Consider the following 57671-nt stretch of genomic DNA (forward strand, 5'->3'; position numbering starts at 1 on the left):
AAGGGAACGGACACCCCAACGTAGAAGCGCCGGCGATCACGAGGATCACCCACATATCAAGCATGAGCGGATTGCCGCAGATGCGTGGGACCGCAACACCCAGCTCGGGGGCGGTGGAGAGTGTGAGCGTGATGAGGGTCGTGCTCGGCGTCGGACTGGCGCTCATCGATGCTGGCGCTGTGCTGATTCCCCTGCCGGGTTCTGGACTGGTCCTACTCACTGCGGGCGTCACCCTGCCGCAGTGGCGGCTGTCCTGCTGCGAAAGGGCGCCGCGGGTACCTGACGCGGCACATGCGGGCGAGACGCGCGTCCGGGCGCAGGCCATCGACTGGCGTTCGTGGCGGGCCTGACAGCGCGATACTGGCCCAATGAATGGCGGTACGGAGGACTTCGAGGACTTCGTGCGCGCACGGTGGCAGGAGCTCCACCGCGTTGCTGCCATCACCGTCGGCGGTCCCGACGCCGGCTCACACGTCACCGCCGGTGCCCTCGCTGGCCTGGCCGATCGGTGGGCTGAGCTCACCAGCACCGGCAGCCCGACCGCGGCCGCCCGTATCGCCGTCATGACCGGGGCCCTGACCGCCGCCTCGAAGACTCCCCCGCCCGGGGGCATGAAGACCCCCGCCGCAGTCGCCGGACACCAGCACGACGCAGACCCGGGCGCTGCCGCTCGGGTGGCGCTGACGGTCGTCCTGTCCGAGGCGCCGGCCACCGCCCGAGCTGCCTTGGCCGCGGCCCGCTGGTGGGACGAGACCCCCGCCCTGATCGCGGACTGCGCCCATACCGACACCGCCACCGTCGAGGCCGAGCTGGCCGACCTGCAGCGGGCGTTGACGCAAGCGCACGCCACCGCAGTCGACAGCCTCCCGCACGAGCGCACCCCGCCACTGACCGACGCCCTCGCGGACACGCTCGAGCACGCCGCCGACACCGCCAGCGTCACGGACCCGGTCGCCTGCGTGATCACCGCGCGCGGCAACGCGCGACGCCGACGGACCCGCCGGGCCGCCCTGGGGGCCGGCGTGGTGCTGACTGCCGCCGCTGTCACGGCACTGGGATGGCTTGGCACCCCGACCGGCGAGGCGCCTGCCCTGACCCCCGACGTGGGGCAGTGGGCCGTCGTGACCAGCTGGTCCCCCCGTGGCGCCCTGGCCGATGACCCCGCAGTCACCAGCATCGCCGCCGAACACGGCGCGGAGCCCGGCGCCAACCTGCTGTTCGCCGGCACGGTCGGCGACACGATCGCCATGGTCATGACGGCCACCGAGAACAGAGCCACCTACCCCGCCTTCGGCTTCGGCCCCGACCAGCCGCGCCTGCGCCTGTGGACTGCACCCGCCAGCGATGGCCCCGCCGCGCTGGTCCCCACCCAGATCGTCGGCGACAACACCGCGCGGACCCCCGACGTCGTGGCCCTCAGCATCGACCAGCAGGCCGCCGCCGCAGCGCCGGCGATCCTCGTGATGACCCGTCCCACCATCCCCAGCGCCACGATCACCGTCGGTGCCCTCCCGCAACCCGACGGCAGCACCCGCCCCGTCGTGCGTGAACTGCCTCTGACCGAGGGGATCGGCTCGTACACCGCCTTCCTCCCTCGGCTGGCTGTCAGCTACTACCAAGGTCCACCGGCCGGTGTCGGCCCCGACCGATCATCGTTCCCGGGACACGGTCCCGCGACCGAGCTGGCCGCTGCTCAGCGCACCCTGCTCGCTGCGGTGACGGGCCACGCAGCCGACACCCTGAGGACGCCGACCGCGCTGGAGTCCGTCGTCAGCGTTCCTGGCATCGAGCCGGACCGCACCGGTGATGATCGGGCACCCGTGCAGGTCACCGTCGTCACCACCATCACCCGCGACGGCGGATGGGTGCGTACCACCCGCCTGTCCAGCACCGCCCCAGACTTCGCCCCGGCCTACCTCGAACGCCTCGCCGCAGTCCCGTCCAGCGACCACACCCACGCACTGCTGCCCGTACCGGCAGTCGCCCCGACGTTCATCGCGCTCGGTCCAGACGCCGCCACTGCCGTCCTTGTCACCACCGAGGGGCAGGTGCGCGACACCGCCACCATCTCCAACGGCCTCGCCGTGCTGACCAGCACCCAGGATCCGCCAGCCACCACCTTCCGGCTGCGCCTGCTGGCACCGGATGGACACACGGTCTACGACGCCATCCCACCCATATCCGACGAGCTGCTCGACTGAGCAACCCCCCGCGGCGGAAAGGCCGGATCGGCGACGGCAGCACCGACCGAGCACTATCGTCGCTTGAGTGGCCGGTGTGGGACTTCGGGGCCGACTGGGCAACGCTGCAGGTGCCTTCGTCAGCAACGCCCGCAACCCTGAGCTCCGACGTGCCCAGCTGAGCTTCCTCGGGGCCTGGACCGCCGAGTGGGCCTTCACCGTGGGGCTCGGGATCGTGGCCTATCGGGACGGCGGCGCCACCGCCGTCGGCCTGGTCGGGCTGCTGCGCATGGTCCCTTCCGCCCTCCTCGCTCCACTGCTGTCACCGTTGGCGGACAAGGGTCGTCGTGAGCACGTCCTCGTCGTCGTCTCCGTGCTGCGTGCGGTCGCCACCGGGGCGGCCGCGCTCGTCGTGGGTGTCGGTGGACCGTCGCCGATCGTCTACGCACTGGCCGTGCTGTCCACCATCGCCGCCACCCTCTACCGGCCGGCACACTCGGCCCTGCTCCCCTCGCTGTGCCACAGCGGGTACGAGCTGGCCAGCGCCAACGTCGTGCGAGGGCTGCTGGACGCCGCCGCCACGCTGGTGGGGCCGTTGCTCGCTGCGCTCCTCCTCGGCCTGAGCGACGTGACCGTGGTGTTCGCCGTCGCCGCCGGCGCCTCGTTGTGGGCGGCCGTGCTGCTGCTGCGGCTGGACTACGACGCGCCCCCGCGGCCGCCAGCCGCACAGCAGGCCAACCTCGTCAGGTCTGCGGCGGAGGGCATCCGCGTCGTCTCGAGCAACCGCCACCTCGCCCTCATCATGGGCCTGGCGGCGGCCCAGTCGTTCACCCGTGGTGCCCTGACGGTCCTCACCGTCGTCGTGTCCATCGAGCTGCTCGCGACGGGCGAGTCCGGGGTCGGCGTGCTCACCGCGGCCATCGGCGCGGGCGCCGTCGTGGGCGCCCTCGGGGCGTCCCTGCTCATCAGCACGCGGCGCCTGGGGGCGTGGTTCGCTCTCGGGGTCGCCCTGTGGGGCGCACCGGTCACCCTGATCGGGGTAGTCCCCCACCAGGTCACGGCGTTGCTGATGCTCGCCGGTGTCGGCGTGGGCAACTCGCTCATCGACCTCGCCGGCTTCACCCTGCTGGCCCGGCTGGCCGCCGACGAGGTGCTCGGTCGCGTGTTCGGCGTCCTGGAGAGCCTTGTCGCGCTGTCCATCGGCGTCGGTGCGCTTGCCGCCTCCCTCGTCGTCGAGGAGGCCGGCGTCCGCCCGGCGCTCATCGGCATCGGCCTGCTGTGCCCGCTCCTCGCAGTGGTCTCGTGGCGACGGTTGCGACGGATGGACCAGGCCATCGGGGTCCGCGACGACGACATCGCCCTCCTGCACACCGTGCCGATGCTGAGCGTCCTGCCCCTGCCGGCGATCGAGCAGCTGGCACGCGGCCTCGAACCCGTGGACGTCCCCGCTGGCACGTTCGTCTTCCGGCAGGGAGACGTCGGCAACCACTACTTCGTCATCGAGTCGGGGAAGGCCGAGGTCCTCGGGGACGACCGCTTGGTGACCACGCTCGGCGCAGGTCAGGGGTTCGGGGAGGTCGCGCTGCTGCGCCGGGTCCACCGCAGCGCCAGCGTCCGTGCGACCACCGACCTGCGGCTCAGGGCCCTGCCCTCCGACCGGTTCCTCCCCGTCGTCCTCGGCTACGCGCCGAGCGAGCGGGAGGCCGGGGTGGCGGTCGACACGATGCTCAACCGCTTCAGGCCGCTGGAGGAGCCGGACCCTCCGCGGCAGTAGGCCTGCTCAGCCGCGGCAGTGGTCCAGCACGGTCGTGGCGATGGCCTCCGGCGTGAGCCCGACGCGATCGAGCACCTGACCCCGGGAGCCGTGGTCGAGGAACTCGCGCGGAAGGCCGAAGAGGTCGATCGGGACGTCGATCTTGCTGGCACGCAGTGCTGCCGACACGTGTGAGCCGACACCCCCGGCGAGCGAGTTGTCCTCGATGACGGCGACCCGCTGGGCGTCGCGGGCGAGCCGGCCGAGCGCCGGGTTGACCGGGAGCACCCAGACCGGGTCGACAACGCGCACACGCAGCCCCTCGGCGGCGAGCTTGTCGGCAACGGTGAGCGAGGTCGCGACCATAGACCCGACCCCGACGAGGAGCACGTCGACCGGGCCCTCGTCGGGCTCGACGAGGACGTCGACCCCGTCGACGGTGCGCACGGTCTCGATGGGGTCGCCGACCGACCCCTTGGGGAAGCGGATCACCGAGGGCGCGTCGGCGAGGTCGACGGCAGCCCGCAGCGCCTGCGGGATCTGCTGGCCGTCGCGCGGGGCGGCGAGGTGGAGGCCCGGGACGATGCCGACGAGGGACATGTCCCACATGCCGTGGTGCGAGGCGCCGTCGGGACCGGTGATGCCCGAGCGGTCGAGGATGAACGTCACGCCCGCACGGTGCAGGGCACAGTCCATGAGGAGCTGGTCGAAGGCGCGGTTGAGGAAGGTGGCGTAGATCGCGACGACCGGGTGCAGGCCGGCATACGCCAGGCCGGCAGCCATCGTCGTCGCGTGCTGCTCGGCGATGCCGACGTCGAACGTGCGGTCGGGGAAGCGCTTCGAGAACGCGTCGAGCCCGACCGGGATCATCATCGCGGCGGTGAGGGCGACGATGTCCTCGCGCTCCTCCCCCAGCTCGACGAGCGCGTCGCTGAACTCCTCGGTCCAGCTGCGACCGGAGATCTCGAGGGGCAGCCCGGTCTCGGGGTTGATGACGCCGACCGCGTGGAACTGGTCGCTCTCGTCGTTGACGGCCGGGTCGTAGCCCTTGCCCTTCTGGGTGATGACGTGGACGAGGACGGGGCCACCGAAGGCCCGCGCCCGCTTGAGCGCCTGCTCCAGGGCGGCGAGATCGTGGCCGTCGACGGGACCGACGTACTTGAGGCCGAGGTCCTCGAACATCCCCTGCGGCGCGACGATGTCCTTGATGCCCTTCTTGACGCCGTGGAGCGTCTCGTACATCGCGCCGCCGACGACGGGCGTGCGGTGCAGGGTCGACTTGCCCCAGTCGAGGAAGCGCTCGTAGCCGCGCGTCGTGCGCAGGGTCGCGAGGTGGTCGGCCAGCCCACCGCGGGTGGGTGCGTAGGAGCGCTCGTTGTCGTTGACGACGATGACCAGAGGCAAGTCGTCCTCGGCGGCGATGTTGTTGATGGCCTCCCAGGCCATGCCGCCGGTGAGGGCGCCGTCACCGATGACGGCGACCGTGTGGCGGTCGCGCTCCCCGCGGATCACGCGGCCCGCGGCGATGCCGTGCGCCCACGACAGCGAGCTCGACGCGTGCGAGCTCTCGACGACGTCGTGCTCGGACTCGGACCTGCTGGGGTAGCCGGAGAGCCCACCCTGCTTGCGCAGCCCCGAGAAGTCGTGGCGCCCGGTGAGCAGCTTGTGCACGTAGGACTGATGACCGGTGTCGAAGACGACGGCGTCGCGCGGGCTGTCGAACACCCGGTGGATCGCGATGGTCAGCTCGACGACGCCGAGGTTGGGTCCGAGGTGGCCGCCGGTGCGGGAGACCTCGTCGACGAGGAAGGTCCGGATCTCCCGGGCCAGGGTCGCCAGCTCGGTGCGGGTGAGGTCCGCGAGGTCACCGGGTCCCTGGATGCGCTCCAACACGCTCACACGCACTCCCTCTGGCTGACGTCGTCCATCCGCAAGAGTCTAGGTGCTCCCGTCGAACCAGTCCTTCAGGGCAGGGCTCTCGCGGCCAACTCTCACGGGGTCGTCAGGAAACGCTCACAACCGCGGCACGAACGCGTGGCCCTCCATCGCCTCGAGCAGCAGCCCGGCCGCGCGACGGGCCGCGAGCAGCCGAGCACCCTCGGCCTCGAGAGCCGCCAGCGCGGCGGCGACGCCCTCGGGCTCGACGTGGTCGGCGAGGTCGACCCGCAGACCTCTGTATGCCGTCCGCATGGCTCCCAGCTGACCGTCGAGGTGGTGCGTGGTCACCCAGGCGAGGGCTATCGGGTGCCGGCGCCACACGGCATACATGCGGTAGTCCGCCGGGCAGTGGTCGAGCAGCCAGCCGACGGCCGGCATCTGCCATCCCGGCGCGCTCGGCGGTGGCACCCGGTCGGGCCAGCCCGGAGGCCCGCCGCGGGCCCCACCCGGAGCGCCCGGGCTGGCGGCCCGCCGCAACGGAGGCGCCGGATTGTCGAACATGCGTTCGATTCTAGCCCGTGTTCAGCGGTCGCGACCGAGCCGAGCCGGAGGGCCACATCGTGGACCGACCGGAGATCGAGCCATAACTGACTCTTATGCTATCCATCAACGTTTGCACCCCATTGAGGAACGAGGACCCATGACGAGCGTCGCCTCCGGCAGCCGCACGCTGCGGCCGCCACGCACCGGCCGGTCCAACGGCCAGTGGGCTGTCGACGGTCGCGAGCCGCTGAACCCCAACGAGGCGTTCAAGGCCGAGGACAACGGGCTCAACGTCCGCGAGCGGATCGAGACGATCTACGCGCGAGACGGCTTCGACGCGATCCCCGGTGAGGACCTGCACGGCCGCTTCCGGTGGTGGGGTCTCTACACCCAGCGCAAGCCCGGCATCGACGGCGGCCGGACCGCCCAGCTCGAGCCGCACGAGCTCGAGGACAGGTACTTCATGCTGCGCGTGCGCAGCGACGGCCGGGCCCTCTCCCCCACGCAGCTGCGGGTCCTCGGGGGCATCTCCACCGACTTCGCGCGCGAGAGCGCGGACATCAGCGACCGGCAGAACATCCAGTACCACTGGATCGGCATCGAGGACGTGCCCGAGATCTGGCGCCGGCTCGAGGCGGTCGGGCTGCAGACGACCGAGGCCTGCGGCGACACCCCGCGCGGGTTCCTCGGCAGCCCGGTCGCCGGTGTGGCCGCCGACGAGATCCTCGACCCGACGCCGGTCATCGACGAGATCACCTCGCGCTGGCTGGGCGACCCCGAGCTGTCCAACCTCCCCCGCAAGTTCAAGACCGCGATCACCGGGCACCCGAGCCTTGACGTCGTCCACGAGATCAACGACATCTCGCTCGTCGGCGTGGTGCACCCCGAGCTCGGCCCCGGCTTCGACCTCTGGGTCGGCGGCGCCCTCTCGACCGCGCCGAGGCTCGCCGAGCGCCTGGGCGTCTTCGTCTCCGAGGCCGACGCCCCCGACGTGTGGCACGGCGTCATCTCGATCTTCCGTGACTACGGCTACCGCCGGATGCGCACCAAGGCGCGGCTGAAGTTCCTGCTCGCCGAGTGGGGACCCGAGAAGTTCCGCCACGTCCTCGAGACCGAGTACCTCGGCCGGGCGCTGCCCGACGGCCCGGCGCCGGCTCCCGCCAAGGGGCCGGGTGACCACGTCGGCGTGCACCCCCAGAAGGACGGGCGCTTCTACGTCGGCGCCGCCCCCGTGGTCGGCCGCCTCAGCGGCACCTCGCTCAGCGCCCTGGGCGACCTGCTCGACCGCGTCGGCGCGGACGCCGTCCGGCTGACCGCCCACCAGAAGCTCGTCGTCCTCGGCGTGCCGGCCGAGGGTCTCGACGAGCTGGTCGCGGGCCTGGACGCCCTGGGGCTCTCCAGCGCGCCGAGCCCCTTCCGCCGGAGCACGATGGCGTGCACCGGCATCGAGTACTGCAAGCTCGCACTCGTCGACACCAAGGACACCGCGACGGCGGTCATCGCGGAGCTCGAGAAGCGCCTCGCCGGCATCGAGCTGGACACGCCGATCTCGTTGCACGTCAACGGGTGCCCGAACTCGTGCGCCCGGATCCAGACTGCCGACATCGGCCTCAAGGGGCTCATCACGACGACCGAGTCGGGCGAGCACGTCCCCGGCTTCCAGGTCCACCTCGGCGGCGGCCTCGCCTCCCCCGAGCGCGACGAGGCCGGCCTCGGTCGCACCGTGCGTGGCCTCAAGGTGCAGTCGGCCGACCTGGCCGACTACGTCGAGCGGGTCGTCCGCCGGTTCGTCGAGCAGCGCACCGACGCAGAGTCCTTCGCCACGTGGGCCCACCGCGCCACCGATGAGGAGCTGACATGAGCACCATCACCACACGCCGCACCCGAAGGAGTGAGGAGGAGCTGAGGGCCCTTGCGTTGGAGGGCTCCCTCCTCGACGACACCGACGCGGTCGCGGTCGCCCGCTGGGCCGCCGAGACGTTCCCCGGCACCCTGGCGGTGGCGTGCAGCATGGCCGAGGGCGTGCTGCCCCACCTCGTCTCGCAGCACGCGCCGGGCGTCGACGTGCTCTTCCTCGAGACCGGCTACCACTTCGCGGACACGATCGGCACCCGTGCCCGGGTGGCCGGCGAGCTCGACGTCACCGTCGTCGACGTGCGCCCCGAGCTCACGGTCGCCGAGCAGGACGTCCGATTCGGTCCGCGGCTGCACGACCGCGACCCGGCCGCCTGCTGCGCGATGCGCAAGATGGAGCCGCTCGCCCGCACCCTCGCCGGCTACGAGGCGTGGGTGACCGGGGTCCGCCGCGACGAGGCACCCACCCGGACCCACACGCCGCTCGTGACCTTCGACGAGAAGCATGGACTGGTCAAGGTCAACCCCCTGGTGACGTGGTCGCTCGACGACGTCACGGCATACGCGATCAACAACGCCGTCCCGGTGAACCTCCTTCTCTCCGACGGCTACCCGTCGATCGGGTGCGAGCCGTGCACGCGGCAGGTCGCTCCCGGCGACGACCCCCGGTCCGGTCGCTGGGCCGGGCTGTCCAAGACCGAGTGCGGGATCCACGAATGAGCGCCTCCCTGACCGACCGCCTCGCCGTCGATGCGCCGACGGTGCACGAGGACGTGCACGTCCTGAATCAGCTCGACGCCCTCGAGAGCGAGGCCATCCTCATCATCCGCGAGGTCGTCGGCGAGCTCGAGCGTCCGGTGCTGCTCTTCAGCGGCGGCAAGGACTCCGTCGTCATGCTGCACCTCGCCGCCAAGGCGTTCTGGCCGGCCCCGATCCCGTTCCCGGTGCTGCACGTCGACACCGGACACAACTTCCCCGAGGTCCTGGCCTATCGCGACGCGACCGTCGAACGTCTCGGGCTGCGGCTGGAGGTGGCCAGCGTCCAGGAATGGATCGACGACGGACGCCTCCGCGACCGGCCCGACGGCACCCGCAACCCGCTGCAGACGCTCCCGCTGCTCGACGCGATCACGAGCCACCGCTTCGACGCGGTCTTCGGGGGCGGCCGGCGCGACGAGGAGAAGGCCCGCGCCAAGGAGCGCGTCGTCAGCCTGCGTGACGAGTTCGGCCAGTGGGACCCGCGCACCCAGCGCCCCGAGCTGTGGAACCTCTACAACCCCCGCCACGCGCCGGGCCAGCACGTCCGCGTCTTCCCGATCTCGAACTGGACCGAGCTGGACGTCTGGCGCTACATCGAGCGCGAGCGGATCGAGCTCCCGGGGCTGTACTACTCGCACGACCGTGAGGTGTTCGAGCGCGACGGCATGTGGCTCGCCGTCGGTCCGCATTCGCAGCCGCGCGACGGCGAGGACGTGCAGACCCGCACGGTCCGCTACCGCACGGTGGGCGACATGTCCTGCACCGGCGCCGTCCTCAGCGAGGCGCGGACCGTCAGCGACGTCGTCACCGAGGTCGCCGCGTCGACCCTGACCGAGCGTGGAGCCACGCGCGCCGACGACCGGCTGTCCGAAGCCGCCATGGAGGACCGCAAGAAGGAGGGCTACTTCTGATGCCGACCCTGCTCCGCCTGGCCACCGCCGGCTCCGTCGACGACGGTAAGTCCACCCTCGTGGGGCGCCTGCTCCACGACACCAAGAGCGTCCTCGCCGACCAGCTCGCCGCCGTCGAGCGCGTCTCCCGCGACCGCGGCCTCACCGCCGCGGACCTCGCGCTGCTCACGGACGGGCTGCGGGCCGAGCGGGAGCAGGGCATCACCATCGACGTGGCCTACCGCTACTTCGCCACGCCGCAGCGGTCGTTCATCCTCGCCGACTGCCCCGGACACGTGCAGTACACGCGCAACACCGTGACCGGGTCGAGCACCGCCGACGTCGTCGTCCTGCTCGTCGACGCGCGCAAGGGCGTGGTCGAGCAGACCCGTCGACACCTGGCCGTAGGCGCGCTCCTGCGCGTCCCGCACGTCGTCGTCGCGGTCAACAAGATCGACCTCGTCGACGACGCCGAGTCGGTGTTCGGGCAGGTGAGCCGGGACGTGCGCGCGGTGGCCGAGCAGCTCGGGATCGCCGACGCCCACGCCGTGCCGGTCTCGGCCCTGCTCGGCGACAACATCGTCGAGCCTTCACCCGCCACACCCTGGTATGCCGGTCCGAGCCTGCTCGCGCTGCTCGAGACCCTCTCCCCCAGCGCCGAGGCCGACGAGGAGCCGTTCCGCTTCACCGTCCAGCTCGCGATCCGGCCGCAGGGCGCCGCGCGCGACCCGCGTCACGTCGACTACCGCGGGTATGCCGGCCAGGTCACCTCCGGGGTCGTCGCGCCCGGCACCGCGGTCGTCGCCCTGCCCTCCGGGCAGCGGACCACCGTGGTCGGCATCGACCTCGGTGAGGTCGAGCTCGACGAGGCGGCCGCAGGACGATCTGTGACACTGCGGCTCGCCGACGACGTCGACCTCTCGCGCGGTGACACGCTCGTCGCGGCCGACGACGTGCCGGCCCTGACCCAGGACGTCTCCGGTGTCCTGTGCTGGCTCGGCGACACCGCGCTGCGCCCCGGCGCACGCGTCCTCGTCAAGCACCGCTCCCGGACGGTGCCCGCGATCGTGTGCTCCATCCAGGGGCGGCTCGACCTCGACACCCTCCGGACCCAGCCGTCGGAGGGCCTGTCGCTCAATGACATCGGGCAGGTCACGCTGCGCACCGCGTCACCGCTGCCGATTGAAGACTACTCGCGCAGCCGTGCGGGCGGCGCCTTCCTCGTGATCGACCCCACCGACGGCAACACGGTGGCGGCCGGGATGGCCGGCACCCTGTGAGCCTCCCTCTCGCCCTGGACCTCACCGACCGCCTCGTCGTCATGGTGGGGGGCGGACCCGTCACCGGGCGCCGGCTGCACGCCTTCGTCGCGGAGGGTGCCCGGGTGCGCGTCGTGGCCCCGTGGGTGTGCGAGGACGTCGCCGAGGTGCTGGCCCGCGACCCGGTCCTGGTCGAGTGGGTGCGGCGCGACTACACCGGTCCCGACGACCTCGACGGTGCGTGGCTGGTGCACACTGCGGCCGGCGACGGCGCGGTGGACACGGCCGTGCGCGAGGACTCGGCCGCCCTGCGGCTGTGGTGCATCGACGCCACCGATGCGTCGGCGACCGCGGCGAGGGTGCTCGCCCGGACCGAGGTCGAGACGCCCGACGGGGTGGTGACCGTGGCGGTGCACGCCGGCGGGGACCCGCGCCTGGCCGCCGGCGTGCGGGACGGCATCGACCTCGCACTCCGCAGCGGCGTCATCGACCTGCGCCGGCGCCGCCCGCGCACGACCGGCTGGGTGGCCCTCGTCGGCGGCGGGCCCGGCAGCGACGGTCTGCTCACGACCCGCGGCCACGAGCTCCTCGCCTCGGCCGACGTCGTCGTGGTCGACCGCCTCGCTCCGCGAGGGGTCGTGTCGCGACTGCCCGAGTCCGTCCGGGTCATCGACGTCGGCAAGACCCCGCACCACCATCCGGTCCCCCAGGACCGGATCAACGCGATCCTCGTCGAGGAGGCGCAGCGCGGACACGGCGTCGTCAGGCTCAAGGGAGGCGACCCCTACGTGCTCGGTCGCGGAGGCGAGGAACGCCTCGAGTGCGAGGCACACGGCATACCCGTCGAGGTCGTGCCGGGGGTGACGAGCGCGGTCGCGGTCCCGGCGGCGGCCGGCATACCGGTCACGCACCGTGGCGTCGCGAAGTCCTTCACGATGGTCACGGGACACGAGCAGGTCCCGTCGTTGCCCACGGGGTCGGACCACACCCTCGTGCTGCTCATGGGGGTGTCCCTCCTGCGAGAGACCGCACTCGCCCTGGTGTCGCAGGGGCGGTCGGTGGACTGCCCCGTGGCGATCATCGAGCGCGGGTTCCTGCCGGACCAGCGCGTGACGATCGGTACGCTCGAGGACATCGCCGACCTCGCCGACTCATGCGGCGTGCAGTCTCCGGCGGTCATCGTCGTCGGCGACGTCGTCAGGCTCGCGCACCCGGTCTGATCCGCAGCCCCGCCAAGGAGAACGCATGACCGCACCATCACTCGACAGCAGTGCCCGGGTCGCGACCGACGCGTCGGCCCGCTACGCCAAGCAGCTCGCCTCGCACCTCGGTCGGCGGATCGAAGCTGAGCCGGTGGAGGACGGCTGGCTGCTCCGCATCGGCAGCGGGACGTGCGAGCTGCGGCCCGAGGCCGACGCCCTCGTCCTGTCGGCGACCGCGCCGGACGCCGCCACTCTCGCCACCGTCGAGGACGTCGTCGGGCGCCACCTGGTGCGGTTCGGCGCGCGCGCCGGTCTCTCCGTCGAGTGGTCAAGCGGCACCCGCAACGAGGCCGTCGCGCCGGAGGAGCTCGACCCCGCCTGACGGCCCCCGTCATTGGCCCGGGCCAGGGCGTGGCCCAGCCGGGTGCGGCGCATGGGCACCGCACCCGGCTGAGCCGTCCCTGTCAGGTGTGGCTCGGCAGCTCACCCTCAGGTGAGGAGAGCCCGGCGACGTGCGCCCACGAGGAGCAGGGCGCCGAGGACCGCCAGCGTGAAGCCGACGCCCAGGAGCACGCCAGCCTCGCTGCCGGTCTGCGCGAGGTTGCCCGAGGGCGCTCCCATGGCCACGACAGCGGTCGGAGCGACCCGGACGGTGCTGCGGCTGGCCTGCGGGGTTGCGCCCTCGCGGATGCCGCCCTCGTCGGTGAGCACTGCCGGCGACGTCGGAAACTCCGGCTCAGTGGGGTTGTCCGAGTTGCCCGGGGTTCGCGGGTCCGTCGGGTTCACCGGCTCGACCGGCTCCGTCGGGTTCACCGGCTCGACCGGGTCCGTCGGGTCCGCCGGGTTGATGGGGTCGGTCGGGTCCGTCGGCTCCGCCGGGTTGATGGGGTCGGTCGGGTCAACAGGGGTTCCCGGATCGGTGGGAACCCCGGGCGGGGTCGTCCCGCCCTTGGTGCTGGAGTCCCCGAGAACCGAGACGGCGTTCCCGCCGACCGTCACCGGAACCTCGACCGGAGCCGAGACCTGGTTCCCACCAGCGACCGAGTTCTCACCCGAGGTGCTGGTGTCACCGCCGGTGGCGCCGCCACCGGTCGCCGGAGTCGTGCCAGCGTTCGTGGTGCTGGAGTCTCCGAGAACCGAGACGGCGTTGCCGCCGACCGTCACGGGTGCCTCGACCGGAGCCGAGACCTGGTTCCCGCCCAGGGCCGAGTCCTCACCCGACGTGGCGCTGTCCCCACCGGTGCTGGTGCCGGACTCGCCGGTGGTCGAGCTCGCAGCGGTGTCCTTGCTGCTCGAGTCCCCGACGACCGAGACGGCGTTCCCGCCGACCGTCACCGGAACCTCGAGCGGAGCCGAGACCTGGTTCCCACCAGCGACCGAGTCCTCACCCGACGTGGCGCTGTCCCCACCGGTGCTGGTGCCGGACTCGCCGGTGGTCGAGCTCGCAGCGGTGTCCTTGCTGCTCGAGTCCCCGACGACCGAGACGGCGTTCCCGCCGACCGTCACCGGAACCTCGAGCGGAGCCGAGACCTGGTTCCCACCAGCGACCGAGTCCTCACCCGACGTGGCGCTGTCCCCACCGGTGCTGGTGCCGGACTCGCCGGTGGTCGAGCTCGCAGCGGTGTCCTTGCTGCTCGAGTCCCCGACGACCGAGACGGCGTTCCCGCCGACCGTCACCGGTGCCTCGACGGAGACCACGGCCTGGTTGCCGCCGAGGATGCTTCCGGCGCCAGTGGTGTCGTCAGCCTGTGCCTGGGCGGAGAGGGCGATCCCGCCGCCGACCACGAGGGCGATCTGCAGCCCTCGTCGCAGTGATGCGTTCATGGTTGTTCCCTTCGAGAGTGATGCGTGGAAGCCCGCAACCGCGGGCACTGCTCGGACAGCGCCTACCAAGGCGCTGGAGCGGCATCAATCAGGTCGAGAACCCGGCTCCGTGGCTGGACCGGAGGTGAACCGCGACGTGGAGGACGTCGGTGCGGCGGAAGAGCCTTCGGGAAGGCTGAGAGCACCCGAGGTGGTGGCGACGTCGGCCCCACCCGGAACCGATGTCACGGACGAGCCCGAGCCCGGAACTGCTCCGGGCTGGGGACCCGCGGGCCGAGGAGCCGGTATGGACGGCGCGCGGTCGGTTGCCCCCGACGCCACCACCGTCGAGGCGGCTGTGAGCGTGAGGTCGCCCAGAGAGAGGGTCCACGGGTTGCCCGCGTGAAGGGCGACGGCGAAGGGAGCGGCGTCGGCAGCATGTCCGACAGGCCCCAGCTGCCCGAGTCCCACGAAGGCTTGTGCAACGGTCGGCTTCGCGGCGTTGTCACCCACCTCGACGAGGGGAGCAGCGGCGTCCGACGCGGCGGGCATTTCGGTCACTGCGTCGACCACCGTGACCACCGGGTTGACAGGGCTGACCACCGGGTCAATCTCGCCGATGACCGGCGGAAGGACGGCGGTGACAGGAGCCACGACCGGCTCGACGGCGGCCTTCACGACCGGCTCCACAGCGGCCTTCACGACCGGCTTGACGACTGGCTTGACCACGGTCTCGGAGACGGTTCGGACGGGCTCGTCGACGACCTTGGCCGGCTCCGCCACCACGTCCTCGACCGCGTCGACGGGCGCCGTGACGACGTCCGTGTCCGGCTCCGGGACAGCACTGCGGGCGGGCGCGCTGTCGACCACGTCGACCGTGCTGTCCACGACCTGTTCGACGGTCGTGACGGCGTCACCGGTGCCCAGCAAGCCAGAGTCGTCGGCGTGAGCCGACGTCGTCGACGCGAGGAAGAACCCGAAGAGCAGAAACGCAGCACCGAGCAGCAGCCTGAGCAGGCCGGTGCGGGACGGTGCAGCGCCCATGAGTCACCCCCGAATCCTGAACCCCGATGTGGTTGTTCCCAGTCGAGCGCAGTGTTGGAGACCTCGCAACGCGAGGAGCGGCCAGGCCGAGGAGTGACTACCCGCCGGTATCGGATCCCTGACCTGCGACTTTCCCTGAATTCCCTTGCAGCACAACGTCGCTCACGGATGGCCATGCCAGGAGCGGCCGTTCCTGGGTCCCACAAAGATAGTCACCCGACGGGAGACGTCAGCCGACCACGACGTCCAGTCCGGGGGCCTGCACGTCCACGACCTCGCCGTCCGCGTTGACGGAGACCGTGACGTCGACGTCTCCGACCCGGAGGCCGCGGACGGTCATGGCGCCGAAGGGCGCCGGGGTGATCGGTGCCAGGGCCAGGGTGCGTTTCGGAGCGTCGGCGCGGAGACCGAGAACCGCCTCGGCGAGCGCACCGGCCGAGGCAGCAGCCCAGGCCTGCGGCCGACAGGAGGCCGGGTAGGGCACGGGGCGACGCATGAGCAGGTCGCCGCCGAACAGCTCGGGCCATCGGTTCCCGCTCCACGCCCCCATGTCCACCATCGTGCGCAGCACTCGGCCGGCCTCGTGCGGGAACCCTTCCTGGGCCAGGCCCAGGGCTGCGATGGCGTTGTCGTGGGTCCAGACGGACCCGGTGTGGTAGCCCACCGGGTTGTATGCCGGGTTGTCCCGCGACAGGGTGCGCACCCCCGCGTCGCCCAGCATGTCCGGCCCGGTCAGCACGTGGGCCGTCCACCTGGCCTCAGCGGCCGTGAGCACTCCGGTCCCCAGGACGTGGCCCATGTTGCTCCCGACGCCGTCGACGCAGTGCCCGTCGCCGCCGATCGCCATGGCCAGGTGGCGGCTGCTCCCCGAGTCCACCCAGAACCGTTCGCGCACCACATCGGTCAGATCGTCGGCCCACGAGCGCCACGCGTCCCCGGACGTCCCGAAGACCGACTCGAGCAGGTGCGCCGCACCTCGAGCTGCCGCCACGGCATACGACTGCGTCTCGACCAGGGCGATCGGGGCATCGGCGACCGACCCGTCCCGGCGGCGCATCGAGTCCCCCGAGTCCTTCCAGCCCTGGTTGGCCAGACCCGATCCGCTCTCGTCGACGTAGCGCAGCAGCCCGTCACCGCGCTCGGCCTCGCTCCGCATCCAGGAGAGGGCGCCGTGCATGCTCGGTTCGAGCTCCCGCACGACCCGCTCGTCCAGTCCCCAGCGCCACGCATCGTGCAGCAGCCGCAGCCACAGCGCGGTCGCGTCGACCGACCCGTAGTAGACGGGTGGCAGGCTCATCGCCGAGACCGGATCGACGTAGGTGCTGCGACGGACCTCGTGGAGGATCTTGCCCGGGGCAGACGCCGTGTGGGGCTCGACCGAGGTGCCCTGCCGACGGGCCAGTGCCCTCAGCGTCCCCCGCGCGAGGTCGGTGCCGAACGGGAGCATGAAGCGGGCCGTCCAGAGGGAGTCGCGACCGAAGAGCGTGAGGTACCACGGCGTCCCGGCTGCAGCAAAGACGTCGGAGGCGGACTCGGGATCGGTGAGCAGGAGGCCGCGCAGGTCGGCCAGCGACTGGGTCATGAGGTGACCGGGTCTCGGGTCGGCGGCCACGACCTCGACGCCGGACCAGTCGATCGTGTTCCAGCCGGAGTCGGTGGCGAACGACGGGTCGCCCCTGCGCTGGCTCGTCACGCTCGTCTGCAGGGTGGCAGAGCCGCCAGGAGCCACCGTCGCCGACCAGAGCCAGGTCGTGCCGTCGTCATCACGCCCGACGGTCCCGCCATCGGCCCTGAATGTCGTGGTGTGCCGTTCGTCCTGCCAGGAGACGGAGCCGTCGGTGGTGCGTGGCTCGAGAATCTCGCCGGACCCGCCGGCCTTGACCGCCCCCACGTCCGCGCCGTCGCCGCCGAGGCGGATGGCCAGCCTGACCTTGACCCGTTCGGTGGCGTGGGAGGTGATCGTCAGGTCCTCGTGCATTCCCTGGTCGACCAGGGTGCGCTTCCGGAGGAGCTCCACGGTGGGGTCCGCACCCTCGTCGCCCAGCGAACGGAGCTGGGTGGAGACGGTTGTCGCCGATCCCGAGCTGGCCGCGGCCAGCCACGCAGGCGACTCCCCCGCAACCCGGACCTCCCAGGTCGAGAGCACCCTCCGGTCGTCCACGAACAGACCGGTCCCTGGACTGCCCATGTCCCCCAGCCGGTCCGAGAGGCTGGTGACGTTGCCGCGGACGGCAATCTCCAGCTCGTGGAGCCATGGCTGCACGTAGCGGGTCATCCTCGCCCCTCTTCCTCGATGTCAACGCCGACGCCCGCGCCCACTTGACACTCAAACGTGGCGCGCGTCACAGTGGGCACTATAGCGATTTGAAGGTTCAAATTCGAGAGGTCCGAGTTTGGCCGCCAGTCGCACCGCTTCTCACCGTCGAGGAGGTCCGCCATGGCGACGCCGTCGTCCGCCCGAGCCCGTGCGACCGTCAACGACGTCGCGTGGGCCGCCGGCGTCTCTCGCCAGACCGTCTCGAACGCCCTCAAGCATCCCGAGAGGGTGCGGCCGGACACGTTGCAGCGGGTGCACGCCGAGATCGACCGACTGGGCTACTCCCCCTCGACGGCCGCCAGCTCGCTGCGCCAGCAGCGGGCTGGCGCGGTCGGTATGGAGCTCACCGGGCTGGGGGCGCACTCGCTCAGCGACGCGCTGGCGCCGTTCCTCGTGTCGCTCACCATCGCCGCACCCTCCCACGAGTGCCACATCGTCACGTTCGGCTCGGATCGAGGTGGCCCCACGCTCGAGCGCTACCGCGAGATGTGGCGGAGCCGCCTCGTCGACGCCTTCGTCATCATGGACACCCACCACGACGACCCGCGCCCCACGTGGCTGGCCGGGCACGGGATCCCGTTCGCGTCCTTCGGCCGCGTGTGGGACGAGCCGGGCTTCACGGCGTGGGCGGACGTCGACGGGTGCGCGGGCACCCAGTCCGCGGTGGACCATCTCGTGGCGAGAGGTTACGGCGCCATCGGCTTCCTCGGCTGGCCGACGGGATCGCTGGTCGGCGACGAGCGACGAGACGGATGGCTCGCGGCAACGGCACGGCACGGACGCGAGGACCCGACCCTCCAGGCGACCTCGAAACAGGACCTCAAGGAGTCGATCGACGCCGCCGGCCCCCTCGTCGACCGCGTCGGCAGGGGAGGCGCTGTCGTCTGCGCCTCCGACCTGCTCGCCCTCGCCGTGCACCACGTGCTGCTCAGCCGAGGCCTCACCCCCGGTCGTGACGTCGGCATCGTCGGCTTCGACGGATCCCAGTCGGCCCAGGCGCACGGACTCACCAGCGTCGCCCAGCCCTACCGCGCCATCGCCGACGAGCTGCTCACGCAGGTGCACGACCAGCTGACGTCAGGTCAGCACCGGCCCTCCGGCGTGATGCTCACTCCCACCCTCGTTCCCCGGTCCAGCTCCCACCCCGATCCGCCACCGCCCCACCACCACCACCAGGAGAAGTCATGAACACCAACCGCGCTCGTCGCTCCCGCGCCGCCGTCGTCTGCGCCGCAGGCGTCGTCCTCTCCCTCGCCGCATGCGGCGGCGGTGGAGGGTTCGAGGAGGAGTCCGCTGCCCCGCAGCAGTCGACGGGACCCTCCAAGCTCCAGATCCTCATCGGCACCTCCGGTGACGCCGAGACCGCCGCGGTCAAGGCGGCAGCGGACGGCTGGTCGAAGAAGACGGGCAACACCGCCGAGGTCGTCGTCGCCTCCGACCTCAACCAGCAGCTGGGGCAGGGCTTCGCCGGTGGGACCCCGCCGGACATCTTCTACGCCGACGCCGCGCGCATCGGTGACTTCGCCAAGGCGGGAAACCTCTATGCCTACGGCGACCAGGTCCAGGACGCCGGCTTCCTCGACAGCCTCGTCAAGACCTACACCTACGACGGCAAGCTGCAGTGCGCGCCCAAGGACTTCTCGACGCTCGCGCTCATCATCAACACCGACCTGTGGACCAAGGCCGGCCTGACCGACGCCGACATCCCCAAGGACTGGGCCGGTCTCGAGGCCGCCGCCAAGAAGCTCACCAACGGCAAGGTCACCGGCCTCGTCGTCAGCGGCGAGTGGGCCCGGCTCGGGGCCTTCATGCGGCAGGCGGGTGGTTGGGTCGTCAACGAGGACGGCACCGAGGTCACCGCCGACTCCCCCGAGAACGTCGCCGGCCTCACCCAGGCCAAGAAGATGATCGCGGCGGGCACCTTGAAGTACGCCAAGGAGGTCGACTCCGGCTGGGGCGGTGAGGCGCTCGGCAAGGGTGTCGCCGGCATGACGATCGAGGGCAACTGGATCCGCGGCGCGCTCACCAAGGACTTCCCGAACATCAAGGCCAAGGTCGTCGAGCTGCCCGAGGGTCCGGCCGGCAAGGGCACCCTCCTCTTCAGCAACTGCTGGGGCATCGCCGCGAAGTCGAAGTCGCAGGCCGCGGCGGTCGACCTCGTCAAGACGCTGACGGCGACCACGCAGCAGATGGAGTTCGCCAAGGCGTTCGGCGTCATGCCGTCGACCAAGGACGGCGCCCAGCAGTACAGCCAGCAGTTCCCGGACGATGCTGCCTTCGCTGCCGGTGGTGAGTACGGTCAGGGTCCGGTCAACGCCCCCGGCTTCGACCCGGTCATGGCCGCCTTCAACACCGACCTCGAGCAGCTGAAGAGCAAGGAGCCCAAGGCCATCCTCGAGAGCCTGCAGAAGAACGGCACCGCCGCCCTCGGCGGGAACTGACGGATGTCCGCCACCACCACGCCCCGCCGCGGCCGGCAGATCGCCGGCCGCGGTGGGACGCGCGCGGGTGACACCGCTGCGGGCTGGCTCTTCACCGCCCCCATGCTCCTCATCCTCGGGGTCTTCCTCTTCATCCCCGTGCTCATGGCCTTCTACGTGAGCCTGACGAGCTGGAACGGCAACGGCTCCCCGTTCACGGGTGGCGAGAACGCGAAGTTCGTCGGGGTCGAGAACTACACCTCCCTTTTCGCCGAGGAAGGTCTGCGGCGGCAGAACTTCATGCAGAGCATCGGCAACAACTTCTGGTTCGTCTTCTTCGTCGTCCCGCTCCAGACCGCGTTGTCGTTCTTCCTCGCCCTGATCGTCAACAACAAGTTCCTCAAGGGCAAGGGCTTCTTCCGCACCGCCTTCTACTTCCCGTCCGTGACAAGCTCCATCGCCATCTCGGTCGTCTTCATCTTCCTGTTCGCCAACTCCGGCGCCGTGAACGCGGTCCTCAGCCTTCTCGGGATCAACGGACCCGCGTGGTTCAGTGACCCCCGCGGACTTTTCCACATCCTGGCCGGAGGCGTCGGCGTGGACACGGCGCCCGGGTTCGCCGAGGCCCAGGTGTTCGGCCGCAGTCTGTGGGACTGGTTCTCCGGGCCGTCGGTCGCGATGTGCGTCGTCATCATCCTCGTCATCTGGACGACGACCGGCACCTTCATGCTCATGTTCCTGGCGGCGCTGCAGGACGTCCCGGTCGAGGTCGAGGAGGCCGCGATGATGGACGGCACCACCGGGTGGCAGAAGCTGCGGCACGTCACCGTGCCGATCCTCAAGCCGGCCTTCTTCCTCGTGACCACCCTCGGGCTCATCGGGACCTGGCAGGTCTTCGACCAGATCTACGTCATGGGCAAGGGCGCCCCGGCGAACACGACGCTCACCCCGGCGTTCCTCTCCTACAAGCAGTCCTTCACGAGCCTCGACTACGGCACGGGCGCGGCGATCTCCTTCATCGTCTTCGCCCTCATCATCGCCCTCACCTCGGGCCAGCGGTGGCTCCTGAGGGACCGTGACGTCAAACCCCGGCGCAGGGCGCGGGTAGCCAGCATCGCGGCGTCCAACACCCAGACCGGAGCGAGGAAATGACCCACCGCACACCGCAGTGGAAGCTGCTGGTCCTCTACGGCCTTCTCGTCCTCTTCGCGGTCGGGTTCATCTACCCGTTCTTCATCCAGATCGCGACGTCGTTCAAGTCCAACCCCGCGGCCACGGAGAACCCGCTCAGCCTCATCCCCAACCCGTTCGACCTCGACGCCTGGCGCCGGATCTTCGGAGTCGAGGGCGGCTCGGCCGTCCCCATCCCCACGTGGACCAAGAACTCCTTCCTCGTGGCCACGGTCGTCACGGTCCTCCGGGTCTTCCTGGACAGTCTCGCCGGCTATGCGTTGTCGCGCCTGAAGTTCCGCGGACGCGGCTTCATGTTCGCGACGGTGCTCGCCGTGATGAGCGTCCCCGGGGTGGCGCTGCTCATCCCCAAGTTCCTCATCGTCAACTACCTGGGGATCTACGACACCTACACCGCGATGATGCTCCCCCTCATCGTCGACGCCGCCGGTGTCTTCATCATGAAGCAGTTCTTCGACTCGATCCCCGTCTCGATCGAGGAGGCCGCCCGGATCGACGGAGCCGGCGTGTTCCGCACGTTCTGGTCGGTCGTGCTCCCGATGGCCAAGCCGGCGCTGATCACGCTGACGATCCTGTCCTTCCAGGGCTCTTGGAACGAGTTCGCGCACTTCCTCGTCACCACCCAGGACGTCGAGAAGCGCACCCTCGTCACCGGCCTCGCCAGCCTGGCCAGCGGTGAGCTGAGCGCCGGCACCCAATACCCGCTCAAGCTCGGCGCGGCCCTGCTCACCACCATCCCGGTCGCGATCCTCTTCTTCATCTTCCAGCGGCACTTCACCTCGGGCGCCAACGAGGGCGGCGTCAAGGGCTGACCGGGCAGACCACGCACGACGCCCGTATGCCGGAAGCTTCCGGCATACGGGCGTCGTCGTCTCCCGACGAGGTCGGGACTACTTCACGAGCGAGCGCAGGACGTACTGGAGGATGCCGCCGTTGCGGTAGTAGTCGGCCTCACCCGGGGTGTCGATCCGCAGGACCGCGTCGAAGGAGACCTCCTCGCCGCCCTCCCTGGTCGCCACGACCTTGACCGTCCGCGGCGTCCGCCCCTCGTTCAGCTCCGTGACGCCCGTGACCGAGAAGGTCTCGGTGCCGTCGAGGCCGAGGGAGTCGGCGTTCTCGCCCTGGGGGAACTGCAGCGGCAGCACGCCCATGCCGATGAGGTTGGAGCGGTGGATGCGCTCGTAGCTCTCGGTGATGACCGCACGCACGCCCAGCAGCGCGGTGCCCTTGGCCGCCCAGTCGCGCGACGAGCCGGAGCCGTACTCCTTGCCCGCGAGGATGACGAGCGGGATGCCCGCCTCCTGGTAGCTCGCCGAGGCGTCGAAGATGGTGCTCTGCTCGCCGCCCTTGGTGAAGTCGCGGGTGAAGCCGCCCTCGACACCGTCGAGCAGCAGGTTCTTCAGCCGGATGTTGGCGAAGGTGCCGCGGATCATGACCTCGTGGTTGCCGCGCCGGGAGCCGTAGGAGTTGAAGTCCTTGCGCTCCACGCCGTGCTCGGCGAGGTAGGTGCCCGCCGGGCTGTCGGCCTTGATCGAGCCGGCCGGGCTGATGTGGTCGGTCGTGACCGAGTCACCCAGCTTGGCGAGGACGCGGGCGCCCTCGATGTCGGTGACGGGCGTCGTCTCCATCTGCATGCCGTCGAAGTACGGGGGCTTGCGGACGTAGGTCGAGTCGGGGTCCCAGTCGAATATGTTGCCCTCGGGGGTGGGCAGGCTCTGCCAGCGCTCGTCGCCGGCGAAGACGTCGGCGTAGTCGTCGGTGAAGAGCTGCTTGCTCAGGGCCGTGCCGATCGTCGCCTCGACGTCGGCCGGGGTGGGCCAGATGTCCTTGAGGAACACGTCGTTGCCAGCCTCGTCCTGGCCGAGAGCGTCGGTCTGGAAGTCGAAGTCCATCGTGCCGGCGAGGGCGTAGGCGATGACGAGCGGCGGCGACGCGAGGTAGTTCATCTTCACGTCGGGGTTGATGCGACCCTCGAAGTTGCGGTTGCCGGACAGGACGGAGACGACGGCGAGGTCGTGCTCGTTCACGGCCGCGCTGACCTCGTCGATGATCGGGCCGGAGTTGCCGATGCACGTCGTGCAGCCGTAGCCGACGAGGTGGAAGCCGAGCTTCTCGAGGTAGGGCCACATGCCGGCCTTCTCGTAGTAGCCGGTGACGACCTTGGACCCGGGCGCCATCGAGGTCTTGACCCACGGTGCGACCGTGAGGCCCTTCTCGACGGCGTTTTTGGCGAGCATGGCCGCTGCCATCATCACGGACGGGTTCGAGGTGTTGGTGCACGACGTGATCGACGCGATGGCGACGATGCCGTGGTCGACCTCGGTCTGCTGACCATCGAGGGTGATGGAGACCGGGTTGCTCGCCCGGTCACCGTTGAGCAGCGTCGAGTGGCTGGGGCGGCCCGCCTCCTGCGACTGCTCGTGCACGTCGTGGGACGGCGAGTCCGAGGCCGGGAACGTGCCCATGAGCTCCTGGTCCACGGCGCTCTTCTCGATGCCGTTGCCGTCGACGACGTAGTTCTTGAGGTCGGCGCGGAACTGCTTCTTGGCGTCGGTGAGCGCGATGCGGTCCTGCGGGCGCTTCGGTCCGGCGATCGAGGGGACGACCGTGGAGAGGTCGAGCTCGAGGCGCTCGGAGTAGCGGGCTTCGGGCTGGTCGGGGCCGGCGTGCAGCCACAGCCCCTGCTCCTTGGCGTAGGCCTCGACCAGGGCGACCGACTCGTCGGAGCGACCGGTGAGGCGCAGGTACTCGAGCGTGACGTCGTCGATCGGGAAGATCGCGCAGGTCGAGCCGAACTCGGGGCTCATGTTGCCGATGGTGGCGCGGTTCGCGAGCGGCACCGCCGAGACGCCCTCGCCGTAGAACTCGACGAACTTGCCGACGACCCCGTGCTCGCGCAGCATCTCGGTGATCGTGAGGACGACGTCGGTGGCGGTCGCACCCTCCGGGATTGAGCCAGAGAGCTTGAAGCCGACGACGCGCGGGATGAGCATCGACACGGGCTGGCCGAGCATGGCCGCCTCCGCCTCGATGCCGCCGACGCCCCAGCCGAGCACACCGAGGCCGTTGACCATCGTCGTGTGGCTGTCGGTGCCGACGCACGTGTCCGGGTAGGCCACCGTGCGCCCGTCGAGCTCGCGGGTCATGACCGTGCGCGCCAGGTGCTCGATGTTGACCTGGTGGACGATGCCGGTGCCCGGCGGCACGACCTTGAAGTCGTCGAAGGCCGTCTGGCCCCAGCGGAGGAACTTGTAGCGCTCGTTGTTGCGCTCGTACTCGATCTCGACGTTGCGCTCGAACGCGTCCGAGCGGCCGAAGACGTCGATGATGACGGAGTGGTCGATGACCAGCTCGGCGGGGGCGAGCGGGTTGATCTTCTCGGGGTTGCCGCCGAGGTCGGCGACGGCCTCGCGCATGGTGGCGAGGTCGACGACGCAGGGCACGCCGGTGAAGTCCTGCATGATCACGCGCGCCGGCGTGAACTGGATCTCGGTGTCGGGCTGGGCGTTCTCGTCCCAGCCGCCGACGGCGCGGATGTGGTCGGCCGTGATGTTGGCCCCGTCCTCGGTCCGCAGCAGGTTCTCGAGGAGGACCTTGAGGCTGTAGGGAAGCGTCTCGCTGCCCTCGACCGCCGCGAGGCGGTAGATGTCGTAGGCCTTGTCGCCCACCTGGAGTTCGCCGTGTGCCTTGAAGCTGTCAGTGCTCGTCACGAGCCTGCTCCTTCCACGCGTCATCGCGTCTGTCGGTCCACCGAATTATCTTGACGTCAAGATACTAGTCGATTGGTCTGCATGTCCAACCCTCCCACGGCGTCTTGCTCCGTGGGCAGGGAGAGTTCGGGCGGCGGGACACTCCAGTGCGGTTCTCGTGCCGCAGGACGCGGTATGCCGTCCGCTCACCCGCCGATGATGTCCTCGGCGACATCGACGGCCCGGTCGATCGGCACCGCGAACCCGATGCCGATGGACCCGGAGGCCCGGCCGGTCACGGTGGCGATCGCCGTGTTCACCCCGACGACCTGGCCGTCGAGGTTCACGAGCGGTCCGCCCGAGTTCCCGGGGTTGATCGAGGCGTCGGTCTGGATGACCCTCTGGCTCGCCGCCCCACCCAGGCTGGCGGTGCGCTCCACGGCGCTGACGATGCCGGCGGTCACCGTCCCGTCGAGACCGAGGGGCGAGCCGACCGCGATGACCGGCTGGCCGATCCGCAGGGCCGAGGACCGCCCGATCCGCACCGGCTCGAGCGACTGCGGATCGGCGCGCAGGACGGCGATGTCGTCGGTCTCGCTGCTGCCGACGACGATCGCGGTGACCACCCGACCGCCCGCCAGCTGCAGGGAGACGGAGGTCGCACCCTCCACGACGTGGTGGTTCGTCATGACGTGCCCGCGGTCGTCGAGGACGAACCCCGACCCTGTGGACTGGCCGGCCCGCACCTGCACGACGCTGGGCAGGATCGCCTGCGCGGCACCCTCCTCCGTGCCCGTGGCCGCCGCCGGGACGCGCGCCGACGGGTTCTCGGCGGCGATGCCCGACCCGGACGACGGGGCCGGATCCGGGCCGAGCACGACGGCGGCGCCGGCTCCGGCCAGTCCGCCCGACAGGGCTGAGGCCAGGAGGAGCGCAGGGAGACGGCTGCGTCGCCGCTCCCGACCCGAGGGCACCGGGTCTCCCGTCGAGTCGGTCGGAGCGTGCGGGGTCGACGACTCGGGCATCGCGGCCCGCAGGAAGTCGGGGCCGGAGGGCTCCCCGAGCCCACGCCAGCCGGCCGTCACGGGAGCCTCGAGAACCAGAGCAGCGACATCGCGGCGGCGGCCAGGGCCAGGAGGAACCCGGCGGCCGCGAGGTGGGGCGTGATCTCGCGCGGCTCGGTGCGCCACCCGATGGAGGAGCCGATGTCCTCGTAGACCTCGGCGAGCTCGTCGCCGCTCTCCGCGGTGTAGGCGGCTCCGCCGGTGCCGTCCGCCAGCGCGGCGAGCGCCTCGATGTCCACCGGGACCGGCACCAGGCGTCCCTCGATCTCGACGGTGCCCTCCTGGGTGCCGTAGGCGATGGTCGAGACCGGGACGGCCGCCTCGACGGCGGCGATCGCGGCCTCGTCAGGGCTGCGGCCAGAGGTGTTGGTGCCGTCCGAGAGCAGGACGATGCGGGCGGGCACGTCGAGGTTCTCGTCGCCCTCTGCCATCGCGGCGACCTGGTCGAGAGAGGTGAAGACCGCCTCGCCGATGGCGGTGCTGTTGGCCAGGGGCAGCCCGGCCAGCGCACCCGCGACCGCCTCGTGGTCGGTGGACGGCGTCGCGACGACCGAGGTCGACCCCGAGAACGTCACCAGCCCGACGTTGAACGTGTCGGGGAGGTTCTCGATGAACGCGGCGGCGGCCTGCTTGGCGGCCTCCATCCGCGTCGGCAGGACGTCGGAGGCCTCCATCGAGCGTGACACGTCGAGGGCGACGATGACGGTGGCCCGCTCGTGCGGGACCCGCACGTCGACCACCGGCCGTGCGGCCGCGAGGGCCATCGCGGTGAGGGCCAGGAGGAAGGCCGCCGCCGGCGCGTGCCGTCGCCAGCCCGGCTGCTCGGGGACGACCTTGTCGAGCAGGGGCAGGGAGGCGAAGCGGACGGCATACCGGCGCCTGCGACGCTGCATCACGACATAGGTGACGGCGACGGCGACGAGCGGGACGAGGAGGAGGAGCCAGAGGGGCGCGAGGAGCTCCATCAGCGGACCTTTCGGGCGAGCCGGCGGGTGCGGCGCCGGGACAGGATGTAGCGAGCCAGGTCACGGACCCAGTCGGAGTCCGTCCGGACGACGACGTGCCCCGCGCCGGCGGCACGCACGGCCTCGGCCACCGCGGCACGGTGCCGCCCGGCCAGCTCGGCGTAGCGAGCCCGGACGCCCGGGCTCGTGTGGACCTCCCGCGACCGACCCGTCTCGGGATCACGCAGGACGACGAGGCCGAGGTCGGGGAGCTCGAGCTCACGGGGGTCGAGGACCTCGACGACGATGACGTCGTGGCGGGCGCACAGCCGGCGCAGCGCCTGCTCCCACCCGAACGGTCGCTCCGCGACGCCGTCGGGCTCGACGAAGTCGCTGACGACGACGCGCAGGCCCGGACGCCGCTGGCGCCGTTCGAGGGCGGTGATCGCCTCGGCGAGCGTCGTCGTGTCGGTCCGGTGCTCGGCGCGCGGCGCCCCGGCCACGGACCTGAGCGTCCGGCGGGCGCTGACCCGCCCCGGCAGCGGTGCGTCCCACTCCAGACCCGTCGGGGTCAGGTGGGCCACGCCGACCCGGTTGCCGGGACCGTCGGTGAGCAGCCCGATGGACCCGGCGACCCAGCCGGCGACGTCCCGCTTCTCGCTCAGGGCGGTGCCGAAGTCCATGCTCGGCGTCTCGTCGACGAGCACCCAAGTGTCGAGTTCGTGCTCGGCGAGGGGCCGCCACACGTGCGGCTCCCCGGTCCGGGCCGTGACGTTCCAGTCCATCCGGCGCACGTCGTCCTCACCGGCGCGGTAGCGGACGACCTCCTCGGGCTCGGACCCGGCCCCGAGACGGCTGCCGGCCCGGTCGCCCTGGAGGAGCCCGTTGAGGCGGCGCCGGACGACGAGGTCGAGCGCCTTGAAGGCGCGGTCACCCGCTCTGTCCAGGTCCCTCAGGGGCTCACGCATGACCGGTCGCGCCCACCACGCTGTCGTGCTGACCGGGCGCGACCTCGGGCATCCGCACCGCACCGAGCACCTCGCCGACGAGGGCGCGTGGGTCGGCCCCGTCGGCCACGGCCTCGAACGACAGCACGAGCCGGTGGGACAGGACGTCCGGGGCGATGTCCGCGACGTCCCCCGGCAGGACGTAGTCCCGGCCACGCAGCAGCGCCAGGGCCCGGCCGGCGGCGACCAGGCCCAACGTGGCCCGGGGGCTGACCCCGAAGTCGATCACCCCGTCGAGGTGGCCCAGCCCGAACCGGTGCGGCTCACGGGTGGCGATGACGAGCGCCACGGCGTACTGCGCCACGGCGTGGTGGACGAAGACCCGGTCGGTGGCGCGCTGCAGCTCCTCGACGTCGGCCAGCTCGAGCGTGAGGTGGGCCCGCGGCGGGTCCACGCTCATGCGCTGGAGGATCGTCAGCTCCTCGACGTCGCTCGGGTAGCCGACGTCGACCTTCAGCAGGAAGCGGTCCCGCTGAGCCTCCGGCAGCTGGTAGACCCCCTCGGACTCGATCGGGTTCTGGGTCGCGAGGACGAGGAAGGGCGCGGGCAGCGCGAAGGTGCGGCCGCCGATCGTCACCTGGCGCTCGGCCATCGCCTCGAGCAGCGCCGACTGCACCTTCGCCGGCGCGCGGTTGATCTCGTCGGCGAGCACGAGGTTGGCGAAGATCGGCCCCAGCTCGGTGTCGAAGGAGTCGCTGGACGGGCGCCACACCCTCGTGCCGACGATGTCGCCGGGCATGAGGTCGGGGGTGAACTGGAGCCGCTTGAAGGTCCCACCGATCGCCTCGGCGAGGGTCCGGACGGCGAGGGTCTTCGCCACGCCCGGCACACCCTCGAGGAGGACGTGCCCGCGGGCGAGGAGACCGACGAGCATCCGCTCGACCATCTGGTCCTGGCCGACGACGACCTTCTTGACCTCGAAGAGGGTGCGTTCCAGCGCCGGACCCCCGGCCAGCGGGCGGGTCACATGGCCGTCGGGGTTCGTCATCGTTTCCTCCTGAGGTGGCGGTTGCCGTCGGAGACCGGACCCACCGCGGTGGTGGCCGGCTCCTCACCATCAAGGGTGTGCGACAACCGGCCGTACGAACAGGGGAATTGGCTGGGAGAACCGTGGATGTCAGCGAGCGCGCTCGAAGATCGCGACGCACTCGACGTGGTGGGTCATCGGGAACGCGTCGAACGCCCGCAGCGAGCCGAGCGCGTAGCCGCGCTCCTGGAGGTATGCCGTGTCGCGGGCCAACGCTGCCGGGTCGCAGGCGACGTAGGCCAGGGCACGCGGTGCGAGGGCCACGACCGCCTCGACCACCGCCTTGCCCGCACCGGTGCGCGGAGGGTCGAGCACGACGACGTCGGCCGAGGGGGGCAGGTCGCTGTGCGGACGGCGCGGGGCCGACCGGCGGCGCCCCCGCCGCGGCCCGGCCACCCGGCCGGTGGACTCGACGCCGAACACGTGGTCGACCCGGCCCTGGACGTAGTGGACCCACGGGGTCTGCTCGACGTTGAGGCGGGCCTGGGCGACCGCGGTCGTGTCGGACTCGACGGCGACGACCTGACCGCGCTCCCCCACCGCCTCGGCGAGGGCCGACGCGAACACCCCGACGCCGGCGTAGAGGTCGAGGCAGCGCTCGCCCGGCTGCGGACGCAGTCCGTCGATGACGGCGTCGACGAACGTGGCGGCAGCCCCGGGATGGACCTGCCAGAACCCGCGGGCGTTGACGTCGACGTCACGGCTGAGGCTGCGGGCCCGGAGCCGCTCGGTGACCAGCGGCGCGTCGTCCGTGCCGGTCGGGAGACGCACGACCACCGGGGAACCCACGCTCGGAGCGACGACGTCGATGGCCTTCTCGCCGACCCAGTGGCCCTGCAGCACACCGGTCCCCACGATTGGCTCCGCCGCGATGAGGCAGTCGTCCACCGGGATGACGTCGTGCGAGCGGTGGCGCCGCATGCCGGCCCGACCCGCGTCGTCGACGGCGAACTCGGTGCGGGTGCGCCACCGCAGGCCGTCGACGTCACCGGGCACCGGCTCGACGGTGACCTCGCGGTCCACGCCGGCGAGCCGGCGCAGCTGCTCCTGGACGACCGTGGCCTTGAGCCGCCGCTGCTCGGGGAGCCTGACGTGCTGGAAGTCGCAGCCACCGCAGAGTCCGGGGCCGGCATACGGGCAGGGAGCCTCGACACGTTCGGGTGAGGCCTCGAGCACCTCGACCGCGTCGGCGCGCAGGAAGCGGTCCCCGGCACCGCCCTCGGTGACCCGCACCCGCACCCGCTCGCCGGGGATCGCGTGCCGGACGAAGAGCACCCGGCCCTCGTGCCTGGCCACGACGAAGCCCCCGTGCGCGATCTGCCCGGCGACGACCTCGACCTCGTCGCCGACCCCGAGCGCGTCGCCCGGGGCGGTGGGAGTGCTGTGGTCCGTCATTCGCCGCGTCGCACGTCGCCGGCGACGGACCCGTCGAGGCGCTCCTCCATGCCGGCGGAGGACGCGAGCTGCCACGGCACGCTCGAGACCATGACCCCGGGCGTGAAGAGAAGGCGTCCCTTGAGCCTCAGCGCGCTCTGGTTGTGCAGCGCCTGCTCCCACCAGTGACCGAGGACGTACTCGGGGATGTAGACGACGACGATGTCGCGCGGGCTCCCCGACCGGATCGACTTGACGTAGTCGACGACCGGCCGGGTGATCTCGCGGTAGGGGCTGTCCAGGGCCTTGAGCGGGATGGGGACCTGGCGCCGGTCCCACTCGGCCTGGAGGGCGCGGGTCTCCTCGGGGTCCACGTCGACGGTCAGCGCCTCGAGGACCGAGGGCCGAGTCGCCCGGGCGTAGGCGAGGGCCCGCAGCGTCGGCTTGTGGATCTTGGAGACGAGGACGATCGCGTGCACGCGGGAGGGCAGCAGCTGCTGGCTGGTGTCGCCCTCCTCGACGCGCAGCTCGTCGCGCACCCGGTCGTAGTGCTTGCGGATGCGCATCATGATGGCGAAGAGCACCGCCATCGCGGCGATCGCGTAGCCCGCGCCGTGCAGGAACTTCGTGGCCAGCACGACAAGGAGGACGACGCCGGACATCGCGGCGCCCAAGCCGTTGATGATGCGGCTGCGCTGCATCCGCGAGCGGGCTCGCCGGTCGCGCTCGAGGGCGAGCCGGCGGTTCCAGTGCCGGACCATGCCGGTCTGGCTCAGGGTGAACGACACGAACACGCCGACGATGTAGAGCTGGATGAGCTTGGTGACCTGGGCGTCGTAGACCGCGATCAGTGCCGCGGCCGCACCAGCGAGCAGGAGGATGCCGTTGGAGAAGGCGAGCCGGTCTCCGCGCGTGTGCAGCTGGCGGGGCAGGAAGCCGTCGCGCGCGAGGATCGAGCCGAGCACGGGGAAGCCGTTGAACGCGGTGTTGGCGGCGAGGATGAGGATGAGCCCGGTGACGATGGAGACGAGCACGACCCCGGGCTGGAACCCGTCGAAGACCGACTTGGCGACCTGGCCCATGACGGTGTCCTGGACGTGGTCCTCGCCGAGCGGGCGCCCGTCCTGCAGCAGCTGGGTGGCCGGGTCCTCGGCGATCTTGACGCCGGTCCACTGGGCCAGGGCGATCATGGAGAGCAGCATCGCGATGGCCACGCCGCCCATGAGGGCCAGCGTCGTCGCGGCGTTGCGGCTCTTGGGCTGCTGGAACGCCGGGACTCCGTTGGAGATCGCCTCGACGCCGGTGAGCGCCGCACACCCCGACGAGAACGCGCGCAGCAGCAGGAACGCCATGGCCGCGGTGCCGAGGGCGCTCATGCCCGGCTCCGGTGCCAGCTCGTAGGCCGCGCTCTCCGCGGGCGGCAGCGTCCCCGCCAGCTCGCGGAAGAGGCCGACGACCGCCATGCCGAGGATCGTCGCCATGAAGAGGTAGGTCGGGACGGCGAAGGCCCGGCCCGACTCCCGCACCCCGCGAAGATTCATCGCCGTGAGCAGCACGACGATCGACACCGCCGCCGCCACCTCGTGGCCACGCAGGAAGGTGAACGCCGACGCGGCGTTCTGGACGCCGGCGGAGACCGAGACGGCCACCGTGAGGACGTAGTCGACGAGCAGCGCGCTGCCGACCGTCAGCCCGGCCCGGGGACCGAGGTTGACGCTGGCCACCTCGTAGTCGCCGCCGCCGGAGGGGTAGGCGTGGACGTTCTGGCGGTAGCTGAGGACGACGACGGCCATGACCACCACGACGGCGAGGGCGATCTCCCACGAGTGCGTCGCGGCGAGGGCGCCACCGGCGAGCCCCAGGGTGAGGAGGATCTCGTCGGGCGCGTAGGCCACGGACGACAGGGCGTCGCTGGCGAAGACGGGGAGAGCCAGGCGCTTCGGCAGGAGGGTCTCGCCGAGGCGGTCCGAGCGCATCGCACGGCCGAGAATGACGCGTTTGACCACGCGACCAGATGAGCTCACGGCGCCACTCTATGCACCTGCGCGCCGCGTCGCGGTCCGGGTGCGCCGGTGTAGCGTCGGAGCGTGCATTTCGTCATCATGGGCTGCGGCCGCGTGGGTGCCTCGCTGGCCCGAGCCCTCGAGCGGGCCGGTCACGAGGTCGCCATCATCGACCAGGACGAGGCGGCCTTCCGCCGGCTCGGCACGGAGTTCGAGGGGCGTCGGATCGTGGGGGTCGGCTTCGACCGGGACACGTTGCGGCAGGCGGGGATCGAGAGCGCCTACGCCTTCGCCGCGGTCTCCAGCGGTGACAACTCCAACATCCTCGCGGCGCGGGTGGCGCGCGAGAAGTTCGGTGTCGAGAACGTCGTCGCCCGCATCTACGACCCCGGCCGGGCCGAGATCTACCAGCGGCTCGGCATCCCCACCGTGGCCACCGTCAAGTGGACGAGCGACCAGGTCCTGCGTCGGCTCCTCCCCCAGGGCCACGTGCCCGAGTTCACCGACCCCAGCGGCCGCGTCGTCATCGCCGAGATGCCGATCAACGAGGCCTGGGTCGGGCACCGCCTCTTCGACCTCGAGGTCGCTGCTGGTGGACGGGTCGCCTACATCAGCCGCCTCGGCGAGGGCCTCATCCCCCGCGCCGACACCGTCTACCAGGACGGCGACCTCGTCCACCTCGCCCTCGACCGTGCCCATCTGGCCGAGGCCGAGCGCGTGCTCGACGCCGCCCCCGCCGCCCACTGACAGCTAGGACTCCCCTCACATGCGCGTCGTCATCGCCGGAGCCGGCAGCGTGGGCCGCTCCATCGCCCGCGAGCTCATCCGCAACGGGCACCAGCTCCTCCTCATCGACCGTGACGCCGACGGCGAGCGCGTGGCCAAGGTTCCCGACGCGGCGTGGCTGCAGGCGGACGCCTGCGAGCTGAGCGCCCTCACCGAGGCCGGCGTGGCCGACTGCGACGTCGTCGTCGCGGCCACCGGCGACGACAAGGCCAACCTCGTCGTGTCGCTGCTCGCCAAGACCGAGTTCGGCGTCCCCCGGACCGTCGCCCGCGTCAACAACCCCAAGAACGAGTGGATGTTCGACGAGGCCTGGGGGGTCGACGTCGCGGTCTCCACCCCGAGGCTCATGACGGCCCTCATCGAGGAGGCCGTGTCGGTCGGGGACCTCGTCCGGATCTTCGAGTTCCAGCAGGGTCATGCCGCGATGGTCGAGATGACGTTGCCCGAGGGCAGCCCGTATGCCGGCGCTCGCGTCGGTGACATCGCCTTCCCCGCCGACACCGTGCTCACCGGGATCATCCGCGGCGGTCACCCCATCGCCCCGAGCCGGGACGACGCGCTCGAGCCGCTCGACGAGCTGCTCTTCATCACGACCGTGGACGGCGAGGCCGACCTCGAGTCCATGCTCAGCCCGGGCATGCGGCAGAAGCGTCAGGTCGACGACTGAGCCGGTCCGCCGTCGTCCGCGACGAGGTCGGGGTCGATCTCCTGCGGGGTGCTGCCACGCATGAGCAGCCAGCCCATGACGGCCACCCCGGCGATCCACAGCGGCCAGCCGAGGACGATCTTGGCGACCCCGAGACCGGCAACCTGCCCCGCGAGGTAGAGCGGGACCTGGATCGAGAGGCGCACGGCATACAGCGCGACGAGCACCCAGCTGAGCCGGGAGCAGACCCGGACCATGCCGCGGTCTCGTCGCCAGCCGAACGGGTCGTCCGCCGCACGCGGGTCACCGGCCCCGACGAGGAAGCCGACGACCGGCCACCGCACGAGGATCGAGACGACGGTGCCGACGAGGTAGGCGCCCGAGAGGAGCATGCCCGGCAGGAAGGCGTCCTCCGCCTTGCCGCTGCGCATCGCGAAGAACGCCGCGATGGCGGTCGCGAAGACGGCGCCGAGGACGTGCTGGAGACTGGAACGCTGCACCAGACGCACCACGGCGAGCACGACGGCCACGGCCACCGCGGACCACACCGCCTGGCGCAGGTCCTGCCGCGCGCTCCACACGGCGATGAAGGCGATCGTCGGCAAGGCGGTCTCGATCGACCCGCGCCAGCCGCCGAGCGCCGTGGACAGCCGGTGCCGGATGAGCTGCTCGACGGTCTGCGCCGCCTGCTTCTCGGCGGGGGTGGTCGCGTGCGGCGCGTCGGGGGTGAGGTCCGAGGTCACTTCGTGGGGACGATCTGGTAGGTGGGGTTGAAGATCGTGAGGTGGCCCTTGGCCTTGGTGATGCGACCCTCGGCGATGAGGAAGACACCGGGCTCGATGCCCGCGATCCGTCGCCGGCCGACCCAGACGAGGTTGACCGACCTCTCGCCGTCGAAGAGCTCGGCGACGAGCACCGGCACGCTCTGCCGCGGCGGGAGGGTGATGCAGCGGACGCTGCCGGCCACCCGGGCCGGCCGGCGGTCGACCAGCTCCCCGGCGCACGCGATGGCCGCCTCGGGGTCGGTCAGCGTGCGCTCGCGGATCTCGGCGGCCTCGAGCTGGGTGTCGGTGCGCGCCAGCTCGCGGATGCGCTCCTTGAGTCCCATCAGCGCACCTCGGTGATCTCTGGCCCGCGCTCGAAGGGGTTGAGGTCGTCGGTCGACGTGGTCGGCAGGTCGGTGGGCGCCGGCGGCACTGGCGTCGCGTCCTCCTGCGGGAGTCGGAGCGGGAGCAGCTCGCGCGGCGCCATGGGGTCGCTGCCCCGCACGACGACGGTGTTGCGGAAGATCTCGAGCAGCGGAGCGGCCGCGTCGTCGTCGATCGCGCCACGCCCGGAGATCACGCCACGCAGGAACCAGCGGGGTCCGTCGACGCCGAGGAAGCGCGCGGGCGCGAACACCGTGCGGCCGTCGGGACCAGCGCTGGGCATCCGGGTGCGCAGCTCCGCGCCGAGGTCGCCCTGCTCGACGTCGGCGGTGCCGCCCTGACCGGCGATGGCCACGGCGATCTCGGACCGGATGTCGGCCCAGAGCCCACCGCTCCGGGGGGCGGCGAACGCCTGCAGCTGGAGGGCGGACTCGCCGAGCACGGCGGTGGCGGCGATGACGTGCTGCTGCTCGGGGTCGATCTCGAGACGCAGCTCCATGCCCTCGCGTCCGGTGATCCGCAGCGCGCCGAGGTCGAGGCGGCCGTCGTCGTCGGCGACCTCGGTCGCGTCGAACGGTCCGGCGGAACGGTCGACGGGTGCGTCGGGGACGGGGGCGGTCTCGGCGTCCGTGCCGGCGTCGTCCTGTCCGGTCTCGTCGGTCAGCTCGGGAACGTCGGTGTCGCCGTCGACGGTGGTCTCTGCGTCGGCCTTGCGCCGGCGAAAGATGCTCACGGTGTGGTCACTTCCTCGAAGGTTGCTGGTGGGTTCGTCCCGAAGCCACCGGTGGATCCATGTCCAGTGTCACCCCGATCGCTCTCGGGGAGCGAACCGGCCTCGGTGAAGTCCGCGTGCAGGTACTCCTGCACGACGAGCTGGGCGATCCGGTCGCCGACCTCGACGGTGAACGATGCGCGCGGGTCGAGGTTCACGAGGTTGACGAGGATCTCGCCGCGGTAGCCGGAGTCGATGGTGCCGGGGGCGTTGACGACGGAGATCCCGTGGCGTGCGGCCAGGCCGGACCGGGGGTGCACGAGACCGACGGTGCCGGCCGGCAGGGCGATGGCGACGCCGGTGGGCACGAGGGCGCGCTCGCCGGGGGCGAGGGTCACGCTGGCGGTTGCCGACAGGTCCGCGCCCGCGTCACCCTCCGAGGCGTATGCCGGGATGCGGGCCTCCGGGGACAGCCGCCGGAAGGCGACCGGAATGCGAGAAGGGCCAGTCACGGGGACTGACCCTATCTCGGACTCCGGCCTGGTCCGGCCGGTTGCACCGTCGTTCAGGCGGCGCACTCGCTGCAGACCATCTGGCCGTTCTTCTCACTGGCCAGCTGGCTGCGGTGGTGGACGAGGAAGCAGCGGGAGCAGGTGAACTCGTCGGCCTGACGGGGAATGACCCGCACCGACATCTCCTCACCCGACAGGTCCGCTCCGGGGAGCTCGAACCCCTCGGCCTGCTCCGTCTCGTCCACGTCGACGCTGGAGGAGCGCTTGTCGTTGCGGCGCGTCTTCAGCTCCTCGATGGAGTCCTCTGACAGCTCGTCGTCGGTCTTGCGTGGGGCGTCGTAGTCAGTCGCCATTGCCGTCCTTTCCCGATCATGTGGCCCGTCACCGGCACAGCTGTCGGTGCCTGGCGTCCCTGCTTCGCCCAGTCAACGCACGGACCATCTGTTTTGTGCCCGTGCGAGCCGTGATTGTGCACCATGCCGCGGATGAGCGCCATCGGCGGCCTGAGACTAGTACCCCAGATGGGTCCGCGTACCCGCTTCCACGAGATCCGGAAATGCCGGTGCCAGGCCCCGCGCGCAGGCCCAGGTGAGCGCCTCCCCCGGACCGTCGAAGCCGCCGACGACGGCGCCGGCCTCGACGGCGACGAGCCACCCGGCCGCGAGGTCCCACGGGTTGAGCCCGGTCTCGTAGTAGGCGTCGAGCAGCCCCGCCCCGACCGAGCACAGGTCGAGGGCGGCGCTGCCGATCCGGCGGATGTCCCGGACCTGCGGCAGCAGGTCGAGCACGAGGCGGCCCTGGCTCTCCCGGCGCTGGGCGGCATACCCGAAGCCGGTGCCGACGAGCGCCTGGCCGAGCTCGGAGCAGGTCGTGGGAACGAGTCGGCGCTGGTCGTCGCCGACGACGACGTGTGCCCCGCCACCGGAGCGGGCGCGGTAGAGCTCGTCGGTGACCGGGTTGTAGACGGCACCCGCGAAGGGACGCCACGCACCGGCGGTCGTCGGGTCGCCCACCACGGCGGCGACGGACACGGCATACGCGGGTATGCCGTAGAGGTAGTTGACCGTCCCGTCGATCGGGTCGATCACCCAGGTGATGCCGGAGGTGCCGGTCGCTCCCCCGCTCTCCTCGCCGAGGACGGCGTCGTCAGGACGGGCCTCCCGGAGCCGCGCCACGAGGTGGTCCTGCGAGCGCTGGTCCATGACCGTCACGACGTCGGTGGCGCTGGACTTGGTGGCGGACACCTCGACGGCGTCGGGACGTTCGTCGACGACGAGGCGGCCTGCCGACCGCGCCACGTCGGCGGCCAGCGCCTCGAGGGTCGAGGTGAGGGCCTCGTCGGGCAGCGTCAGGTCCATCTCAGTCGCTGCCGCAGAGGGCCGGCTTGGCGGCACGCAGGTTCGGGCAGCAGCCCGGGGCGCACACGGAGGGCCGCAGGTCCCCCTGGTCGGCCCGGGCCGGGATGACGACCTCGTCACGTGCCTCGGCGGCCCGCTCCTGGAGCAGGTCGACGAGGGCCTCGACGAAGAGCGGGTGCGTGCCGGCGGTGGGGACGCGCACCATGCGGACCCCCACCCGGTCGGCCGTCTCCTGCGCCTCGCGGTCGAGGTCGTTGACGACCTCCATGTGGTCGGACACGAAGCCGATGGGAGCGACGACGACGGTGCTCACGCCCTCGGCGGCGAGCTCCTCGATCCGGTCGTTGACGTCCGGCTCGAGCCAGGGGGTGCGCGGGCCGCCGGAGCGGGAGCAGAAGACGAGCTCGTGCTCCAGGGTCGTCCCAGTGCGCTCGATCAGGCCCTGCGCGATGAGGTGACCGGCGCGGAGGTGCTGGTCGACGTAGAGGTTGCCCTCGCCGTCGCCCGGCCCGGAGGTGTCGTCCATCGCCTCGGGGACCGAGTGGGTGACGAAGAGCAGCCGCGCGTTCGCGAGGTCGGTCTCGGAGACCCCTGCGACGGCCTCGACGAGCCGCTCGGTGTTGACCGCGACGAAGCCGGGGTGGAGGGCGTAGGGCCGGACCTTGTCGATGTGGAGGTCGACGGCCGCGACGCCGAGCTCCTCGGTGGCGGCGGCGAGGTCCTCGCGGTACTGGCGGCACCCGGAGTAGGACGAGTAGGCGGAGGTGACGACGGTGCAGATGCGCAGGTGTCCCTCGGCCCGTGCCTCGCGCAGGGTGTCGGCGACGTACGGGTCACTGTTGCGGTTGCCCCACAGGACGGGGACGGTCGACCCGCGACGCGCGACCTCGGCCTCGAGGGCGGCGCGCAGCTCCCGGTTCTGGTCGTTGATGGGACTGCGCCCACCGAAGTGGTGGTAGTGGGTCGCGACCTCCTGGAGCCGGTCCTCGGGGACGTCGCGCCCGGCGGTGACGCGGCGGAGGAACGGCATGACCTCGTCGGGCGTCTCGGGTCCCCCGAAGGACAGCAGGAGGACGGCGTCGTAGGGGGCGAGGGCGTCGTCGTGGGAGGGAGTCGACATGGGTCCAACCTAACGAGGCGAGGATCGGGCCCGGGTACCGGCGTGGGCTGCTTTGCCCTGCGCGCCCGGGATGGCACAGTCGAGGGTGACCGCACCACAGCCCGGGAGAGCTTCATGAAGGACCTTCGCCTCATCGGCGTCCACGAGGACGGCGAGCACGTCCTGCTGTCCGACGCCGAGGGCCAGCGGTACAGGGCACCTCTCGACGAGGCCATGCGCGCGGCTGCCCGCCGCGACCGGCCACGACTGGGCCAGCTCCAGATCGAGATCGACGGCGGCCTGCGGCCCCGCGACGTCCAGGCCCTCATCCGGTCGGGGCTGTCCACCGAGGAGGTGGCCGACCGGGCCGGCTGGACCGTCGAGAAGGTGCAGAAGTTCGAGGGGCCGGTGCTGGCCGAGCGCGAGTACATCGCGACCCAGGCACGGTCCTGCGTCATCGGTCACGTCCGGTCGGGGTCGGGGTCCGGCTCGGGGGCCGAGCAGACGCTGGGGTCCCGCGCCGACGAACGCCTCAAGGACCGCGGCGTCCGCGGCGAGCTCGTCCAGTGGGACTCGGCCCGTCTCGACGACGGCCGGTGGACCGTCACCGCGACGTTCCCTGCAGGTGGGCGTGAGCGCACGGCGTCCTGGCGCTACGACCCGCGGCTGCGCTCCCTCATTCCCGGCAACGACGAGGCTCGCTGGCTGAGCGAGGAGACCAGTGCCGACTCGGCGATCCCGACCCCGCACGTGGCGACCAGCGCGAACCCGGCCAGCACCGTGTTCGACGTCGAGGCGGAGGGCGGCGTCGACGACACGAAGCCGGTCCGTCGCACGTCGGTGACGGCGTCGTCGTCGTCGCGTGAGCCGATCGACCTCATGGCGGCGATGCGTGAGCAGTCGTCGCGCACCCGTCGCGGACGGGGTCGGGGTCGCTCGACCCCGACCCACACGCCGGCCTCGGAGTCCCCGCGTGATGACGCCCTCCCCTTGGAGGACCTCGTCATGGACCCGGCCGACGCGCCCGAGCCCCCTGCCGCCCATGGCGAGCACCCGATGAGCGCGCACCTCGACGAACGCGCCGAGGTCGACGACGCGGTCATGACCCCGGAGTTCTCCGACGATGCCGCCGCTGAGGTCGCAGAGCCGGGGCGGGACGAGGCCACGGTGGACGTCGATGGCGACGACCTTGCTGACGACGACGGCGATGCCACCGAGAGCGATGCCGAGAGCGACGACGTGGCTGAGGTCGACGAGGAGCCGGACGAGGTCAGCGCGGCGACCGCTGCGGCTCCGAGCCCGCAGACCCCAGCTCCGCAGCCCGTGGCTCCGGCACGCAAGAACGGTCGCAAGGGTGGGCGCACGAGCGTCCCCAGCTGGGACGACATCATGTTCGGCGGCGGTCGCGGCGGCAGCAGCGCCTGACCCGGCTCAGCACCCTTGCCTGGGTTCCGGCGGCAGTCGCTCCAGCGCTTGGAGGTAGCGGCGGGTCATCAGCCTCTGGGCGGCGCGACTCACCGGGCCGCCCAGCTGCGCCAGTCGTGACGCCAGCCGCGAGTACGCCGTGATGGTGAGCAGTATGCGTCCGTCCTCGAGGTGCTCGAGGACGAACCGTTCCTCGCCGGCTTCGGGGTGCCCGGGCAGCGTCCCGTAGCTGAAGCCCCGCCGCCGCTCCTCGTGCACCACGTCGAGGACGCGGCAGGGAATCCTCGGCGAGAGGGCACCGGGACCCCAGGTCATCAGGACCACGCTGCCCTGGCGCAGCGGGACGTCGGAGGCATGCACCTCGAGGCCCGCTCCGGACTGCACGCACCAGGCGAAGAGGTCGCGCACCGCACCGTCGAAGTCTCGACGGGTCAGCGTGGTGGAGACGGTGAGGTGGTGGTACCTGGCGCGCAGCCAGTCCTCGTGGGCGACCTGCGGCGTGTACGTCAACGGCGCGGACCGCAGCTCCCGGGTCCGCTGCTCGTCCAGCCGGTGCACCGCCATGGCTCCAGCATGCCCGAGCGTGCGGAGGAAGCCTCGCCGAGCAGGCATGGTCACGCGTGCCGCACTGCCCATCGCGGGCACTGGCCGCTCACTCCTGCGCCGCAGCGGCCTCGTCGACGCACACGACTCCGGTGTTGCCGTCCTGGTCGGCGATCACGGTGAGCGACGGAGCGTCGCTGTCGTCGACGACCGTCCCACCCATGGCCACGGCCGCGGCGATCCGCTGTTCGGCCACCTCGGGCGCGACATAGACCTCGACGTGGAAACGCTGGGCCCGGGTCTCTCGCTCGTCCAGATCGCCGAACCACAGGTTGGGCACCCGGCCCGTGGCATCCCGGATCTCGTCGCTGGGGGTGCCGAGACCTTGCGAGCCGGCGATCCCGGTCAGCAGCGCTGCCCACACGGGGGCGATGGTCCCCGAGCGCGTGGTGTCGAGACCGAGCTCGATCACGCTGACCGACCCGGGATCGGCCTCGAGCCCGTGGTCGCCTGCGATGTCGGAGATCCGTCGCGCGAGGTCCACGTCCAGCTGCGTCACCCACTCGACGACGTGTTCGGTGCCCTCGTCGTCGCGGTAGATCGCATCGGCACTGCTCAGCTTGAGGTCGACATGGCTCGTGCCGAGGCACACCTGCGGGTGGTGTCCCAAGGCGTCCCCTGCCTCGCCCACTGCGGCGACGAAGCGGGCACCTGCGGGAAAGTCGTCGACGAGGTAGCGGGCGTGCAGCCCCTGAGCCAGCTTGCGCCACTCGGTCAGCCTCGCCCCCGCGATGTCCTCGCTCCTCAGCATGTCCATGCCGACGGACCCTATCGGTGACGAGGCCATGAGCGGGGGCCGTCGTGGGGATGCCACGACGGCCGTCAGGTCCTCTCAGTACGTTGTCCGAATGAGTCGACAAGCGTGGGACCAGGAGGCGGCGACGTTCGATGACGAGCCCGACCACGGCCTGAAGCAGCCAGAGGTGAGGGGCGCCTGGAGGCGCCTGTTGCTCAGCGTTCTGCCCGAAGCGCCTGCGCGAGTCGCCGATCTCGGCTGTGGCACAGGCACGCTCGCCAAGCTGTTGGTCGACGAGGGCTACGAGGTCGACGGACTCGACTTCTCTCCCGAGATGGTGCGTCGCGCACGGATCAAGGCGCCCGAAGCGACGTTCGTCGTCGGCGATGCGGGCGCACCCAACCTGAGCCCTGCGGCATACGACGTGGTGCTGAGCCGGCACGTGCTGTGGGCGATGCCAGACCCGGCCGACGCGTTCGCACGATGGGTCGACGTGCTCAAGCCGGACGGAATGGTGGTCCTCATCGAGGGCAGCTGGGCGACTGGGGCTGGACTGACAGCAGCAGACTCGACGCGCATCGTGCGTTCGGTGCGTGACCACGCGGAGGTGCAGCCGCTTCCGGAGGCCGAGTACTGGGGCAAGGAGATCACCGACGAGCGATACATGATCGTCAGCCGGCGTTGAACTCATGTCGCCGAGCAGACACAGAGCGCAGGAAGTCTCAACCGGTGGCCTGCGCCCTGTGCTTCGAGCGCGGTCCTGGGTCTGGCCGTGACGTCGGCCAGTCCCTAGGGTCGCCCCATGACGCGCAGGTGCAAGGTCGGTGTCCAGCTGCCCGAGGTGGAGCGGTTCGTGCCGTGGCCGGACTACCTTGATCTGGCGCGGAGGGTGGAGGCGGCGGGCTACGACTCGATCTGGGTGGGTGACCACCTGCTCTACGACCTGCCGAGTGGGTTGACCCGCGGGCCGTACGAGGCCTGGACGACGCTCGCGGCCGTCGCGGCAGTGACGGAACGGGTCGAGATCGGGCCGCTCGTCGCCTCGACCAGTTTTCACTCTCCCGCGATGCTGGCCAAGCAGGCCGCGACCGTGGACGCGATCTCTCAGGGGCGGCTCATCGTCGGGCTCGGGGCGGGATGGAACCGGCGGGAGTACGACGCCTTCGGCTTCCCCTACGACCGTCGCGTCTCGCGCTTCGAGGAGGCGATGGCGATCATCGTTCCGCTGCTGCGGACAGGGCGAACGACCTTCCACGGCTGTACGACAGTCGACTGGCGAAGGCGCCGATCGGTCCCGGCGGCACGCGCGTGGTCAAGGTCGCTGGTCGAGGCGGGGTCCCCGACAGCATCTGGGCGACGCCCATCCTCAGCGTCACGGCGGTTGGTCCGACCGCTGACGGTTACGTCACGGTGCACCCCTCACCGGAGTACCGGCCGCTCACGTCGAACATCAACTTCCGTCGTGGTCAAACCCGAGCCAATCTGGTGGCCGTTGCCACTGACCCCTACGACGGATCGATCCGCGTCTACAACGCCAGCGGCAGCACGCATGTTCTCGTCGACGTCGTCGGATGGATCAGCGGGGGCGTCAGCCTCAGTGATGACGTCGGCAGTCAGCTCCAACCGCTCGGCCCGTCCCGCGTCCTCGACACCAGGTACGACGGCGGAGCGTTCCACCCCCGGCGAGACCGCGGATCTGCTGCTCGACCTCGGTCCGGACATTAATCCGGACGTGACGGCAGTCGCCGTCAACCTCACCGCCGTCGCACCGACGCAGGCTGGCTTCATCACCGCATGGGACGGAGTGGCTGGCAGACCCAACGTCTCGTCCCTGAACTTCACCACCGGCGCCACCGTCCCAGTCCTTGCCTTCGTGCCCGTCAGCCACCTCGCCGACGGCCAACTTCGACTCACGCTCTCCAACGGATCCAGTGGCAGCACCCACGTGCTGGCCGACATCGTCGGGTACTTCGACAGAGCCAGTCCGGAAGGCTTGCGCATGCGCCACAATGGCAACCCCGAGCGGGTCGGCGACACGCGCAGCGGTCTGAACACCGTGAAGAGCCCGATCGCACCCAACTCCACCCGTGGCTTCTCGGGCCTGAGCGAAGGGTGGCGGACGGTCGACACCGTGGGGATGCTGGCCAACGTCACCGCCGTCCGACCGACCACCCGGACCTATCTCACCGTATGGGGGAACGAGACAGGTGGGGCCCGGCCGACGGCGAGCAACCTCAACGCGGTTGCTGGTGAGGTCGTGGCGAACAGCGTGATCACGGGGTTCAGCTCGACGGACCGTTACAGCATCTACAACCAAGCAGGCTCAACCCACGTCATCGTTGACGCGCAGTTGGCACTGGACGTCTACCCGGGCGCTGACTCGGGGCTGAGCACCAAGATCAATCCGGTGTCTGAGCCGGGCAGCGGGCGGCAGATGCGTTCTACCGTGTCTCGCCAGTAGGCCGTGTTACAGCTGCTTCTGGCCTCTCGGTCAGGCCTCGGGCCCCACGTCGGGGCGCTTCAGAACGGTGGCGCCGACGGGTATCGAGTCGGGCATGCCACCGTGATGTTCGGTGGTGGCCCAGTGAGCAGCGCGAGCTCGAGGCATCGTCGGAGCTGGTCCTCGAGGAGCGAAGGAATCTCGTCGAGGCCCAGGAGTCGGATCCGCGGGCTGCCGTCGACCGTCGTGCAGTCGGCAGCCGTTGGCCCGGCAGGTTGAATTACGGATCGGTTGTCGGCAGCTCGAACATCGGGTGGCACGGCCGAGGCGCCGGGGACGGTGGCGCGGTCGAGGTGGTCGACGGGGTGGGTGACCCACGGTCGGCCGGCGGGGTCGCTCCAGTGGGCGGTGCCGTCGGGGTCGAGCCGGACGGTCCAGCCGCGTTGTTGCTTGATGCGGTGATGTCGCCGGCACAGGCACATCAGGTTGGTCGGTGTGGTGGCGCCGACCGGCCAGGCGATGACGTGGTCCTGGTCGGTGTACATCGCGTTGATCGAGCAGCTCGGGAACCGACATCGCCCGTCTCGCAGCCGGACCAGCCGCGCCATGTCCGGTGGGACGACGTACCCGTCGTAGCGGCGGGCGGCGTCCCTGCGGGCCCGCTTGGCCAGGGACGCGGGGACGACTCCGCCGACGACGGCACCAGTGTCCGAGTCGCACGTCAACGGCGTGGATGGCTCAACGGCGGCGGACGTGGCCAGGGCGTCGAGGTCGACCAGCGTCGGCGTGGTGGACCCGAGCCCGCCCACCTCGGTCAGCTGTGGTTCCCGCGCTGACGTGGGCGCTACGGCGTCGCTCGGTGCGTCAGCTGGTGCCTCCCCGGTGCGGGCGTCTCGGTCCGGAACGTCAGCAGGGACGGTGGCGTGGAGGTGGACGGTGACGTCGGCCCGGGCCAGCACCAGCTGCGCCAGCGCGTCCGCGCGGGCCTGCGCCAGGGTCAGGTCCGGGTCCTCCCGCCGCAACGTGCGGGCCAGGGTCTCCACGGCCTGCCACATCAACGCCGAGCTCTCCACCGGCAGCTCGGCCTCCCAGTGGTCCGTGCCCATCGTCGCCGGTGAGCGACGCACCGACCGGCCCTCGCGTGCCTCCTTCGCCTGCTTCGCGACCAGCTCAGGGTGCGCCCGAGCGACCATCCGCCGCACCCGCGCCCGCAACGGCCCCGTCGTCTCGTCCCAGCCACCTCGCGCGTCGTAGTGCCCCACCAACGCGTCGACGATAGCGGCGGCACCGTCCTCGGGGCACGCCTCGACCTCGGTGGTCACCACCCGGGCCCGCCATGCGTCGAGGTCACCGGCGAGCATCTGTCCGACCAGACGCGGCGTCGTCGTCACCTGATGGATGGCGACCTCGACCCGCGTCGCCGCCGCCTGCACGGTGATCCCCAGCGTCGGCCCGACCAGCTCCGGCGCGTCCAGCGCCCGGTGACCCAGCCCGCGGTGCTGCTGCCCCCACACCCCGTGCTGGTCCACGACGTCCTCGACCGCCGCGACATGAGCCACCGCCACCGTCTGCACCCCGGCCAGCACGTTGCCCGAGCGGTGCGTCTCCTCGACCACCGAGAGCAGCTGCTCCCGCGACAACTCCGACAGGTCAGTTCCACGCAAGGCGTCAACGACACCAGCGGTCGCGGACCGCAGCGCCGTCAGTGCCTCGTCGAGCTCCATACCGCAAACCTACAAGCCACCACTGACAGCCTGAGAACAAGAGAATGCTCAACATGACTGCAGGAGAACGGCATTGAGAGACATGACAACCCAGCACGCCCGGCATACGGCGCCTTGGAAGTGGCGTGGTCAGCCGCGTGGAGGAACCGCGCACACGTCGAGGTCGAACGGCAGGACGTCCGGAGTCGCCGACGCGAGCCGGGCAGCGTGGCTGTTCATCCGGCGCATGTAGTGACGACGGCACAGCACCTCGTACTCGACCAGCGAGTCGCTCGCCGAGGCCGTGTCGCCCACGACGACCTGCTCCCCCTCCACGACCATCACGCCGTCGATGATCCGGGCGTTGTGCGTCGCCCGAGCGCCGCACCAGCAGAGGGCGGCGACCTGGAGCACCTGCACCCTGTCGGCGAGCTCGAAGAGCCGCTTCGACCCGGGGAACAGCTCGGTGCGGAAGTCCGCCGTGATGCCGAAGCACGTCACGTCGATGCCGAGCTCGTCGACGATGCGGGCCAGCTGCTCGATCTGGGCGCCCGTGAAGAACTGGGCCTCGTCACAGATGAGGTAGTCGGCGCGCTGGCCGTGGGTGAGGTGCTCGACGACGACGTCCCAGAAGTCGAGGTCGTCGGTGACCTCGTGGGCGTGGGTCGAGAGGCCGAGCCGGGAGGACAGCACCGACTCCCCCATGCGGTCGAGCTTGGTGAAGATCAGCCCGACACGCTGTCTGGCCCGGTGGTTGTGGTCCATCTGGAGCGCGAGGGTGGACTTGCCGCAGTCCATCGTCCCGGAGAAGAACACCAACTCAGCCACGAGCCGACACCCTATGACGACCGTGCGGGGACGTGGAACATCGGCACCGGGACCTCGTCGTCGGTGAGCGAGCCGTGCAGCCCGACGAGGGCGAGCAGCTGCGGCCGGTGGTGGCGCGAGTCGACCACGGCGTGCGGCTCACGCATCGCCACGACGACGTCGCCGATGCGGGCGAGGTGGTCGTCGTGGACCGCCCCGAAGAGCCCGCCGGACACGGACTCCTCACGGGACAGCACCCACGCGACATCACCCAGTCGGGCGCGCCACGTCGCCAGCACGTCAGCCACGGCACCGGTCTGGCAGTACAGCTGGGGCGCCCGTGGCTCACCGCCCGTGTGCCGCACCCCCGCTGCGAGCTCGGTGTCGAAGGCCACGTCCACGCGGTTCTCCATCGGCACGTCGACCATCCCGTGGTCGGCCGTGATCGTCAGCGAGCAGTCGGAGGGCAGTCCGTCCGCCAGCCTCGCCAGGGCCCGGTCGATCGTCTCGAGCTCGTCGCCCCACTGCCAGGACTCGCAACCGTGGACGTGCCCGACCTTGTCGAGGTCCCCCCAGTACAGATAGGTCAGCGAGGCCGGCCGCGACCGGGCGTGCGCCAGGGTGGCGTCCACCCGCGCGTCGAGCGTCTTCGCCGACACGAAGCGACCACCGCGCAGAGCCGCCCGCGTCAGCCCGGACCCGTCGAAGAACGCCGGTCCCACCCGGGCCACGTCGAGGCCACCCGCCACGGCCCTCTCGAACCAGGTCGTCCGGGGCTGCCAGTGCTCGGGCACCGGCCCGTCCTCCCAGGACAGCTCGTTGAGCAGCCGGTCCTCACCGGGCACGAGCACCTCGAAGCCGACCATGCCGTGCGAGCCCGGCGCGAGGCCCGTCCCGAAGGACCCCATGGACACCGGCGTCGTCGACGGGAACCCGCTCGCCACCCGCAGCCCGTCGGCGAACAGCGTCCGGAGCCACGGCGCATGTCCCCCACGACGGCGCAGCAGGTCGTACCCGAGCCCGTCGACGAGCACCACGACGGCACTGCGCGCCGGCGGCAGCACCCATCGGGGACCCACCGAGGACAGACCCACGGCCCCGAGAACCGACGGCAGGACGTCCGAAAGCCCGCCCGCGGCATACGCCGGAGCAGGAGCCGCAGCAGGAGCCGGACCCGAACCCGCAGAGGGAACGGTCAACGGCCGAGCGAGGCCGACAGCGCGTGGGCGAACGAGATCGCCTGCTGCAGCGCCGGGTCTCCGTCGGCGGTGGCCGAGACGCGCAGCGCGATGTCGTCGCTGGAGATGGTGCCGTCGTAGCCGTGGTCGGCGTCGCAGCCCGGCTCACCACAGGTCGCGGGCAGCAGGTCGACGCGGCTGACGGCGCCCCAGCCGAGGGTGAGCGTCAGCTCGCGCCCCAGCGAGCCGGGCACGTAGTTCTGGGGGTCCGCGACGACGTGGGTCAGCATGACCCCGCGCACCGCGGACAGCGGGATGCTCTCGGTGGTCGCCGTGGCGACCTCCTCGGCGAGCCCGGCGGGAGCACCGTCGGCATCGCCGGCACCCTCGTCGGCGTGGTCGTCGGCGTGCGCGATGACGAGGCGCGACGGTGTGAGCACGAGGACGGTGACGTGGCGGCGGATGACGTCGCGGTCAAAGGTCGTCTCGAGGTGGACGAGGTGCGAGCGCACCTCCTCGCCGGCGAGAGCCGCGGAGACGACGTCACCGACGAGGGCCGGGTAGTAGCCGGCGCGTTCGATCGCGGCGGTGAGGTCCACCGGTAGGGTGGGGACGTCGAACGAGCGCTTCATGCCCGTCATTCTGCCGCACGGCACCGACCTCCCCGTCCGCGCGGGCCCGCCCGAGCGGCCCCCGGGGACGCCACAGCAGGCTCAGGTCAGCGAGCGCCGACCCGGATCCGTGCGCCGGCCCATCGGCCCGACCGTGACCTCGGCGCCGAGCACCTCGACTCCCCCGGGGTGGGCGTTGACCGGGTTGAGCCGCATCGAGACGATCTCGGGCATGTCGTCGCTGATGACGGACACCCGGGCGATGAGGTCGGCGAGCGCGGCGCGGTGCACCGGCGTCGATCCGCGGTGACCGTGCAGCACCGGCGCCGCCTTCACCGACGAGATCAGCTCGGAGACGGCGACGTCGGTGAGCGGCGGGATGCGGTGGGCGATGTCGTCGAGCAGCTCGGTGGGCAGCCCGGCCACCCCGAAGCTCACGACCGGCCCGAACAGCGCGTCCTCGTCCGAGGAGACGAGGCAGGCCACACCGGGGGTCGCCATCCGCTGCACCTCGAGCTGCCCCGCGGCCAGCGGCGAGAGCCGCTCGTGCAACGAGCCCCAGGCCTCGATGACCGACTGCGCGTTGGCGAGGTCGACCCGCACCCCGGTGATCCCACCCTGGTGACGCAGCATCGGCGCCGTGGACTTGAGCACCACCGGGTAGCCGATCGCCTCCGCCGCCTCGACCGCCTCGTCGACGGTCGTCACCGATCGCGACGCCCAGACCTCGATCCCGTAGGCCCGCAGCAACGCCCGCGTCTCGTCCGGGTCCAGCCGTCGTCCCTCGGGGTTGACCGAAAGCACGGTGTGGACCACGTCCTCCGCGACCCGCCGGTTGATCCCCGCCGGCGCGACCGGGACGCCGTGGTCCTTGTTGCGCCACTCCGCATACTTCGTCGCCTTCGCGAGCGCGTATGCCGCGTCCTCCGGCATCGCGTAGATCGGGATGGCCTGCCCCGTGCCGCCCTCGTCCATCGACGTGGAGGAGTCCACGCCCCGCATGCCGAGGAAGGTCGCGACACACGTCTTGTCCGAGCCCCGGGCGGCGGTGCGCACGGCGTCGGTGACCTCCTCGTCGTGCGCGACGATCGGCGGGATGAAGCAGGTGAGCACCGAGTCGACGTCGGGGTTCTCGAAGGCCGTCGTCAGCGCCTCGCTGAACTCCTTCGGGGTCGCGTCGGACGGGAGGTTGACCGGCCCGTGCGTCACGGTGAGCCCGCGCCCGGCGACCGCCCCGGCGGACAAGGCCCCGAGCGCCGCCGAGTTCCCGACGATCGCCACGCGACGCCCGGCGGGCAGCGGCTGGTGGACCATGAGCTGGGCGACGTCGAAGAGCTGGTGCACGTTCGAGACCTTGACCACGCCCGCCTGCCGCAGCATCGCCCCGAAGACCGCCGGGCGCACCTTGGTCCTCCGCACCCGGTGGCCGGGAGGGGCGCCGTAGGCGGAGATGCCGGACTGCACGACGATGACCGGCTTGATGAGGCCGAGGTTGCGCGCGATCCGCGAGAACTTGCGCGGGTTGCCCATCGACTCGAGGTACAGCCCGACGGCGTTGGTCTCGTCGTCGTCGATCCAGTACTGCATGAGGTCGTTGCCCGAGACGTCGACCCGGTTGCCCGCGGACGCGAACGTCGAGATGCCGAGGTTGCGGCGGGCAGCCGAGGCGAGCACCGCGATGCCGAGGGCACCGGACTGCGCGAAGAGGCCGAGGTGCCCGACGGGCGGCATCGTGGGCGACAGCGAGGCGTTGAGGACGAGCCCGGGGTGCGTGTTGATGATGCCGAACGAGTTCGGGCCCACGATGCGCATCCCCGACCCGCGCGCCCGCCGCACGAGCTCGGCCTGCAGCTCGTCCCCCTCTCCCCCACCCTCGCCGAAGCCGGCACTGACGATGAGGAGGGCGGCCACTCCCGCCTCCGCGCACTGGTCGACGACCTTGAGCACCTTGGCCGCCGGGACCGCGATGACGGCGAGGTCGACCGGCCCCGGGACGTCACCGATCGTGTCGTATGCCGTCCGCCCCAGAATCGCCTTCGCCTTGCGGTTGACGGGGTGCACCTCTCCCGTGAACTCGGCCTCGAGCAGGTTCTTGAGGAAGTGGTGCCCCATCGTGTGCGGCGAGCGACCGGCCCCGATGACGGCGACGACGCGCGGGCGCAGGATCCGGCTGACGCTGATCGCCTCGGCGCGGTGCTCCCGTGACATCGCCACGGCCTTGGACCGGTCGGTCGGCTCGATGTCGAAGTGGAGGGCGACGATGCCGTCCTCGACCTTGCGGCTCACCTCGTAGCCGGCCTCCGAGAAGACGGTGAGCATCCTGCGGTTCTGCGGCAGCACCTCGGCGGTGAAGCGGGTGATGCCGAACTCCTGCGCGATCGCGGCGAGGTGCTCGAGCAGCACCGACCCTATGCCGCGGCCCTGGTAGTGGTCGCTGACGTTGAACGCGACCTCGGCCGACGTGGGGCTGATCCGGTCGTAGCGGCCGATGCCGAGGATCTCGTCGCTGACGGTGATGACGAGCGCGACCCGGTCCATGTAGTCGACGTGGGTGAAGCGGTGGACGTCCCTGTCGGACAGCCGCCGCAGGGGCGCGAAGAACCTCAGGTAGATCGACTCGTCGGACTGCCGCGCGTGGAAGGAGTGGATGCCCTCCTCGTCGCTGGGCAGGATCGGCCGCAGGTGCCCGACGCTGCCGTCGCGGAGCACGACGTCGGCCTCCCACTGCACCGGGTACCCCGGCGGAAGCTCCACGTCCGAACTCATGGTGCACATCGTGGCACGGCACGATGGGCACCATGGACCTTCTCGAGGCGGTGTCGCGGCGCCGCATGGTGCGCCGCTTCGACCCCGACCGCGACGTCCCGCCGGGGACGGTCGAACACCTGGTGCGCCTCGCGCAGCGCGCGCCCAGCGCAGGACACACGCAGGGGTGGGACGTGCTCGCCCTCACCCGCCCGACCGACCGCGAGCGGTTCTGGGAGGTCACCCGCGAGCGTGACGGCGAGCGCGACCGCTGGCTGCGTGGTGTCTCCGCCGCCCCGGTGCTGCTCGTCATGCTCGCGGACCGGACGGCATACCTCGACCGCTACGCGGAACCGGACAAGGGATGGACCGACCGGTCCCTCGACCGCTGGCCCATCCCCTACTGGGACACCGACACGGCGATGGCGGCGATGATCGTCCTCCTCGGTGCGGTCGACGCCGGGCTGGGGGCCCTGTTCTTCGGCGTGCCCGGCTCTCGTCACGACGCCCTCAAGGCGGCGTATGCCGTCCCGCCCGACCGTCGGGTCGTCGGCGTCATCGCGCTCGGGCACGAGGCCGAGCGGGTGCGCAGCCCGTCCCTGAGGCGCGGGCGCCGGCCGCTCGAGGAGGTCCTGCACCACGGCCGGTTCGGCGAGTCGGCGGCGACGACGTCGGAGGCCTGAGAGAGGATGCCGTGTGCGGACGCCACCCGTCCGTGACGACTCCGACTCCGAGGTAGACCTCCGCCCCATGGCCAAGCGCACGTCCCCCGCCACCTCCGCCGACGACGTCGTGGACGGTGACGGCCGCGTCGTCGACATCGACGTGGGCCTCGAGATGCAGAACGCGTTCCTCGAGTACTCCGTGTCGGTCATCCACTCGCGGGCCCTGCCCGACGTGCGTGACGGCCTCAAGCCGGTGCAGCGCCGGATCCTCTACTCGATGAGCGAGATGGGCCTGCGGCCCGACCGCGGCCACGTGAAGTCCTCCCGGGTCGTCGGCGACGTCATGGGCAAGTACCACCCGCACGGCGACACCGCCATCTACGACGCCCTCGTGCGCATGGCCCAGCCGTTCACGATGCGCCTGCCGCTCGTCGACGGCCACGGCAACTTCGGCTCCCTGGACGACGGTCCGGCCGCGTCGCGCTACACCGAGGCGCGCCTGGCCGCCGCCGCGCTGGTCATGACCGCCGGGCTCGACGAGGACACCGTCGACTTCGTCCCCAACTACGACGACCAGCTGCTCCAGCCGGGCGTGCTGCCCGCGGCCTACCCCAACCTCCTCGTCAACGGGGTCAGCGGCATCGCCGTCGGCTTCGCCACCAACATGCCGCCGCACAACCTCGTCGAGGTCATCGGCGCCGCCCGCCACCTCATCGCCCACCCCGACTGCAGCCTCGACGACCTCATGAAGTTCGTCCCCGGCCCGGACCTGCCGCTGGGCGGCCGGATCGTCGGCCTCGACGGCATCCGCGACGCCTACCTCACCGGCAAGGGCAGCTTCCGCACCCGAGCGACGGTGCGCATCGAGAAGATCACGCCCCGCAAGTCGGGCATCGTCGTCACCGAGCTCCCCTACCTCGTCGGCCCCGAGAAGGTCATCGAGCGGATGAAGACGCTCGTCCAGGGCAAGAAGCTCCAGGGCGTCAGCGACGTCAAGGACCTCACCGACCGCAAGCACGGGCTCCGTCTCGTCATCGAGGTCAAGAACGGCTTCAACCCCGAGGCGGTTCTCGAGCAGCTCTACCGGCTCACGCCGATGGAGGACTCGTTCGGCATCAACAGCGTCGCCCTGGTCGACGGCCAGCCGCAGACCCTCGGCCTCAAGGACCTGCTGCGCCACTACGTCGAGTTCCGCATCGACGTCGTCCGGCGGCGCACCGCCTTCCGGCTCCGCAAGGCTCAGGACCAGCTGCACCTCGTCGAGGGCCTGCTCATCGCCATCCTCGACATCGACGAGGTCATCCAGCTCATCCGCACGAGCGAGGACACGGCCACCGCCCGCTCACGACTCATGAGCGTGTTCGACCTCTCCGAGATCCAGGCCAACCACATCCTCGACCTCCAGCTGCGGCGCCTGACGAAGTTCTCGCGGCTCGACCTCGAGACCCAGCGCGACGACCTGCGCGCCCGCATCGAGGAGCTCGAGGCGATCCTCGGCGACGAGAAGCTGCTCCACCGCACCGTCTCCAGCGAGCTCGCCGACGTCGCCAAGAAGCACGGCACGCCCCGCCGCACGGTGCTCCTCGAGTCGGCGGGCAACCCGGTGAGCTCGTCAGCGCCCCTCGAGGTGAGTGACGACCCGTGCTGGGTGCTGCTCTCCTCGACCGGGCTGCTCGCCCGGACCTCCACCGACGACCCGATCCCCGTCGAGGGCCCGCGGGCCAAGCACGACGCCGTCGTCGCCGCGGTCCGCACGACCGCGCGCGGTGAGGTGGGACTCGTCACCAGCCTCGGCCGGATGATCCGGATCAGCGCCCTCGAGCTGCCCACCCTGCCCCCGCTCGGTGGCGCGCCCAGCCTGTCCGGCGGCGCCCCGCTCGCGGCCTACGTCGACCTTCCCCGCGGTGAGGAGCCGGTCAGCATCGTCTCGCTCGCCGCCGACGGGCCCGGGCTCGCGCTCGGCACCGCCCAGGGCATCGTCAAGCGCGTCACCGCCGACCAGCCCAAGGCTCACGACTGGGACGTCATCTCGCTCAGGGACGGCGACCGGGTCGTCGGCGCCGGCCAGGTGGTCACCGGCGACGAGGACCTCGTGTTCGTCACGACCGACGCCCAGCTGCTGCGCTTCCCTGCCAGCGGCGTGCGTCCCCAGGGGCGCAGCGGTGGCGGCATCGCCGGGATGCGCGTCACCCCCGGGCAGCAGGTCGCCTTCTTCGGCGTCGTCGACCCGTCCCGCGACACCGTCGTCGTCACGGCCAGCGGGTCCTCCGACGCCCTGCCGGGCACGCAGCCCGGCGCCATCAAGGCCACCCCCTACGTCGAGTACCCCGCCAAGGGTCGCGGCACCGGCGGCGTGCGGGCCCACCGCTTCCTCAAGGGCGAGGACACCCTCGTCCTCGCGTGGGTCGGGGCCACCCCCGCCCGGGCCAGCGGCGCCGGAGGGGTCGCTCTCGAGCTGCCCGAGGCGACCGGTCGCCGGGACGGATCGGGCGTCCAGGCCTCTGCCATCATCACAGGCATCGCCGGACCGCCGGGCTGAGCCGGCCCGCCTGGGCCGCCCCGCTGAGCAGCCCGGCCGGCATACTCCGCGTCTGCCGTCCAGCCCCGTCCCGCCGGACGGCCGTGTTACGCGATCGTGACCGGACAAAGTCCGGGAAATCATTCCCCCCGCCATGTAACCGCTTTTACACTGCCAACGGATCCCTCAGCGCCGAGGACCTGGAGTCAGGGCCCGGTGCGTCCCCCAACAGATGGAGGCGGGCAAATGGCCCACAGTTCACAGCGCCGATCCGCGATGCTTCTCTCGAGCCTCGTGGCGGTCTCCCTCGGTGTCGCGGCATGCGGCTCCTCCGACGACGGAGGTGACGGCGCCGACGCCGGCGCATCCGGCGACGCCAAGACCAAGATCGACTGTGCGCCCTACGAGGCGTTCGGTGACATCAAGGGCAAGACCGTCACGGTCTACACCTCGATCACCGCCCCCGAGGACGAGCCGCACATCAAGTCCTACCAGCCGTTCATCGACTGCACCGGCGCCGAGATCAAGTACGAGGGCTCGAAGGAGTTCGAGGCCCAGCTGCCCGTGCGCGTCAAGGGTGGCAACGCCCCCGACATCGCCTACCTGCCGCAGCCGGGTCTGCTCAAGACCATGGTCGCCACCGGCAAGGTCATCGAGGCTCCCCCGGAGGTCGTGGCCAACGTCGACAAGAACATGCCCGACTGGAAGGAGTACGGCACCGTCGACGGCAAGTTCTACGGAGCCGCGCTCGGCGCCAACGTGAAGTCGTTCGTCTGGTACTCGCCGGCCGCCTTCGAGGAGAAGGGCTACGAGATCCCCAAGACATGGGACGACCTCCTCGCTCTCAGCGAGAAGATCGCTGCGGACGACCCCGACAGCAAGCCGTGGTGTGCCGGCATCGAGTCCGGTGACGCCACCGGGTGGCCGACCACCGACTGGGTCGAGGACGTCATGCTCCGCACCGCGGGCCCCGAGGTCTACGACAAGTGGACCAACCACGAGATCCCGTTCAACGACCCGGCGGTGGCCACGGCCCTCGCGGAGGTCGGCAAGATCCTCAAGAACGACAAGTTCGTCAACGGTGGCCAGGGCGACGTCAAGACGATCGCCTCGACGTCCTTCCAGGACGCCGGCCTGCCGATCCTCGACAACGGCGGCTGCTACATGCACCGCCAGGCCTCCTTCTACGCGGCCAACTGGCCCGAGGGCACCAAGGTCGCCGAGGACGGCGACGTGTGGGCGTTCTACCTCCCCGCCAAGGACGAGACCAGCAAGCCGGTCCTCGGTGGTGGCGAGTTCGTCGCTGCCTTCGCCGACCGTCCCGAGGTCAAGGCCTTCCAGACCTACCTCTCCTCGGTCGAGTGGGCCAACGAACGGGCCACGAGCTGTGGCACCGGTGGCTGTGTGACCGCGAACAAGAACGCCGACCCGGAGCTGCTCAAGAACCCGGTCGACAAGCTCTCCGCCGAGATCCTCACCGACGAGAGCGCGACGTTCCGGTTCGACGCGTCCGACCTCATGCCTGGCGCCGTCGGCTCCGGCACGTTCTGGAAGGGCATGACCAACTGGATCACCGGGCAGGATGACAAGGCCACTCTCGACTACATCGAGAACTCCTGGCCCAAGTCCTGACCTGATCCTCGGATCGGTCTCTCGCCGGGGTGGGGTGGAGTCCCACCCCACCCCGGCTTCCTTTCGTCGTGCAGTCCTCACCCTGGAGGTGGAGTCATGGTCGCGAGCGTGCTGAGCGTCGCACCGTCGGGAATCATCCCTGAGCCGTTCCTGCGAGCCGAGAGCGTCGCAGGCAAGTTCTTCCTCATGTTCTTCGCGGTGGCGTTCTTCGCCGCCGTGTTCGGCCTGGTCCTCTTCCTCGCCTCGTTGTTCAAGGGTCGCAAGGGTGAGCAGGCGCAGGGCGCGCTGTTCGCCGCGCCGGCCGTCCTCCTCCTCTCCATCGGCCTCGTCTACCCGGCCGTGCTCACGATCATCCAGTCGGTCCGCGGCAAGTCGGGCGAGGGCGGCTTCACGCTGTCGAACTACGCGGCGATGTTCACCCAGCCCGAGCTGCTGCTCGTGCTGCGCAACACCGCCCTGTGGGTCATCCTCGTGCCGTTCCTGGCCACCGCGATCGGCCTGCTCTACGCGATCCTCATCGACCGGGCACGGGGTGAGGCCTTCGCCAAGGCGCTGATCTTCCTCCCGATGGCGATCTCGATGGTCGGCGCGGGCATCATCTGGAAGTTCGTCTACCAGTACAAGCAGACCGAGCGCCCCCAGATCGGCCTGCTCAACCAGATCCTCAAGAGCCTCGGCTTCGAGACCCAGCAGTTCCTCCTCGAAGCGCCCCTCAACACGCTCATGCTCATCGTCGTCATGGTCTGGATCCAGGCCGGGTTCGCGATGACGATCCTGTCGGCGGCGATCAAGGCGATCCCCGACGACATCATCGAGGCGGCCCGGCTCGACGGGGTCTCCGGCCTGAAGATGTTCCGCCACATCACCCTCCCAAGCATCCGCGCGGCCCTCGTCGTCGTGCTCACCACCATCGCCATCGGCACCCTCAAGGTCTTCGACATCGTCCGGACCATGACCGCCGGCCAGTTCGACACCTCGGTGGTCGCCAACGAGTTCTACAGCCAGAGCTTCCGCTTCGACGCCCCCGGCCTCGGCGCCGCGCTCGCCGTGCTGCTCTTCATCCTCGTGATCCCGATCGTCGTCTACAACATCATCCAGATGCGCAAGGAGGCCTGAGCCGTGAGCACTGTCCAGACGGGCGCGCTGCCCGAGTCGTTCGAACCGGCGGACCTCGAGCCGCCCAGCAAGCAGCAGAAGCTCAAGAAGTCCACCGGCGAGGCTGCCGGCGCCCTGCAGTCCCGGTGGGCCTCCCTCGTCGCGGTGCTCATCGCCGTGCTGTGGACCACCCCCACCCTCGGACTGCTCGTCACCTCGTTCCGCAGCCAGCGGGACATCAACCGCAGTGGCTGGTGGACGGCGCTGACCGACCCGGGTGGCTTCACGCTGGAGAACTACCGCCAGGCCCTCGAGCCCGGCAGCTCGGCCAGCCTCAGCCAGTACTTCATCAACACGATCGTCATCACGGTTCCCGCCGTCCTGCTGCCGCTCTTCCTCGCGTCGCTCGCGGCCTACGCCTTCGCCTGGATGCCGTTCCCGGGGCGCAACGCGCTCTTCGTGGCGGTGTTCGCGCTGCAGATCGTGCCGCTGCAGATCGCCCTCATCCCGCTGCTCGACATCTACGTCAACAAGCTGGGCTTCGGGGCGTCGTACTGGAGCGTGTGGCTCTCGCACACGATCTTCGCGCTGCCCCTGGCGACGTTCCTCATCCACAACTTCATGCGCGAGCTGCCGGCCGAGCTCATGGAGGCCGCCCGCGTGGACGGGGCGGGTCACGTGACGATCTTCTTCAAGATCCTCCTGCCCCTGCTCACCCCTGCGCTCGCGGCCTTCGGGATCTTCCAGTTCCTCTGGGTCTGGAACGACCTGCTCGTCTCGTTGGTCTTCCTCGGTGGGACGCCCGACGTCGCGCCGATCACCGTGCGGGTGGCCGAGCTGTCCGGGTCCCGAGGCAGCGCCTGGTACCTCCTGTCGGCAGGTGCGTTCATCTCGATGATCGTCCCCGTCGCGGTGTTCCTCGCCCTGCAGCGCTTCTTCGTCCGCGGCCTGCTCGCAGGTGGCCTGAAGGGCTGACATGACTGCCCCAGACCGACGTCGGCGGATGAGCACCATCACCGATGTCGCGCGGGAGGCCGGGGTCTCGGTGGCC

49 protein-coding genes (1 of these 49 running past the window's edge) are annotated in these 57671 nt (G+C 71.0%); 23 read left to right on the top strand and 26 right to left on the bottom strand.

Annotated elements, in window-relative coordinates:
- The first annotated feature begins 368 nt into the window (after positions 1 to 368).
- Complete coding sequence (locus ACOJV9_RS08380) at positions 369 to 2201, top strand: hypothetical protein (RefSeq protein ID WP_420184744.1); 1833 nt, start codon at positions 369 to 371, stop codon at positions 2199 to 2201.
- A gap of 76 nt (positions 2202 to 2277) precedes the next feature.
- On the top strand, positions 2278 to 3954 hold the full coding sequence (locus ACOJV9_RS08385) for an MFS transporter (protein ID WP_420184745.1): 1677 nt from the start codon (positions 2278 to 2280) through the stop codon (positions 3952 to 3954).
- A gap of 6 nt (positions 3955 to 3960) precedes the next feature.
- On the opposite strand, the gene dxs is transcribed toward ACOJV9_RS08385, so the two are convergent.
- Both dxs and ACOJV9_RS08395 read right to left on the bottom strand, forming a co-directional pair.
- Complete coding sequence (gene dxs, locus ACOJV9_RS08390) at positions 3961 to 5832, bottom strand: 1-deoxy-D-xylulose-5-phosphate synthase (RefSeq protein ID WP_420184746.1); 1872 nt, start codon at positions 5830 to 5832, stop codon at positions 3961 to 3963.
- Between the two features lie 114 nt (positions 5833 to 5946).
- Positions 5947 to 6372 carry a hypothetical protein gene (locus ACOJV9_RS08395; protein WP_420184747.1) on the bottom strand — a complete coding sequence of 142 codons (426 nt, stop codon included), beginning with the start codon at positions 6370 to 6372 and terminating at the stop codon, positions 5947 to 5949.
- Between the two features lie 139 nt (positions 6373 to 6511).
- Between ACOJV9_RS08395 and ACOJV9_RS08400 the strand changes: the two genes are divergently transcribed.
- Genes ACOJV9_RS08400 through ACOJV9_RS08425 form a run of 6 tightly spaced genes read left to right on the top strand, consistent with a single transcriptional unit; the run spans position 6512 to position 12700 of the window.
- The gene (locus ACOJV9_RS08400; RefSeq protein ID WP_420184748.1) at positions 6512 to 8215 is read left to right on the top strand and encodes a nitrite/sulfite reductase; all 1704 of its coding nucleotides are present in this window, start codon (positions 6512 to 6514) and stop codon (positions 8213 to 8215) included.
- Positions 8212 to 8928 carry a phosphoadenylyl-sulfate reductase gene (locus ACOJV9_RS08405; protein WP_420184749.1) on the top strand — a complete coding sequence of 239 codons (717 nt, stop codon included), beginning with the start codon at positions 8212 to 8214 and terminating at the stop codon, positions 8926 to 8928. The genes ACOJV9_RS08400 and ACOJV9_RS08405 overlap by 4 nt, the downstream gene beginning before the upstream one ends.
- Positions 8925 to 9878 carry a sulfate adenylyltransferase subunit CysD gene (gene cysD / locus ACOJV9_RS08410; RefSeq protein WP_420184750.1) on the top strand — a complete coding sequence of 318 codons (954 nt, stop codon included), beginning with the start codon at positions 8925 to 8927 and terminating at the stop codon, positions 9876 to 9878. The genes ACOJV9_RS08405 and cysD overlap by 4 nt, the downstream gene beginning before the upstream one ends.
- Positions 9878 to 11137 (top strand): sulfate adenylyltransferase subunit 1, encoded by a 1260-nt coding sequence (locus ACOJV9_RS08415; RefSeq protein ID WP_420184751.1) that lies wholly within the window; start codon positions 9878 to 9880, stop codon positions 11135 to 11137. Before cysD ends, ACOJV9_RS08415 begins: the two co-directional genes overlap by 1 nt.
- Entirely contained in the window at positions 11134 to 12336 is a 1203-nt protein-coding gene (gene cobA, locus ACOJV9_RS08420; RefSeq protein ID WP_420184752.1) for a uroporphyrinogen-III C-methyltransferase, read from the top strand. The genes ACOJV9_RS08415 and cobA overlap by 4 nt, the downstream gene beginning before the upstream one ends.
- 25 nt (positions 12337 to 12361) lie before the next feature.
- Positions 12362 to 12700 carry a DUF2218 domain-containing protein gene (locus ACOJV9_RS08425; protein WP_420184753.1) on the top strand — a complete coding sequence of 113 codons (339 nt, stop codon included), beginning with the start codon at positions 12362 to 12364 and terminating at the stop codon, positions 12698 to 12700.
- A 107-nt stretch (positions 12701 to 12807) separates the two neighbouring features.
- Here the strand turns inward: ACOJV9_RS08425 and ACOJV9_RS08430 are convergent, their stop codons facing one another.
- From ACOJV9_RS08430 to ACOJV9_RS08440, 3 genes are all read right to left on the bottom strand, one after another.
- Complete coding sequence (locus ACOJV9_RS08430; protein WP_420184754.1) at positions 12808 to 14142, bottom strand: autotransporter outer membrane beta-barrel domain-containing protein; 1335 nt, start codon at positions 14140 to 14142, stop codon at positions 12808 to 12810.
- An 84-nt stretch (positions 14143 to 14226) separates the two neighbouring features.
- Positions 14227 to 15165, bottom strand: a complete 939-nt coding sequence (locus ACOJV9_RS08435; RefSeq protein WP_420184755.1) for a hypothetical protein — start codon at positions 15163 to 15165, stop codon at positions 14227 to 14229.
- A 229-nt stretch (positions 15166 to 15394) separates the two neighbouring features.
- Positions 15395 to 17440, bottom strand: coding sequence for an amylo-alpha-1,6-glucosidase (locus tag ACOJV9_RS08440; RefSeq protein ID WP_420184756.1), 2046 nt, complete (start codon positions 17438 to 17440; stop codon positions 15395 to 15397).
- Positions 17441 to 17602: 162 nt separating this feature from the next.
- On the opposite strand from ACOJV9_RS08440, the gene ACOJV9_RS08445 reads away from it, so the two are divergent.
- From ACOJV9_RS08445 to ACOJV9_RS08460, 4 genes are read left to right on the top strand one after another with little or no spacing between them, the layout of a single operon-like run.
- Complete coding sequence (locus ACOJV9_RS08445; protein ID WP_420184757.1) at positions 17603 to 18670, top strand: LacI family DNA-binding transcriptional regulator; 1068 nt, start codon at positions 17603 to 17605, stop codon at positions 18668 to 18670.
- Positions 18667 to 19923, top strand: coding sequence for an extracellular solute-binding protein (locus tag ACOJV9_RS08450; protein WP_420184758.1), 1257 nt, complete (start codon positions 18667 to 18669; stop codon positions 19921 to 19923). Before ACOJV9_RS08445 ends, ACOJV9_RS08450 begins: the two co-directional genes overlap by 4 nt.
- Before the next feature lie 3 nt (positions 19924 to 19926).
- Positions 19927 to 21054, top strand: coding sequence for a carbohydrate ABC transporter permease (locus tag ACOJV9_RS08455; RefSeq protein ID WP_420184759.1), 1128 nt, complete (start codon positions 19927 to 19929; stop codon positions 21052 to 21054).
- Positions 21051 to 21905 (top strand): carbohydrate ABC transporter permease, encoded by an 855-nt coding sequence (locus ACOJV9_RS08460; RefSeq protein ID WP_420184760.1) that lies wholly within the window; start codon positions 21051 to 21053, stop codon positions 21903 to 21905. The genes ACOJV9_RS08455 and ACOJV9_RS08460 overlap by 4 nt, the downstream gene beginning before the upstream one ends.
- Positions 21906 to 21983: 78 nt before the next feature.
- Here ACOJV9_RS08460 and ACOJV9_RS08465 read toward each other — a convergent pair whose 3' ends face one another.
- The 7 genes from ACOJV9_RS08465 to ACOJV9_RS08495 form a co-directional block, all read right to left on the bottom strand.
- Complete coding sequence (locus ACOJV9_RS08465; RefSeq protein WP_420184761.1) at positions 21984 to 24827, bottom strand: aconitate hydratase; 2844 nt, start codon at positions 24825 to 24827, stop codon at positions 21984 to 21986.
- 161 nt (positions 24828 to 24988) lie between these two features.
- A complete protein-coding gene (locus ACOJV9_RS08470) occupies positions 24989 to 25867 on the bottom strand; it encodes a S1C family serine protease (protein ID WP_420184762.1) in 879 nt (292 codons plus the stop codon).
- Positions 25864 to 26811 (bottom strand): VWA domain-containing protein, encoded by a 948-nt coding sequence (locus ACOJV9_RS08475; RefSeq protein ID WP_420184763.1) that lies wholly within the window; start codon positions 26809 to 26811, stop codon positions 25864 to 25866. Before ACOJV9_RS08475 ends, ACOJV9_RS08470 begins: the two co-directional genes overlap by 4 nt.
- Positions 26811 to 27758 (bottom strand): DUF58 domain-containing protein, encoded by a 948-nt coding sequence (locus ACOJV9_RS08480; protein ID WP_420184764.1) that lies wholly within the window; start codon positions 27756 to 27758, stop codon positions 26811 to 26813. The genes ACOJV9_RS08475 and ACOJV9_RS08480 overlap by 1 nt, the downstream gene beginning before the upstream one ends.
- A complete protein-coding gene (locus ACOJV9_RS08485) occupies positions 27751 to 28785 on the bottom strand; it encodes an AAA family ATPase (protein ID WP_420184765.1) in 1035 nt (344 codons plus the stop codon). The genes ACOJV9_RS08480 and ACOJV9_RS08485 overlap by 8 nt, the downstream gene beginning before the upstream one ends.
- Before the next feature lie 129 nt (positions 28786 to 28914).
- Entirely contained in the window at positions 28915 to 30219 is a 1305-nt protein-coding gene (locus ACOJV9_RS08490) for a class I SAM-dependent RNA methyltransferase (protein WP_420184766.1), read from the bottom strand.
- Positions 30216 to 32222 carry an APC family permease gene (locus ACOJV9_RS08495; RefSeq protein ID WP_420184767.1) on the bottom strand — a complete coding sequence of 669 codons (2007 nt, stop codon included), beginning with the start codon at positions 32220 to 32222 and terminating at the stop codon, positions 30216 to 30218. The genes ACOJV9_RS08490 and ACOJV9_RS08495 overlap by 4 nt, the downstream gene beginning before the upstream one ends.
- Before the next feature lie 63 nt (positions 32223 to 32285).
- Here ACOJV9_RS08495 and ACOJV9_RS08500 point away from each other — a divergent pair, with 63 nt between their 5' ends.
- Both ACOJV9_RS08500 and ACOJV9_RS08505 read left to right on the top strand, forming a co-directional pair.
- Positions 32286 to 32948 (top strand): potassium channel family protein, encoded by a 663-nt coding sequence (locus ACOJV9_RS08500; protein WP_420184768.1) that lies wholly within the window; start codon positions 32286 to 32288, stop codon positions 32946 to 32948.
- A gap of 19 nt (positions 32949 to 32967) precedes the next feature.
- The gene (locus ACOJV9_RS08505; RefSeq protein WP_420184769.1) at positions 32968 to 33654 is read left to right on the top strand and encodes a potassium channel family protein; all 687 of its coding nucleotides are present in this window, start codon (positions 32968 to 32970) and stop codon (positions 33652 to 33654) included.
- Here the strand turns inward: ACOJV9_RS08505 and ACOJV9_RS08510 are convergent.
- The 7 genes from ACOJV9_RS08510 to ACOJV9_RS08540 form a co-directional block, all read right to left on the bottom strand.
- On the bottom strand, positions 33639 to 34376 hold the full coding sequence (locus ACOJV9_RS08510; protein ID WP_420184770.1) for a DUF3159 domain-containing protein: 738 nt from the start codon (positions 34374 to 34376) through the stop codon (positions 33639 to 33641). The two genes, ACOJV9_RS08505 and ACOJV9_RS08510, sit on opposite strands and share 16 nt — an antisense overlap.
- Positions 34373 to 34741, bottom strand: a complete 369-nt coding sequence (locus ACOJV9_RS08515) for an OB-fold nucleic acid binding domain-containing protein (RefSeq protein ID WP_420184771.1) — start codon at positions 34739 to 34741, stop codon at positions 34373 to 34375. The genes ACOJV9_RS08510 and ACOJV9_RS08515 overlap by 4 nt, the downstream gene beginning before the upstream one ends.
- Positions 34741 to 35514: a DUF3710 domain-containing protein gene (locus ACOJV9_RS08520; RefSeq protein WP_420184772.1), complete on the bottom strand. Its 774-nt coding sequence runs from the start codon at positions 35512 to 35514 to the stop codon at positions 34741 to 34743. Before ACOJV9_RS08520 ends, ACOJV9_RS08515 begins: the two co-directional genes overlap by 1 nt.
- A complete protein-coding gene (dut, locus tag ACOJV9_RS08525) occupies positions 35511 to 36005 on the bottom strand; it encodes a dUTP diphosphatase (protein WP_420184773.1) in 495 nt (164 codons plus the stop codon). The genes ACOJV9_RS08520 and dut overlap by 4 nt, the downstream gene beginning before the upstream one ends.
- Before the next feature lie 53 nt (positions 36006 to 36058).
- A complete protein-coding gene (locus tag ACOJV9_RS08530; RefSeq protein ID WP_035902900.1) occupies positions 36059 to 36358 on the bottom strand; it encodes a DUF4193 domain-containing protein in 300 nt (99 codons plus the stop codon).
- Between the two features lie 156 nt (positions 36359 to 36514).
- Entirely contained in the window at positions 36515 to 37363 is an 849-nt protein-coding gene (locus ACOJV9_RS08535; protein ID WP_420184774.1) for an inositol monophosphatase family protein, read from the bottom strand.
- Between the two features lies 1 nt (position 37364).
- Entirely contained in the window at positions 37365 to 38483 is a 1119-nt protein-coding gene (locus ACOJV9_RS08540; RefSeq protein WP_420184775.1) for a ferrochelatase, read from the bottom strand.
- Positions 38484 to 38597: 114 nt separating this feature from the next.
- On the opposite strand from ACOJV9_RS08540, the gene sepH reads away from it, so the two are divergent.
- Entirely contained in the window at positions 38598 to 39887 is a 1290-nt protein-coding gene (sepH, locus tag ACOJV9_RS08545) for a septation protein SepH (protein ID WP_420184776.1), read from the top strand.
- A gap of 6 nt (positions 39888 to 39893) precedes the next feature.
- On the opposite strand, the gene ACOJV9_RS08550 is transcribed toward sepH, so the two are convergent.
- Positions 39894 to 40451, bottom strand: coding sequence for a DUF1990 family protein (locus ACOJV9_RS08550; protein ID WP_420184777.1), 558 nt, complete (start codon positions 40449 to 40451; stop codon positions 39894 to 39896).
- 88 nt (positions 40452 to 40539) lie between these two features.
- Complete coding sequence (locus ACOJV9_RS08555) at positions 40540 to 41247, bottom strand: 4a-hydroxytetrahydrobiopterin dehydratase (RefSeq protein ID WP_420184778.1); 708 nt, start codon at positions 41245 to 41247, stop codon at positions 40540 to 40542.
- Between the two features lie 91 nt (positions 41248 to 41338).
- On the opposite strand from ACOJV9_RS08555, the gene ACOJV9_RS08560 reads away from it, so the two are divergent.
- Positions 41339 to 41911, top strand: a complete 573-nt coding sequence (locus ACOJV9_RS08560) for a class I SAM-dependent methyltransferase (RefSeq protein WP_420184779.1) — start codon at positions 41339 to 41341, stop codon at positions 41909 to 41911.
- Between the two features lie 117 nt (positions 41912 to 42028).
- Complete coding sequence (locus ACOJV9_RS08565; RefSeq protein WP_420184780.1) at positions 42029 to 43687, top strand: LLM class flavin-dependent oxidoreductase; 1659 nt, start codon at positions 42029 to 42031, stop codon at positions 43685 to 43687.
- A 59-nt stretch (positions 43688 to 43746) separates the two neighbouring features.
- On the opposite strand, the gene ACOJV9_RS08570 is transcribed toward ACOJV9_RS08565, so the two are convergent.
- The 5 genes from ACOJV9_RS08570 to ACOJV9_RS08590 form a co-directional block, all read right to left on the bottom strand.
- Positions 43747 to 45390, bottom strand: a complete 1644-nt coding sequence (locus ACOJV9_RS08570; protein WP_420184781.1) for an HNH endonuclease signature motif containing protein — start codon at positions 45388 to 45390, stop codon at positions 43747 to 43749.
- Positions 45391 to 45519: 129 nt separating this feature from the next.
- On the bottom strand, positions 45520 to 46197 hold the full coding sequence (locus ACOJV9_RS08575; protein ID WP_420184782.1) for a thymidine kinase: 678 nt from the start codon (positions 46195 to 46197) through the stop codon (positions 45520 to 45522).
- Positions 46198 to 46208: 11 nt separating this feature from the next.
- Positions 46209 to 47375, bottom strand: a complete 1167-nt coding sequence (locus ACOJV9_RS08580; RefSeq protein WP_420184783.1) for an alkaline phosphatase family protein — start codon at positions 47373 to 47375, stop codon at positions 46209 to 46211.
- On the bottom strand, positions 47372 to 47995 hold the full coding sequence (locus ACOJV9_RS08585; protein ID WP_420184784.1) for a DUF5998 family protein: 624 nt from the start codon (positions 47993 to 47995) through the stop codon (positions 47372 to 47374). The genes ACOJV9_RS08580 and ACOJV9_RS08585 overlap by 4 nt, the downstream gene beginning before the upstream one ends.
- Positions 47996 to 48067: 72 nt before the next feature.
- Positions 48068 to 50740 carry a bifunctional acetate--CoA ligase family protein/GNAT family N-acetyltransferase gene (locus ACOJV9_RS08590; protein ID WP_420184785.1) on the bottom strand — a complete coding sequence of 891 codons (2673 nt, stop codon included), beginning with the start codon at positions 50738 to 50740 and terminating at the stop codon, positions 48068 to 48070.
- 23 nt (positions 50741 to 50763) lie between these two features.
- Here ACOJV9_RS08590 and ACOJV9_RS08595 point away from each other — a divergent pair, with 23 nt between their 5' ends.
- The 6 genes from ACOJV9_RS08595 to ACOJV9_RS08620 form a co-directional block, all read left to right on the top strand.
- Complete coding sequence (locus tag ACOJV9_RS08595) at positions 50764 to 51393, top strand: nitroreductase family protein (protein ID WP_420184786.1); 630 nt, start codon at positions 50764 to 50766, stop codon at positions 51391 to 51393.
- Positions 51394 to 51460: 67 nt separating this feature from the next.
- Positions 51461 to 53914 (top strand): DNA gyrase/topoisomerase IV subunit A, encoded by a 2454-nt coding sequence (locus ACOJV9_RS08600; protein WP_420184787.1) that lies wholly within the window; start codon positions 51461 to 51463, stop codon positions 53912 to 53914.
- A gap of 225 nt (positions 53915 to 54139) precedes the next feature.
- The gene (locus ACOJV9_RS08605) at positions 54140 to 55525 is read left to right on the top strand and encodes an ABC transporter substrate-binding protein (RefSeq protein ID WP_420184788.1); all 1386 of its coding nucleotides are present in this window, start codon (positions 54140 to 54142) and stop codon (positions 55523 to 55525) included.
- A gap of 186 nt (positions 55526 to 55711) precedes the next feature.
- The gene (locus ACOJV9_RS08610) at positions 55712 to 56641 is read left to right on the top strand and encodes a carbohydrate ABC transporter permease (protein WP_420184973.1); all 930 of its coding nucleotides are present in this window, start codon (positions 55712 to 55714) and stop codon (positions 56639 to 56641) included.
- Between the two features lie 3 nt (positions 56642 to 56644).
- On the top strand, positions 56645 to 57595 hold the full coding sequence (locus ACOJV9_RS08615) for a carbohydrate ABC transporter permease (RefSeq protein ID WP_084108187.1): 951 nt from the start codon (positions 56645 to 56647) through the stop codon (positions 57593 to 57595).
- Positions 57596 to 57623: 28 nt separating this feature from the next.
- Positions 57624 to 57671, top strand: partial view of a LacI family DNA-binding transcriptional regulator gene (locus ACOJV9_RS08620; RefSeq protein ID WP_420184789.1) — the 5' portion only. The gene runs 963 nt beyond the window's last position; only the first 48 of its 1011 coding nucleotides appear in the window; the start codon lies at positions 57624 to 57626; its stop codon lies off the right edge, out of view.

The sequence above is a fragment of the Knoellia terrae genome, assembly GCF_048606435.1.
GTDB classification, from domain to species: Bacteria; Actinomycetota; Actinomycetes; order Actinomycetales; family Dermatophilaceae; genus Knoellia; species Knoellia terrae.

Bases quoted from the DNA above. Each gene is read 5' to 3' on its own strand.
- ACOJV9_RS08595 (WP_420184786.1), top strand. From the start codon at position 50,764: ATGGACCTTCTCGAGGCGGTGTCGCGGCGCCGCATGGTGCGCCGCTTC.
- ACOJV9_RS08395 (WP_420184747.1), bottom strand. From the start codon at position 6,372: ATGTTCGACAATCCGGCGCCTCCGTTGCGGCGGGCCGCCAGCCCGGGC.
- ACOJV9_RS08610 (WP_420184973.1), top strand. From the start codon at position 55,712: ATGTTCTTCGCGGTGGCGTTCTTCGCCGCCGTGTTCGGCCTGGTCCTC.
- ACOJV9_RS08405 (WP_420184749.1), top strand. From the start codon at position 8,212: ATGAGCACCATCACCACACGCCGCACCCGAAGGAGTGAGGAGGAGCTG.
- ACOJV9_RS08560 (WP_420184779.1), top strand. From the start codon at position 41,339: ATGAGTCGACAAGCGTGGGACCAGGAGGCGGCGACGTTCGATGACGAG.
- ACOJV9_RS08455 (WP_420184759.1), top strand. From the start codon at position 19,927: ATGTCCGCCACCACCACGCCCCGCCGCGGCCGGCAGATCGCCGGCCGC.
- ACOJV9_RS08415 (WP_420184751.1), top strand. From the start codon at position 9,878: ATGCCGACCCTGCTCCGCCTGGCCACCGCCGGCTCCGTCGACGACGGT.
- ACOJV9_RS08450 (WP_420184758.1), top strand. From the start codon at position 18,667: ATGAACACCAACCGCGCTCGTCGCTCCCGCGCCGCCGTCGTCTGCGCC.
- ACOJV9_RS08440 (WP_420184756.1), bottom strand. From the start codon at position 17,440: ATGACCCGCTACGTGCAGCCATGGCTCCACGAGCTGGAGATTGCCGTC.
- ACOJV9_RS08570 (WP_420184781.1), bottom strand. From the start codon at position 45,390: ATGGAGCTCGACGAGGCACTGACGGCGCTGCGGTCCGCGACCGCTGGT.
- ACOJV9_RS08435 (WP_420184755.1), bottom strand. From the start codon at position 15,165: ATGGGCGCTGCACCGTCCCGCACCGGCCTGCTCAGGCTGCTGCTCGGT.
- ACOJV9_RS08605 (WP_420184788.1), top strand. From the start codon at position 54,140: ATGGCCCACAGTTCACAGCGCCGATCCGCGATGCTTCTCTCGAGCCTC.
- ACOJV9_RS08380 (WP_420184744.1), top strand. From the start codon at position 369: ATGAATGGCGGTACGGAGGACTTCGAGGACTTCGTGCGCGCACGGTGG.
- ACOJV9_RS08555 (WP_420184778.1), bottom strand. From the start codon at position 41,247: ATGGACATGCTGAGGAGCGAGGACATCGCGGGGGCGAGGCTGACCGAG.
- ACOJV9_RS08515 (WP_420184771.1), bottom strand. From the start codon at position 34,741: ATGGGACTCAAGGAGCGCATCCGCGAGCTGGCGCGCACCGACACCCAG.
- ACOJV9_RS08585 (WP_420184784.1), bottom strand. From the start codon at position 47,995: ATGACGGGCATGAAGCGCTCGTTCGACGTCCCCACCCTACCGGTGGAC.
- ACOJV9_RS08505 (WP_420184769.1), top strand. From the start codon at position 32,968: ATGCGCGTCGTCATCGCCGGAGCCGGCAGCGTGGGCCGCTCCATCGCC.
- ACOJV9_RS08465 (WP_420184761.1), bottom strand. From the start codon at position 24,827: ATGACGCGTGGAAGGAGCAGGCTCGTGACGAGCACTGACAGCTTCAAG.
- ACOJV9_RS08550 (WP_420184777.1), bottom strand. From the start codon at position 40,451: ATGGCGGTGCACCGGCTGGACGAGCAGCGGACCCGGGAGCTGCGGTCC.
- ACOJV9_RS08600 (WP_420184787.1), top strand. From the start codon at position 51,461: ATGGCCAAGCGCACGTCCCCCGCCACCTCCGCCGACGACGTCGTGGAC.
- ACOJV9_RS08590 (WP_420184785.1), bottom strand. From the start codon at position 50,740: ATGTGCACCATGAGTTCGGACGTGGAGCTTCCGCCGGGGTACCCGGTG.
- ACOJV9_RS08480 (WP_420184764.1), bottom strand. From the start codon at position 27,758: ATGCGTGAGCCCCTGAGGGACCTGGACAGAGCGGGTGACCGCGCCTTC.
- ACOJV9_RS08445 (WP_420184757.1), top strand. From the start codon at position 17,603: ATGGCGACGCCGTCGTCCGCCCGAGCCCGTGCGACCGTCAACGACGTC.
- ACOJV9_RS08530 (WP_035902900.1), bottom strand. From the start codon at position 36,358: ATGGCGACTGACTACGACGCCCCACGCAAGACCGACGACGAGCTGTCA.
- ACOJV9_RS08400 (WP_420184748.1), top strand. From the start codon at position 6,512: ATGACGAGCGTCGCCTCCGGCAGCCGCACGCTGCGGCCGCCACGCACC.
- sepH (WP_420184776.1), top strand. From the start codon at position 38,598: ATGAAGGACCTTCGCCTCATCGGCGTCCACGAGGACGGCGAGCACGTC.
- ACOJV9_RS08485 (WP_420184765.1), bottom strand. From the start codon at position 28,785: ATGACGAACCCCGACGGCCATGTGACCCGCCCGCTGGCCGGGGGTCCG.
- ACOJV9_RS08475 (WP_420184763.1), bottom strand. From the start codon at position 26,811: ATGGAGCTCCTCGCGCCCCTCTGGCTCCTCCTCCTCGTCCCGCTCGTC.
- ACOJV9_RS08535 (WP_420184774.1), bottom strand. From the start codon at position 37,363: ATGGACCTGACGCTGCCCGACGAGGCCCTCACCTCGACCCTCGAGGCG.
- cysD (WP_420184750.1), top strand. From the start codon at position 8,925: ATGAGCGCCTCCCTGACCGACCGCCTCGCCGTCGATGCGCCGACGGTG.
- ACOJV9_RS08460 (WP_420184760.1), top strand. From the start codon at position 21,051: ATGACCCACCGCACACCGCAGTGGAAGCTGCTGGTCCTCTACGGCCTT.
- ACOJV9_RS08490 (WP_420184766.1), bottom strand. From the start codon at position 30,219: ATGACGGACCACAGCACTCCCACCGCCCCGGGCGACGCGCTCGGGGTC.
- ACOJV9_RS08425 (WP_420184753.1), top strand. From the start codon at position 12,362: ATGACCGCACCATCACTCGACAGCAGTGCCCGGGTCGCGACCGACGCG.
- ACOJV9_RS08430 (WP_420184754.1), bottom strand. From the start codon at position 14,142: ATGAACGCATCACTGCGACGAGGGCTGCAGATCGCCCTCGTGGTCGGC.
- ACOJV9_RS08540 (WP_420184775.1), bottom strand. From the start codon at position 38,483: ATGTCGACTCCCTCCCACGACGACGCCCTCGCCCCCTACGACGCCGTC.
- ACOJV9_RS08565 (WP_420184780.1), top strand. From the start codon at position 42,029: ATGACGCGCAGGTGCAAGGTCGGTGTCCAGCTGCCCGAGGTGGAGCGG.